Origin of the sequence: Microvirga sesbaniae, assembly GCF_025460805.1 — a bacterium.
GTDB classification, from domain to species: domain Bacteria; phylum Pseudomonadota; class Alphaproteobacteria; order Rhizobiales; family Beijerinckiaceae; genus Microvirga; species Microvirga sesbaniae.
The window spans coordinates 43,551-100,719 of sequence record NZ_JAMXFJ010000005.1 but is presented as its reverse complement, the minus strand read 5'-3'; the positions used below and the strand labels follow the sequence as shown (position 1 = coordinate 100,719).

50 protein-coding genes, 1 tRNA gene and 1 pseudogene (1 of these 52 running past the window's edge) are annotated in these 57,169 nt (G+C 65.7%); 32 read left to right on the top strand and 20 right to left on the bottom strand.

What is annotated here, in order from left to right:
• A protein-coding gene (locus OCW50_RS10150) for a threonine synthase (protein ID WP_262297399.1) crosses the window boundary here: on the top strand, nt 1-462 show its final stretch. It extends 777 nt beyond the left edge of the window; 462 of the gene's 1,239 nt are visible here — the last part of the coding sequence; its start codon lies beyond the left edge, outside the window; it ends in the stop codon at nt 460-462.
• A 388-nt stretch (nt 463-850) separates the two neighbouring features.
• On the opposite strand, the gene cysG is transcribed toward OCW50_RS10150, so the two are convergent.
• From cysG to OCW50_RS10130, 4 genes and pseudogenes are all read right to left on the bottom strand, one after another.
• The gene (gene cysG, locus OCW50_RS10145) at nt 851-2,359 is read right to left on the bottom strand and encodes a siroheme synthase CysG (protein ID WP_262297398.1); all 1,509 of its coding nucleotides are present in this window, start codon (nt 2,357-2,359) and stop codon (nt 851-853) included.
• Nucleotides 2,356-4,062 (bottom strand): annotated as a pseudogene (locus OCW50_RS10140) (NADPH-dependent assimilatory sulfite reductase hemoprotein subunit); the annotation flags it as partial. The pseudogene OCW50_RS10140 and the gene cysG, both read right to left, overlap by 4 nt.
• Nucleotides 4,063-4,086: 24 nt before the next feature.
• Nucleotides 4,087-5,838, bottom strand: coding sequence for a diflavin oxidoreductase (locus tag OCW50_RS10135; RefSeq protein WP_262297397.1), 1,752 nt, complete (start codon nt 5,836-5,838; stop codon nt 4,087-4,089).
• A gap of 360 nt (nt 5,839-6,198) precedes the next feature.
• Entirely contained in the window at nt 6,199-6,660 is a 462-nt protein-coding gene (locus tag OCW50_RS10130) for an Lrp/AsnC family transcriptional regulator (protein ID WP_262297396.1), read from the bottom strand.
• Between the two features lie 191 nt (nt 6,661-6,851).
• Here OCW50_RS10130 and OCW50_RS10125 point away from each other — a divergent pair, with 191 nt between their 5' ends.
• The 4 genes from OCW50_RS10125 (at nt 6,852) to OCW50_RS10110 (ending at nt 11,589) form a co-directional block, all read left to right on the top strand.
• Nucleotides 6,852-7,610: a phosphoadenylyl-sulfate reductase gene (locus tag OCW50_RS10125; protein WP_262269405.1), complete on the top strand. Its 759-nt coding sequence runs from the start codon at nt 6,852-6,854 to the stop codon at nt 7,608-7,610.
• Between the two features lie 58 nt (nt 7,611-7,668).
• A complete protein-coding gene (gene cysD / locus OCW50_RS10120; RefSeq protein WP_262297507.1) occupies nt 7,669-8,580 on the top strand; it encodes a sulfate adenylyltransferase subunit CysD in 912 nt (303 codons plus the stop codon).
• Entirely contained in the window at nt 8,580-10,196 is a 1,617-nt protein-coding gene (gene cysN / locus OCW50_RS10115; protein WP_262297395.1) for a sulfate adenylyltransferase subunit CysN, read from the top strand. Before cysD ends, cysN begins: the two co-directional genes overlap by 1 nt.
• Before the next feature lie 196 nt (nt 10,197-10,392).
• Complete coding sequence (locus OCW50_RS10110) at nt 10,393-11,589, top strand: O-succinylhomoserine sulfhydrylase (RefSeq protein ID WP_262269334.1); 1,197 nt, start codon at nt 10,393-10,395, stop codon at nt 11,587-11,589.
• 3 nt (nt 11,590-11,592) lie between these two features.
• Here the strand turns inward: OCW50_RS10110 and OCW50_RS10105 are convergent, their stop codons facing one another.
• Nucleotides 11,593-12,447, bottom strand: a complete 855-nt coding sequence (locus OCW50_RS10105; RefSeq protein WP_262297394.1) for a sulfurtransferase — start codon at nt 12,445-12,447, stop codon at nt 11,593-11,595.
• A 37-nt stretch (nt 12,448-12,484) separates the two neighbouring features.
• A complete protein-coding gene (locus OCW50_RS10100; protein ID WP_262269336.1) occupies nt 12,485-13,150 on the bottom strand; it encodes a peroxiredoxin in 666 nt (221 codons plus the stop codon).
• A gap of 720 nt (nt 13,151-13,870) precedes the next feature.
• Between OCW50_RS10100 and OCW50_RS10095 the strand changes: the two genes are divergently transcribed.
• From OCW50_RS10095 to OCW50_RS10060, 8 genes are all read left to right on the top strand, one after another.
• On the top strand, nt 13,871-14,872 hold the full coding sequence (locus OCW50_RS10095) for a sulfate ABC transporter substrate-binding protein (protein WP_315974415.1): 1,002 nt from the start codon (nt 13,871-13,873) through the stop codon (nt 14,870-14,872).
• Nucleotides 14,873-14,875: 3 nt separating this feature from the next.
• The gene (gene cysT / locus OCW50_RS10090) at nt 14,876-15,724 is read left to right on the top strand and encodes a sulfate ABC transporter permease subunit CysT (protein ID WP_262269337.1); all 849 of its coding nucleotides are present in this window, start codon (nt 14,876-14,878) and stop codon (nt 15,722-15,724) included.
• Nucleotides 15,717-16,598, top strand: a complete 882-nt coding sequence (gene cysW / locus OCW50_RS10085; RefSeq protein WP_262297393.1) for a sulfate ABC transporter permease subunit CysW — start codon at nt 15,717-15,719, stop codon at nt 16,596-16,598. The genes cysT and cysW overlap by 8 nt, the downstream gene beginning before the upstream one ends.
• A complete protein-coding gene (locus OCW50_RS10080; RefSeq protein WP_373371368.1) occupies nt 16,573-17,649 on the top strand; it encodes a sulfate/molybdate ABC transporter ATP-binding protein in 1,077 nt (358 codons plus the stop codon). Before cysW ends, OCW50_RS10080 begins: the two co-directional genes overlap by 26 nt.
• Before the next feature lie 228 nt (nt 17,650-17,877).
• Nucleotides 17,878-18,351, top strand: a complete 474-nt coding sequence (locus OCW50_RS10075; RefSeq protein ID WP_262269408.1) for a (2Fe-2S)-binding protein — start codon at nt 17,878-17,880, stop codon at nt 18,349-18,351.
• The gene (locus tag OCW50_RS10070) at nt 18,348-19,364 is read left to right on the top strand and encodes an FAD binding domain-containing protein (protein ID WP_262297391.1); all 1,017 of its coding nucleotides are present in this window, start codon (nt 18,348-18,350) and stop codon (nt 19,362-19,364) included. Before OCW50_RS10075 ends, OCW50_RS10070 begins: the two co-directional genes overlap by 4 nt.
• A gap of 10 nt (nt 19,365-19,374) precedes the next feature.
• Entirely contained in the window at nt 19,375-21,612 is a 2,238-nt protein-coding gene (locus tag OCW50_RS10065) for a xanthine dehydrogenase family protein molybdopterin-binding subunit (protein ID WP_262297390.1), read from the top strand.
• A 118-nt stretch (nt 21,613-21,730) separates the two neighbouring features.
• Nucleotides 21,731-22,006, top strand: coding sequence for a Rossmann-fold NAD(P)-binding domain-containing protein (locus OCW50_RS10060; RefSeq protein WP_262297389.1), 276 nt, complete (start codon nt 21,731-21,733; stop codon nt 22,004-22,006).
• A gap of 58 nt (nt 22,007-22,064) precedes the next feature.
• On the opposite strand, the gene OCW50_RS10055 is transcribed toward OCW50_RS10060, so the two are convergent.
• The 4 genes from OCW50_RS10055 to OCW50_RS10040 form a co-directional block, all read right to left on the bottom strand.
• Entirely contained in the window at nt 22,065-22,925 is an 861-nt protein-coding gene (locus OCW50_RS10055; protein WP_262297388.1) for a glucose 1-dehydrogenase, read from the bottom strand.
• Nucleotides 22,926-22,950: 25 nt separating this feature from the next.
• Complete coding sequence (locus tag OCW50_RS10050; RefSeq protein WP_262297387.1) at nt 22,951-24,138, bottom strand: SMP-30/gluconolactonase/LRE family protein; 1,188 nt, start codon at nt 24,136-24,138, stop codon at nt 22,951-22,953.
• A gap of 119 nt (nt 24,139-24,257) precedes the next feature.
• Nucleotides 24,258-26,018, bottom strand: a complete 1,761-nt coding sequence (locus OCW50_RS10045) for a thiamine pyrophosphate-dependent enzyme (RefSeq protein WP_262297386.1) — start codon at nt 26,016-26,018, stop codon at nt 24,258-24,260.
• Between the two features lie 167 nt (nt 26,019-26,185).
• The gene (locus OCW50_RS10040) at nt 26,186-26,476 is read right to left on the bottom strand and encodes a hypothetical protein (RefSeq protein WP_262297385.1); all 291 of its coding nucleotides are present in this window, start codon (nt 26,474-26,476) and stop codon (nt 26,186-26,188) included.
• 209 nt (nt 26,477-26,685) lie between these two features.
• On the opposite strand from OCW50_RS10040, the gene OCW50_RS10035 reads away from it, so the two are divergent.
• From OCW50_RS10035 to OCW50_RS10015, 5 genes are all read left to right on the top strand, one after another.
• On the top strand, nt 26,686-28,209 hold the full coding sequence (locus OCW50_RS10035) for a CYTH and CHAD domain-containing protein (protein ID WP_262297384.1): 1,524 nt from the start codon (nt 26,686-26,688) through the stop codon (nt 28,207-28,209).
• Between the two features lie 543 nt (nt 28,210-28,752).
• Entirely contained in the window at nt 28,753-30,516 is a 1,764-nt protein-coding gene (locus OCW50_RS10030; protein WP_262297383.1) for an alkaline phosphatase, read from the top strand.
• 76 nt (nt 30,517-30,592) lie between these two features.
• Nucleotides 30,593-31,027: a hypothetical protein gene (locus OCW50_RS10025; protein WP_262297382.1), complete on the top strand. Its 435-nt coding sequence runs from the start codon at nt 30,593-30,595 to the stop codon at nt 31,025-31,027.
• Between the two features lie 68 nt (nt 31,028-31,095).
• On the top strand, nt 31,096-31,713 hold the full coding sequence (locus OCW50_RS10020) for an ABC transporter ATP-binding protein (RefSeq protein ID WP_315974413.1): 618 nt from the start codon (nt 31,096-31,098) through the stop codon (nt 31,711-31,713).
• Complete coding sequence (locus tag OCW50_RS10015) at nt 31,710-32,975, top strand: ABC transporter permease (RefSeq protein WP_262297381.1); 1,266 nt, start codon at nt 31,710-31,712, stop codon at nt 32,973-32,975. The genes OCW50_RS10020 and OCW50_RS10015 overlap by 4 nt, the downstream gene beginning before the upstream one ends.
• A 189-nt stretch (nt 32,976-33,164) precedes the next feature.
• On the opposite strand, the gene OCW50_RS10010 is transcribed toward OCW50_RS10015, so the two are convergent.
• Complete coding sequence (locus OCW50_RS10010; protein WP_262297504.1) at nt 33,165-35,267, bottom strand: acyltransferase family protein; 2,103 nt, start codon at nt 35,265-35,267, stop codon at nt 33,165-33,167.
• 334 nt (nt 35,268-35,601) lie between these two features.
• Nucleotides 35,602-35,691 (bottom strand) — tRNA-Ser (locus OCW50_RS10005).
• Nucleotides 35,692-36,046: 355 nt separating this feature from the next.
• Here OCW50_RS10005 and OCW50_RS10000 point away from each other — a divergent pair.
• A complete protein-coding gene (locus tag OCW50_RS10000) occupies nt 36,047-36,220 on the top strand; it encodes a hypothetical protein (protein ID WP_262297380.1) in 174 nt (57 codons plus the stop codon).
• 280 nt (nt 36,221-36,500) lie between these two features.
• The gene (gene msrA, locus OCW50_RS09995) at nt 36,501-37,160 is read left to right on the top strand and encodes a peptide-methionine (S)-S-oxide reductase MsrA (RefSeq protein ID WP_262297379.1); all 660 of its coding nucleotides are present in this window, start codon (nt 36,501-36,503) and stop codon (nt 37,158-37,160) included.
• A gap of 80 nt (nt 37,161-37,240) precedes the next feature.
• Here the strand turns inward: msrA and mepA are convergent, their stop codons facing one another.
• Entirely contained in the window at nt 37,241-38,152 is a 912-nt protein-coding gene (mepA, locus tag OCW50_RS09990; RefSeq protein ID WP_262297378.1) for a penicillin-insensitive murein endopeptidase, read from the bottom strand.
• Nucleotides 38,153-38,258: 106 nt separating this feature from the next.
• Complete coding sequence (locus tag OCW50_RS09985; RefSeq protein WP_262297377.1) at nt 38,259-39,419, bottom strand: SDR family oxidoreductase; 1,161 nt, start codon at nt 39,417-39,419, stop codon at nt 38,259-38,261.
• A 303-nt stretch (nt 39,420-39,722) separates the two neighbouring features.
• Between OCW50_RS09985 and OCW50_RS09980 the strand changes: the two genes are divergently transcribed.
• The 9 genes from OCW50_RS09980 (at nt 39,723) to OCW50_RS09940 (ending at nt 47,226) form a co-directional block, all read left to right on the top strand.
• Nucleotides 39,723-40,133 carry a PRC-barrel domain-containing protein gene (locus tag OCW50_RS09980; protein WP_262269356.1) on the top strand — a complete coding sequence of 137 codons (411 nt, stop codon included), beginning with the start codon at nt 39,723-39,725 and terminating at the stop codon, nt 40,131-40,133.
• A 141-nt stretch (nt 40,134-40,274) separates the two neighbouring features.
• Complete coding sequence (locus OCW50_RS09975; RefSeq protein ID WP_262297376.1) at nt 40,275-41,201, top strand: hypothetical protein; 927 nt, start codon at nt 40,275-40,277, stop codon at nt 41,199-41,201.
• Between the two features lie 337 nt (nt 41,202-41,538).
• Nucleotides 41,539-42,432 (top strand): DMT family transporter, encoded by an 894-nt coding sequence (locus tag OCW50_RS09970; protein ID WP_262297375.1) that lies wholly within the window; start codon nt 41,539-41,541, stop codon nt 42,430-42,432.
• Nucleotides 42,429-43,520 (top strand): ATP-dependent DNA helicase, encoded by a 1,092-nt coding sequence (locus OCW50_RS09965; protein ID WP_262269359.1) that lies wholly within the window; start codon nt 42,429-42,431, stop codon nt 43,518-43,520. Before OCW50_RS09970 ends, OCW50_RS09965 begins: the two co-directional genes overlap by 4 nt.
• A gap of 69 nt (nt 43,521-43,589) precedes the next feature.
• The gene (locus tag OCW50_RS09960) at nt 43,590-43,769 is read left to right on the top strand and encodes a DUF1328 domain-containing protein (RefSeq protein ID WP_262269360.1); all 180 of its coding nucleotides are present in this window, start codon (nt 43,590-43,592) and stop codon (nt 43,767-43,769) included.
• A 221-nt stretch (nt 43,770-43,990) separates the two neighbouring features.
• The gene (locus OCW50_RS09955; RefSeq protein WP_262269361.1) at nt 43,991-45,079 is read left to right on the top strand and encodes a TRAP transporter substrate-binding protein; all 1,089 of its coding nucleotides are present in this window, start codon (nt 43,991-43,993) and stop codon (nt 45,077-45,079) included.
• 168 nt (nt 45,080-45,247) lie between these two features.
• Nucleotides 45,248-45,868, top strand: coding sequence for a hypothetical protein (locus OCW50_RS09950; RefSeq protein ID WP_262297374.1), 621 nt, complete (start codon nt 45,248-45,250; stop codon nt 45,866-45,868).
• A gap of 83 nt (nt 45,869-45,951) precedes the next feature.
• Complete coding sequence (arsC, locus tag OCW50_RS09945) at nt 45,952-46,377, top strand: arsenate reductase (glutaredoxin) (RefSeq protein WP_262269363.1); 426 nt, start codon at nt 45,952-45,954, stop codon at nt 46,375-46,377.
• A 69-nt stretch (nt 46,378-46,446) separates the two neighbouring features.
• A complete protein-coding gene (locus OCW50_RS09940) occupies nt 46,447-47,226 on the top strand; it encodes an SDR family oxidoreductase (protein ID WP_262297373.1) in 780 nt (259 codons plus the stop codon).
• Nucleotides 47,227-47,247: 21 nt separating this feature from the next.
• Here OCW50_RS09940 and OCW50_RS09935 read toward each other — a convergent pair whose 3' ends face one another.
• The 4 genes from OCW50_RS09935 to hrcA form a co-directional block, all read right to left on the bottom strand.
• Nucleotides 47,248-48,483, bottom strand: coding sequence for an MFS transporter (locus OCW50_RS09935; RefSeq protein WP_262297372.1), 1,236 nt, complete (start codon nt 48,481-48,483; stop codon nt 47,248-47,250).
• A 332-nt stretch (nt 48,484-48,815) separates the two neighbouring features.
• Nucleotides 48,816-50,621: a translation elongation factor 4 gene (gene lepA, locus OCW50_RS09930; RefSeq protein WP_262269366.1), complete on the bottom strand. Its 1,806-nt coding sequence runs from the start codon at nt 50,619-50,621 to the stop codon at nt 48,816-48,818.
• Nucleotides 50,622-50,957: 336 nt separating this feature from the next.
• Nucleotides 50,958-51,359 (bottom strand): hypothetical protein, encoded by a 402-nt coding sequence (locus tag OCW50_RS09925; protein ID WP_262269367.1) that lies wholly within the window; start codon nt 51,357-51,359, stop codon nt 50,958-50,960.
• 124 nt (nt 51,360-51,483) lie between these two features.
• On the bottom strand, nt 51,484-52,575 hold the full coding sequence (hrcA, locus tag OCW50_RS09920) for a heat-inducible transcriptional repressor HrcA (RefSeq protein WP_262297371.1): 1,092 nt from the start codon (nt 52,573-52,575) through the stop codon (nt 51,484-51,486).
• A gap of 149 nt (nt 52,576-52,724) precedes the next feature.
• Between hrcA and rph the strand changes: the two genes are divergently transcribed.
• Both rph and OCW50_RS09910 read left to right on the top strand, forming a co-directional pair.
• A complete protein-coding gene (gene rph, locus OCW50_RS09915) occupies nt 52,725-53,438 on the top strand; it encodes a ribonuclease PH (protein WP_262269369.1) in 714 nt (237 codons plus the stop codon).
• Nucleotides 53,435-54,076 (top strand): non-canonical purine NTP pyrophosphatase, encoded by a 642-nt coding sequence (locus tag OCW50_RS09910; protein ID WP_262269370.1) that lies wholly within the window; start codon nt 53,435-53,437, stop codon nt 54,074-54,076. The genes rph and OCW50_RS09910 overlap by 4 nt, the downstream gene beginning before the upstream one ends.
• Nucleotides 54,077-54,237: 161 nt before the next feature.
• On the opposite strand, the gene OCW50_RS09905 is transcribed toward OCW50_RS09910, so the two are convergent.
• Together OCW50_RS09905 and OCW50_RS09900 are read right to left on the bottom strand one after the other, a co-directional pair.
• Nucleotides 54,238-54,714 carry a DUF2852 domain-containing protein gene (locus OCW50_RS09905; RefSeq protein WP_262269371.1) on the bottom strand — a complete coding sequence of 159 codons (477 nt, stop codon included), beginning with the start codon at nt 54,712-54,714 and terminating at the stop codon, nt 54,238-54,240.
• Nucleotides 54,715-54,789: 75 nt separating this feature from the next.
• On the bottom strand, nt 54,790-55,461 hold the full coding sequence (locus OCW50_RS09900) for a TetR/AcrR family transcriptional regulator (protein ID WP_262269372.1): 672 nt from the start codon (nt 55,459-55,461) through the stop codon (nt 54,790-54,792).
• Nucleotides 55,462-55,837: 376 nt separating this feature from the next.
• Between OCW50_RS09900 and hemW the strand changes: the two genes are divergently transcribed.
• Nucleotides 55,838-56,998: a radical SAM family heme chaperone HemW gene (hemW, locus tag OCW50_RS09895; protein WP_262297503.1), complete on the top strand. Its 1,161-nt coding sequence runs from the start codon at nt 55,838-55,840 to the stop codon at nt 56,996-56,998.
• Nucleotides 56,999-57,169: the final 171 nt, after the last annotated feature.

Genomic DNA, 57,169 nt, shown 5'->3' with positions numbered 1-57,169 from the left:
GAGCTGGAGGCCATCGGCTTCATCGGCAGCAAGCGTCCGCGCATGGTCGCCGTCCAGGCGGAAGGATGCGCCCCGATGGTGCGGGCCTTCGAAGAAGGCACGGAGACGGCCACCCGCTGGGAGAATGCCCATACGCTCGCATGGGGCATTCGCGTGCCGCAAGCCGTGGGCGATTTCCTCATTCTTCGCGCGGTGCGGGACAGCGGCGGTTTCGCCATGGCCGTCTCGGACGAGGCCATCACGGACGCGGTCGCATCGGTGGCGCGTGACGACGGCCTTCTGCTGAGCCCGGAAGGCGGTGCAACCGTCGCGGCCTATCGACAGGCGCTCGCCGACGGTCGGCTGCGCGTGGATGAGCGCGTCGTGCTGTTCAATTGCGCGACCGGTCTGAAATATCCGCTCCCGCCGATGCGCGCGTCGCTCGATCGCACCAAGCCGATCGATTTCACCAAGCTCGCGTGAGTGTCCACTGTCGCGAGACGGCAGCGTGATCTTCACCAAGGCTCCCTCGCCGAGAGCGAGCCTTGGAATTTTTTTGCTTCTCCGAATGGCGTCCATGGAATGATTTCGACCCACGGCGGGCCATGACGAGAACGATCTTCTGAATTTCGATCGTCACGTCGAAGATGCTGTCCGTTTGCCTGTGTGACCTGTAAATTGAAGGGAGATGACAGCAGGCACACACGACAGCATGTCTCACGGACATTCACGCTCATCGCGCAAAATGATTTTCGGGATCCTTGTGTTCTGGCTCGCGGTCGGAGCGGCCGTCGCCGGCAGGGTTGCCTATTTCGATCAGATTGCCGCGCCCGCAGCGGCAAGGCCGTTGTGACGGAGGCGTCAGCCGCTTTCAGTGATCCAGCAATGCGCGAACAAGCTGGTCGTTGTCGGGAGGGAGCTGCTTCTGCGCGTCGAAAGCGTTGAACGGTTGATCCTGGATATCCCGCGGCGCGGCAACGGATGCCCCGATGGCGATGATCAGCGGCCCGTCCTGGGGAAGGTCGATGCCGCGCGCCACATTCCCGATCGTCGAATGCACGCTGTCCTGATCGTCGCGCGACACGTTGCTGATGGCCACGACCGGTGTGTCGCTCGGCAGGCCGCTCTCGACCATCCGGGTCGCCAGCCTGGATGCCGTGCGTCGGCCCATATAGACGATCGTCGTCGCCTGCGGGTCCGCCAGGGCCGCAAGATTCAGATTCTCCGGAAGATCCCCATGCCGGTCATGGGCGGTGATGAACTGAACCCTTTGAGCATGGTCGCGATGGGTCAGGGACGCGTTGAGCGAGGCCGCCGCGGCGCTTGCCGTCGTGACGCCCGGAACGATCCGGACCGGAACGCCGGCTTCCCGGCATGCGGCCACCTCTTCACCGGTTCGTCCGAAGATGGCGGGATCCCCGCCTTTGAGACGAACGACGCGCTCGCCTGCAAGCGCCAGATCGACGATGAGGGCGTTGATGTCGTCCTGACGGCACGATGCGCCATGGCCCTCCTTGCCCACATGGACGCGGCGGGCTTCCCGGCGCGCCAGTTCGAGGACGGCCGGCGTGACGAGGCGGTCGTAGACGATCACATCGGCCGCCTGCAGCTCGCGCATGGCCTTCAGGGTCAGAAGCTCGGGATCGCCCGGACCCGCGCCGACGATGACGACCTCACCTCGTCCGGGCGATTCCGGGGCGCCGTCGCCGATTTCGCGGGCGAGGCGATCCAGCGTGCCGTCACGAACTTGGGATCCGTTGACGAACGCGGTATCGACGAACCGTTCCCAGAACCGGCGTCGACCCGGCTTCGACGGCACGATCTCCCGCAGGCGGTCACGGAAGTCCTTCGCGGCTTGCGCCCAAGCGCCGAGCGAAGAGGGCAGGACCGCCTCGATGCGCCGGCGGATGGCCTGGCCCAGGATGGGAGCCGCGCCATCGGTCGAGATCGACACGACGACGGGAGCGCGATTGACGATGGTGCCGAACTGAAAGTCGCAGAAGGTCGGCTGATCGACGATGTTGACGAGGGCGCCGTGCCGGCGTGCCGCTTGGGCGAAGGCTTCCGCCTCGTACCGATCCTCGATGTCCGCGATGGCGACAGAGACCGCGACCAGGTCCGCCTCACGCCAGGGCCTTCGGACAAGGGTGAGATGCGCCGGGTCGTTTCGAACGGCGGCGCGAAGCTCCGGCGACGGGTTCTCCGCAACGATCCTGACGGTGCCGCCCGCCGCCGCGAGGAGTTCGACCTTCCAGGCGATCCCATCGGATCCTCCGGCCACCAGAATCGAACGCCCGGCGAGATCGACGAAGACCGGTAGCTTCGGCAGGGCGTTGAGGCGCGCGGGACGCCGGTCCTCGGGCCGGAGAGGCTCGCTCATTCCGCCGCCTCGGCCAGGGGGCCCGTGTTGGCGTGGAAGTCGCGTCCGTTCTCCGTCGCGGCCACGATCCCCGCCCGGATGACGAAATCCCCGAATCGCTCGGCGGGCTTCCGGCCGTGGGCATAGGCCGCGAAGAGCGGATCGAGAGCGGCGACGATCTCGTCGTGCTGCAGGTCGACCCCGTAGAGCTTCGAGAGGCGGGACCCATCGAAGGCGCCGCCGAGATAGAGATTGTACCGCCCGGGACCTTTGCCCACGAGGCCGATCTCCGCGATGTACGGGCGTGCGCAGCCGTTGGGGCAGCCGGTCATGCGGATCGTGATCTCGTCCTCGGCGAGGCCGCGAAGGCTGAGCCGCTCCTCGAGGGCCGTCACGAGCGACGGCAAATAGCGCTCGCTCTCGGCCAGCGCCAGGCCGCAGGTGGGCAGGGCCACGCAGGCCATCGCGTTGCGGCGCAGGGCCGTGGCGTGGCTCGTCAGGCCGTATTCCGCAACGAGGGCTTCGATCTCCGAGCGCTTCTCAGGCGACACGTCGGCCACGATGACGTTCTGGTTCGCCGTGAGGCGGAACTCGCCGTCGTGGATCTCGGCGATCCGGCGGAAGCCCGTCAGGAGGGAAGGGCCGCCCGGGATATCGCGCAGGCGACCGTTCTCGACGAAGAGCGTCAGGTGGGAGCGCCCGTCTTCGCCCTCGACCCAGCCGTAGCGGTCGCCGTTGCTGTCGAACCGGAAGGGCTGCGGCTTGCCGAGAGCTTTGCCGATGCGCCGCTCGACCTCGGCGCGGAACGCCGCGAGTCCGCGATCCTCGATGGTGTATTTGAGGCGCGCATGCTTGCGCAGGGTGCGGTCGCCCCAGTCACGCTGCACGGTCACGACCGCCTCTGCGACGGCAAGGGCGTCCTCGGTCCGGCAGAAGCCCAGCACGTCGGCCGTGCGGGGATAGGTATCCTCCTCGCCATGGGTCATGCCCATGCCGCCGCCGACCGTCACGTTCCATCCTTTGATCGCGCCCTTCTTGTCGAGGATCGCGATGAAGCCGAGATCCTGCGCGAAGATGTCGACCTCGTTCGACGGCGGAACGGCCACCACCGTCTTGAACTTCCGCGGCAGGTAGGTCCGGCCGTAGACGGGCTCGACGACCTCTTCGCCTCCGGCGACCTTCTCTCCGTCGAGCCAGATCTCCCGATAGGCCGGCGTCTGCGGCAGGAGATGCCCGGATATCGACCGGGCCAGATCGAGAGCCGCCGCGTGGGCGCGGGATTGATGCGGGTTGGTGGAGGCCAGCACGTTGCGGTTGACGTCGCCGCAGGCGGCAAGGGTATCGAGGAGGGCCGCGTCGATGGCCTTCATCGTCGCCTTCAGGTTCGACTTGATCACGCCATGGAACTGGAACGTCTGCCGGGTCGTCAGGCGGAGCGTGCCGTTGGCGTAGTCCTGGGCGATCCGGTCGAGCTGCAGCCATTGGGCCGGCGTGCAGACGCCGCCCGGAATCCGCAGGCGGATCATGAAGGAATAGGCCTTCTCGAGCTTCTTCTTCGTCCGCTCGGCCCGCAGATCCCGGTCGTCCTGCAGATACATGCCGTGGAACTTGACCAGCTGCTGGTCGTCCTCGGTGATCGCTCCGGTCACGATGTCGGTGAGGCCTTCCGCGAGCGTGCCGCGCAGAAAGCCGCTTGCCTCTTTGATGCGCTCGTTACGCGAGAGTTCCTTGGACATCGTTCGTGCTTCTCAATAAACGTCTTGGTGATAGCGCCGGCCGCGCTCGAGTTCGACGACGGCGTGTTCGGCCGCCTCGGGGGAAAGGGCCTTCACGTCGGCCAGGGCCGCGACGAGCGCGGCGCGGACGTCCTTCGCCATCGCCTTGGCATCGCCGCACACATAGAGCTGCGCGCCGTTGTCCAGCCAGTCGACGAGGTCGCGGCGCTGCTCCCAGAGTCGGTGCTGCACGTAGACCTTCTGCGGCGTGTCGCGGGAGAAGGCGAGGTCCAGCCGGGCGAGCGATCCGTCCTTCAGGGCATCCTGCCATTCCAGCTGATAGAGGAAGTCGTGCGTGTAACGCCGGTCGCCGAAGAACAGCCAGGACCTGCCGCCCGCTGCGAGGGCACGCCGTTCCTGAACGAAGGCGCGGAAGGGAGCGATGCCGGTTCCCGGGCCGATCATGATGATGTCGGTGGAAGGGTCTGGCAGCCGGAAATGCTTGTTGGGCTTCAAGCGGACGCGGGCGGTCGCGCCCGCCTTGAGCCGGTCCGCCACGAAGGTCGACGCGACACCCCGGCGCACGCGCCCATGGGCTTCATAGCGGACGGCCGCGATCAGAAGGTGCGCCTCGTCGCCGACTTCCCGGCGCGAGGACGCGATGGAATAGGCCCGTGGCGGGAGAGGCCGGGTGAGCGCCGTGAGCTGCTGCCCGGTCAGCGTGGCGGGATAGGCCTCGACGAGGTCGATGAACTGGCGTCCCTCGATCCAGGCGCGGGCCTGTCCCTCGTCCAGGAGCTTGCGAAGCTCCGCATGTCCCGTCTCGGCGGCGAATGCTTCGAGGGTCTTGACCGAGAGGGTCGTGATGTCGCGCTCGGTCGTCAACGTGGCGCGCAAGCTGTCGTCGGCAGGCACTCCTGTCGCCGCGAGAACGGCGTCCACGAGGGCCGGGTCGTTCTCGGGAAACAGCTCGAGTGCGTCGCCAGGCTCGTAAGCAGGCGCGCCGCCGTCGAAACCGAGCGCCAGGTGAATCGTCTCCTTGTCGGAGCGCGAGGAACTCAGGTTGACATGCTCGACGACCTCGCCGATCACCGGGTCCCGGCTCGGCTCGACGCTGACGCGGGGACCGAAATCGACCGACACCACGTTGCCTGAGCTCTCCGGGGCCGGAGCGAAGGCTTCAAGCGCCTTCTTGATCCAGGCGGCGGCAGGCGCCTCGAAATCCAGATCGCAATCGACCCTGTCGGCCGCGCGCGCGGCACCGAGTTCGGCAAACCGCGCATCGAGGGCTTTTCCGACGCCGCAGAACTCCGCATAGGCGGTGTCGCCCAGCGCCAGGACGGCGAAGCTCGTCCCGTCGAGACGAGGCGCCGATGGTCCCATCAGATCCGCGTAGGCCCGGGCAGCCCGCCCCGGCGGCTCGCCTTCGCCCCAGGTGGCGGCGATCACTGCCAGTTTTCCGTGCTGCGGCAGGTCGGCCACGTCGAGATCGGCGAAATCGACGATCTTTGGCTTGAAGCCGCTCTTGCGGGCGAGCTTCGCCACGTCCTGGGCCAGCCGCTCCGCGTTGCCCGACTCGCTGGCGAAGAGGATCGTGAGCGGCTCCGCTGCCCGGGCCGGTGCGTCCACCCGGGGGAGGGGCGCCTGACCCGCATCGATCCCGGCCAGGAAGCCGGCGAGCCACGCGCGCTGGATGGGAGACGCCGCGCTCAGGACGCGATCGAGGCTGAGCCGGTCGTCGTCTCCGAAGGGCGCTGTTTGAGGCAGGAGGGCGAATGCTGACATGACATGAGTGTCGCGCGGGGTTGCATCACAAGTCAATGAAACGTTCTTTTTAAAGAACCTGTGCCGGTAGAAAATTCTTTTGTCTCACCCGCCCCGGAGAGAAAAGAATTTCGCGGCGCCAGAGCGTCGGCGGTGGATGGAGGGGGGTGGGTGGAGGTCGGTGGGTGGAGGACTCCTTGGCCCTCCGGCACCTCTCAAGCATCGGACATGTCATCGAACTCACGCCCGATGCTTCAAGCTTTTGGTGTGAAGCAACTTTTCACGCAAAGCCGGTTTCCGCTTCTGCGTCCGATGCTTCAAGCTTTTGTTTTTGGAACATCTTTTCACGCAAAACCGGTTCCCACTTTTGCGTCCGATGTTCTAGGCGGTGATCTCGATCGGCAGGGCCGTGGTGGATTTCACGCGCTCGACGCTGAAGCGCGAGCTGACGTTCTTCAAGGGGACGATGCCGATCAGGCGCTTGTAGAACATGTCGTAAGCCTTGACGTCCGGGACGACCACCCGCAGCAGGTAATCCACATCCCCGGCCATGCGGTGGAACTCGACCACCTCGCTCATGGTCGAGATCGTCGTTGCGAAGCGCTCCAGGGATTCCTGCGTGTGGTCGCCGGCCTCCACGCAGACGAAAACCGTCAGGCCGAGCCCGAGCTTCTCCGGGTCCAGAAGGGCGACCCGGCGCTGAATCACCCCCTGGGCCTCGAGGCGCTGGATGCGTTTCCAGCACGGCGTCTGGGAGAGGCCGACCCTTTGGCCGATATCCGCGACAGAAAGCGTGCCATCTTGCTGAAGAAGATCTAAAATTTTTCGGTCGATGCGGTCCATCTCTGCATCCCGTGCTTCGGCGAATATTGCTCCCCTGGCTCTTCACGTTTGGGGGAAAAATATTCTCTTCTTGCGACGTCCTTGTCGAGACGGCGAGCGGTTCGCGCCCCGGTTCGGTACAGCCTGACCTTGACACCGTTCGTTATTAAGAACAAGTTCGATTTTGCACTTTGGAGATGTCGACGATGGATATGGGCTCAGGAGGCGTGCAGGCCGACGCTTTGGCCCGCGCCATGAAGGAAGGGGGCCTGGCGGAAAGGCTCGCTCTCGCATCGCGTGCGATCGACGGACGCCTGGTCTTCACGACCAGCTTCGGTCTCGAAGATCAGGCGATCACCCATGCAATCTTCCGGGCCGGCCTCGACATTCACATCGAGCTCGTGACCCTCGACACCGGGCGGCTGTTTCCCGAGACCTATGACCTCTGGGCGCAGACGGAGGAGCGCTACGGGCGCCGGATCAACGCGGTCAGTCCCGATCGCGTCCAGCTGGAGGCCTTGATCGCCCGTCAGGGCATCAACGGTTTCCGTCACTCGGTCGAGGCCCGGAAAGCCTGCTGCGATATCCGCAAGGTCGAGCCCCTGGGCCGGGCTCTGGCCGGGGCGGCCGGATGGATCACGGGTCTTCGCGCCGAACAATCCGCCTTTCGCGCGGCTGTGCCGCTGGCCTTGCAGGACGACGGCTATCGCCTGATCAAGCTCAATCCCCTGGCGGATTGGAGCCGGCAGGACCTCGTCCGCTATGTCACCGACAACGCCGTTCCCTACAACCCGCTGCACGACCAGGGGTACCCATCCATCGGCTGCGCGCCCTGCACCCGGGCGGTTCGGCTCGGCGAGCCCGAGCGTGCGGGCCGCTGGTGGTGGGAGCAGGAGGCCAAGAAGGAATGTGGCCTGCATCTCGTGCCCACCCAGAGAATTCAGGAGCATTCCCATGATCGGCGGGCGTGACGTGGGAGAGGCCCACTCCCGGAAGCGGACCGAGCCTCAAGGGTTTCCGACCGGCGGCATGGAGCTCCGGTCGGGCTTGACCCATCTCGACCGCCTTGAAGCGGAAAGCATCTACATCATGCGCGAGGCCGTCGCCGAAAGCGACAATCCCGTCATGCTCTATTCCATCGGCAAGGATTCCTCGGTCCTGCTGCACCTGGCTCTCAAGGCGTTCTATCCGGCAAGGCTGCCATTCCCCCTTCTGCATGTGGACACGACCTGGAAGTTCCGCGAGATGATCGCCTTCCGGGATCGCCGGGCGCGCGAACTCGGGATCGATCTTCTGGTGCACACCAATCAGGAGGGGCTTGCCCGCAACATCGGTCCGATCAGCCATGGCTCGGAAGTGCATACCGACGTCATGAAGACCCAGGCGCTCAAGCAGGCGCTCGAGCAGTACGGGTTCGATGCCGCGTTCGGCGGCGCCCGGCGCGACGAGGAGAAGTCGCGGGCCAAGGAACGGGTGTTCTCGCTGCGCAACGCCCATCACCGGTGGGATCCCAAGCGCCAGCGGCCCGAGCCCTGGCAGCTCTACAACGGACGCAAGCGCCGAGGCGAGAGCCTGCGTGTCTTCCCCCTGTCCAATTGGACCGAGCTCGACATCTGGCTCTACATCCACCGGGAGAACATCCCCATCGTGCCGCTCTATTTCGCCGCCGAGCGTCCGGTGGTGGAGCGGGACGGCATGCTCATCCTTGTGGATGACGAGAGATTGCCGCTCCATCCGGGCGAGCGGCCGCAGCTGCGGTCCGTGCGGTTCAGGACGCTCGGCTGCTATCCCCTGACCGGGGCCGTCGAGAGCACGGCGTCCACGCTCCCCGACATCATTCGCGAGACGCTGGAAGCGCGCACATCCGAACGCCATGGACGCGCTATCGACAAGGACACGGCGGCGTCCATGGAACGCAAGAAGCAAGAGGGCTACTTCTGATGTCGGTTCATCTCGAACCCGAGAGTTTCAAGCTGGAGGATTATCTCGCGGCGCATGAGCGCAAGAGCCTGTTGCGGTTCATCACCTGCGGCTCCGTCGACGACGGCAAGTCCACGCTGATCGGACGCCTGCTGTACGAGTCCAAGCGTCTGTTCGACGACCAGCTCGCAACGCTCGAGCGCGACTCGCGCAGGCACGGAACGCAGGACGGCGGCATCGACTTCGCCCTTCTGGTCGATGGACTGGCCAGCGAACGCGAGCAGGGCATCACCATCGATGTCGCCTATCGCTTCTTCTCGACAGACCAGCGGAGCTTCATCGTGGCCGACACTCCCGGACACGAGCAATACACCCGCAACATGGCAACCGGCGCGTCGACGGCCGATGTGGCCATCCTGCTCATCGATGCGCGCAAGGGCATCACGCGCCAGACGCGCCGCCACGCCCTTCTCGTGTCGATGCTCGGGATCCGTCACGTGGCCCTGGCGATCAACAAGATGGATCTCGTCGCGTGGTCCAGGGAGAGATTCGAGCAGATCGGAGCGGAGTTCCGGGCGTTTGCGGTCAATCTGGGCTTCGACCGGATCGACGCCATCCCGGTGTCGGCTCTCAACGGCGACAACGTAGTCGAGCCGTCGTCGCAGGCGGGCTGGTACGAGGGGCCGACGCTGCTCGCCTATCTCGAGACCATCCAGGTCGAGCAGAAGGCCGATGCGGCGCCGTTCCGCATGCCGGTCCAGTGGGTCAACCGGCCGAGTCCGGATTTCCGAGGGTTCGCCGGCATCGTCACGAGCGGGCGGATCCGGCCGGGATCGCGGGTGCGCGTCCTGCCCTCCGGGCTGGAGACATCCGTCGACCGGATCGTGACGATGGATGGCGACCTGGCCGAGGCCGTTACCGGTCAGTCCGTCACGCTCACCCTGTCCGACGAGGTGGATATCTCCCGAGGCGACGTCATCGCTTCGATGGAGCGGCAGGCGCAGGTCTCCGACAGGATCGAGGCTCGCCTGTTCTGGATGGCCACCGAGCATCTGAAGGAAGGCGATCAGTTTCTTCTGAAGCTTGGGGCGGCGGCCGTGCCCGCGCGGGTCGTGCGCGTGCGGCAGCGGATCGATCTGGCGTCGCTCGCCGCCGTGGCCGTGTCGTCCCTCGGGGCCAACGATGTCGGCCACGTGGTCTTCGCCCTGGATCAGCCTGTCGCCTTCGACCCCTACGCTGAGAGCCGTCGCACCGGCGGCTTCATCCTCATCGACCGGGAGAGCTTCGACACGGTGGCGATCGGCCTCGTCGACGGCGCCGCTGCGGAACTGCCGGTCAACCTCGAAGGGGTCCGGACCAATGCCCCGCTGGCCTGGATCAAGTGGTCCGGGGAACAGAAGCGGCGAAGCGCTCTCAAGGCCATGTCGTGGCGGGTCATCGGATCCGTTGCGACCGTCGGCGCCGCGGTCGTCCTGACCCAGGACATTCGCCTGGCGGCGGCGATCGGCGCGACCGAGGTCGTGACCAAGCTCGTGCTGTATTACGGTCACGAGCGCCTGTGGGCCCGGATCCGTTACGGATTGTCCGTCGCCACCGGGAAGCATGGCGGCGGGCCGCAGAGCTCGGGCGTCAACTAGCGCATCGTGCGGCCCTCCGGGTCCGCCCCGAACGATGCGCCGCTTCGGTCAGTGAGCATCGGATCGATCCCAAAAGTGGATCCAACTTCGGGCCCGAGGCTCTAGAGGCGCGATCCTCTTGCCGGACGTCCCATCATCATGTGGAACGCCCAGAGCCGTCCCGACGCCGCGGCCGGGCGAGATTGAAGGAAAACCCATGAGCGAACGCTCCCCGCGAAACCCTTCCCTGCATGCGCAGACCCGTCTTGTCCACGACGGAACGCTGCGCTCGGATTTCGGCGAGACCTCCGAGGCGCTCTTCCTCACGCAGGGCCATGTCTATGAAAGCGCCGAGGAATGCGAGGCGCGGTTCACGGGCGAGAGCCCGGGCTTTCTCTACGCCCGCTTCTCGAACCCGACCGTGACGATGTTCGAGCAGCGGATGGCCTCCTTCGAAGGCGCCGAGGCCGCGCGTGCGACTGCGACCGGCATGGCTGCCGTAACGGCTGCCCTGATGGGATTGCTTCAGGCGGGCGACCACATCGTCGCGGCCCGAGCCCTCTTCGGCTCCTGCCGCTATGTGGTGGCCGAACTCCTGCCGCGGTTCGGCGTGGCCGCCACCCTGGTCGACGGAACGGATCTCGATGCATGGCGCAAAGCCGTTCGGCCGAACACGAAGGTTTTCTTCCTGGAAAGCCCGGCCAATCCTACGCTCGAGGTCATCGACATCGAAGCCGTCGCCGGCATCGCCCGCCAGGCCGGAGCGAAGCTCGTGGTCGACAACGTGTTCTCCTCGCCGATCTGGCAGAAGCCGCTGCAGCTCGGAGCCGATTGCGTGGTGTATTCGGCCACCAAGCACATCGACGGGCAGGGGCGCTGCCTCGGCGGCGTGATCCTGGCCTCCGAGGACTTCATCCAGACCCATGTTCACACCCTGCTTCGCCAGACCGGTCCGTCGATGTCGCCGTTCAACGCCTGGGTGCTGCTGAAGAGCCTGGAGACCCTGCCCCTGCGCGTCGAGCGCCAGACCCGGACGGCCGCCGCCGTCGCGGACGCCCTGGCGGGCCATTCCAAGATCCGCCGCCTGATCTATCCGGGCCGGACCGATCATCCACAGGCGGAGATCATCGCCCGGCAGATGACGGGCGGCTCGACTCTGATCGCCCTCGAGATCGAAGGAGGCAAGGCTGGAGCCTTCCGCTTCCTGAACGCCCTCGAACTCATCCGGATCTCCAACAATCTCGGGGATGCCAAGAGCCTGATCACCCATCCGGCCACGACGACGCATCAGCGCTTCACCCCGGAGGAGAGGGCGGAGATGGGGGTCTCCGAAGGGCTGGTCAGGCTGTCGGTCGGCCTCGAGCACGAGGATGATCTGATCGGCGACCTGCTGCAGGCTCTCGAGCCGGTCTGACGGCTATCGGCGGAGGTCCGGATCCGTCGCGACGGGCCTGCCGGATTCCTGCGTCCATTCCGACATCGAGCCGTCGTAGAGCCTGACGTCGGGGCGCCCGAGCAACGCCGAGAGGACGAACCAGTTGGTCGAGGCGAGGTGACCGGTGTTGCAGTAGCTGATCACCGGTCCGGGCGGGATGTCGCCGAAGAGCCGTTCGAGTTCGGCGATGGGGCGCAGCCGTCCCGTGCCCGGGTGGAAGGCTTCCACCTGATCCCGATGGATGGCGCCCGGCAGGCGCCCGGCGCGGGCGACTTGCGGACTTTTCTCCCGCCCATTGAACTGCGCCTGCGAGCGCCCGTCGAGCAGTGTCGCGGCACTGCGCGCAAGGGCCGTCTCGACGGCATCGATTCTGGCTCTCGAGCCTTCGTCGAGCCGGACCGGGTAAGGGGCGCTCGCCGTTGCCGAATGAGCGCCCTTTTCGATGGCCTTGCGGCTGTCGTGCCAGGCCCTGTAGCCGCCATCGAGGATCGAGACCCGTTCATGGCCCGCGGCCTTCAAGGTCCAGAAGACCCGGGCCGCCGCGCTGAAGTCGGACGGAGCCTCCCCGGCCGAGACGATGATCGCGTGACGCGCGGGTGCGAGGCCGATGCGGCTCAGCAGGCCGGACAAGTGCGCGGCATCAGGCAGAAGGCCGCCGGCGCCTCCTGCAGCGATACGCCAGCCGTCGGCCGCGTAATCGCTGTGAACGGCGCCGGGGATATGCCCCGCCTCGAAGGATGCCCGGCCGCCGCTCTCCGTCGACCGGATATCCACGATCAGAATCGATGGGTCATCGAGACGGCCGGCGAGCCATTCGACGGAGACGAGCGGTGACATGGTCATGGTCAACGGAGGCCGAGCGGGGGGACGGGGATCAGTTCGCCTTGGGCTGCGGCACGATGCGCAGATAGGGCTTGGGCGCCTTCCAGCCGCCCGGATAGAGGCTCTTGGCCTCTTCGTCCGAGACCGAGCCCGCGATGATGACGTCCTCGCCCTGCTTCCAGTTCGCCGGCGTCGCCACCCGATGCTTTGCCGTGAGCTGGAGGGAATCGATGACCCGCAGCACCTCGTCGAAGTTGCGGCCCGTGGTCATGGGATAGACCAGGACGAGCTTGATCTTCTTGTCCGGGCCGATGATGAAGACGTTGCGAACCGTCTGGTTGTCGGCGGCCGTCCGCCCCTCCGCCGTGTCGCCCGCCTGAGCCGGCAGCATACCATAGAGCTTGGAGATCGTGAGGTCCTGGTCGCCGATGATCGGGTAATTGACGGCGGCCCCTTGCGTCTCCTCGATGTCGCGCGCCCAAGCCGCGTGCTTCGCGACCGGGTCGACGGAAAAGCCGATCACCTTCACGCCGCGGCGGTCGAACTCGGGCTTGAGGCGGGCGACCTCGCCGAGTTCCGTGGTGCAGACCGGCGTGAAATTCTTCGGATGCGAGAACAGCACCGCCCAGGAATCGCCAATCCACTCATGGAAGCGAATGGGGCCATCTGTGGTGACCGTTTCGAAGTCCGGGGCGGTCTGTCCGATTTGAAGTGTCATCGCGGGATTCCTTCTGCGCTATGCATCTGTTGGCTGATCGTCAAGTCTACAAAGCAGGGTGCAGTCTCAGTCTTCCGATCCCGTGCGCGCTGCCGATTCGCGGTCGTTCCCAAGAAGCATCTTACAAACCCTCCTGGATCCGGCATGAGGGTCGAAACGACCTCAGTGCCTGACGAGACGGTGGCGGACCGGCCGGCGCGAGGACACGCACCGGCCGGCACGAAGGAAGTGTTGTTCCGGCGAGGGCAGGAGTCAATCAAAATGTTCTTTTTAAAGAACAGCCCTTAAGGGTAATATTCATCTCCGGCAGGCGGGCTTCTTAGCAGAACGTTCTCAGAGAGCATAGTTCCGGCCCACGACAGACAAGAAAATGCCTGCTTCGGCGAAGGCGAATAAAATAAGAATGATCCTGCGGCCCATAGGCGCAAGTCAGAATGATTTTCCTTCGAAAGACTTGTCAGGTCGAAATAGAATTCCCCGGCCGTCCGGATCCGAAGCGCATCAGAGGTCTCATTGCGCTCGCGATTGCGCAAACGGCGCCGCGCTCCATTTGACAATCGTTCTTTTTAACGGATAGTTCTTTGCTTCGTTCCAGACGGGGCGTCGGTCCGACGTGTCACAGGTCGTGCTGCCGCGGTCAAAGCCCAGGAGGGTCACGTGCAAAGCAGATTCTTGCAAGGCAGGTTCTTGGATGTCGCCGGTGAGAGCAGGCTCTCGCCGCTGCGATCCGTCGTTGCGGCGCTGGTGATCGGCGCCAGCCTTCTGACCCTGTCCGGCGCGGCGTCGGCGCAGACGCAGCTGCTGAACGTGTCGTACGATCCGACCCGCGAACTCTACCGCGAGATCAACCAGGCCTTCGCGGACGAGTGGAAGGCGCAGACCGGCGAGGCGGTGAACGTCCGCGCGTCGCACGGCGGATCGGGCGCGCAGGCCCGCACGGTGATCGACGGAATCGACGCCGACGTGGTGACCCTCGGCATTCCCTCCGACATCGACGCGATCGCCAAGGCCACCAAGAAAATTCCGGCGGACTGGCGCAGCAGGCTGCCCAACAGTTCACTGCCGTACACATCGACCGTCGTGTTCCTGGTCCGCAAGGGGAATCCGAAAGGCATCAAAGACTGGGACGATCTGGTGAAGCCGGGCATCCAGGTCATCACGCCGAATCCGAAGACATCTGCCGGCGGACGTTGGAACTTCCTTGCCGCCTGGGGCTATTCCCACGCGAAGGACGGGAGCGCCGACAAGGCCAAGGACTTCGTCACCGCGCTCTACAGGAACGTGCCCGTGCTCGATACCGGCGCCCGCGGATCGACCGTCACCTTCGCCCAGCGCGGCCTCGGCGACGTGCTGCCGGCCTGGGAGAACGAGGCCTTCCTGGTGCTCGACGAGTTCGGTCGCGACAAGTTCGAGATCGTGGTCCCGACCCTGTCGATTCTCGCGGAGCCGCCGGTGGCGCTCGTCGATGCGAACGTGGACGCCAAAGGCACGCGCAAAGTCGCGGAGGGCTACCTCAAGTTCCTGTATTCCGACAAGGCGCAGGCGATCTTCGCCAAGCACCATTACCGTCCGAGCAAGGCCGAGGCGGCCAAGCCGGAGGACCTCGCGGCCCTGCCGAACCTGAAGCTGTTCACCATCGAGTCCCTGCAGGGCAATTGGGACGACATCCAGAAGAACAATTTCGACTCGGGCGGGCTCTTCGATCAGATCAGCAAGCGTTGATCCATGCGGTCCGGCACCCTCCTGCCACTGAAACGAGCGAGCGTGATGCCGGGCTTCGGCATCACGCTCGGCTACACTCTGCTCTATCTCGGGCTCCTCGTGCTGCTTCCGCTCGGCGCGCTCATCGCCAAGGCGTCGGGGATCGGCCTGTCCGGCATCATCGCGGTCGCCGTCGAGCCCCGGGTGGCGGCCGCGCTCTGGACGAGCTTCAGCATCTCGCTCGTCGCAGCCGCCGTGGCGTCCCTGTTCGGGCTCCTGGTCGCCTGGGCCCTCACCCGGTACGACTTTCCCGGCCGCAGGATCGTCGATGCGATCGTCGATCTGCCCTTCGCCCTTCCAACCGCGGTGGCCGGCATCGCGCTGGCGGCCCTCTATGCGCCGAACGGGTGGGTGGGCTCCTTCCTCGAGCCTCTCGGCCTCAAGGTAGCCTATACGCCCCTCGGCATCTTCGTCGCCCTGGTGTTCATCGGGCTGCCCTTCGCGGTCCGGACGGTCCAGCCTCTCATCGCCGACATCGAGCGCGAGCTGGAGGAGGCTTCGGCACTCCTCGGGGCATCCCGGTGGCGGACCGTGTGGAGCATTCTGCTGCCGCCGCTCCTGCCTGGGGTCCTGACCGGATTCGCGCTCGCCTTCGCCCGCGCGGTGGGCGAATACGGCTCGGTGATCTTCATCGCGGGGAACCTGCCCTACGTGTCGGAGATCGCCCCGCTGCTGATCGTCATCAAGCTGTCCGAATACGATTATACCGGCGCGACGGTGATCGCGACGATCATGCTGGCGATCTCGTTTACGGCGCTTCTGGTGATCAACCTGCTTCAAGCCTGGAGCCGGAAGAGGTTCGGATATGTCTGACGCGATCGCCGTTCATCTCGCGCCGCCTTCCCCGTCCGTCCCGGTCGTGACGGAGCGACGCTGGGTGCGGCGGCTGACCATCGCGGTCGCGCTCGCCTTCCTGTTCCTGTTCGTGATCCTTCCGCTCGCCGTCGTGTTCGTGGAAGCGTTCCGTCGTGGATGGGGCGGCTACCTCGCGGCCCTTCAGGAGGCTGACGCGCAAGCGGCGATCAGGCTCACCCTGACGGTCGCGGCGATCTCCGTTCCGGCGAACGTCATCTTCGGCCTCGCGGCCTCCTGGGCCATTGCCAAGTTCGAGTTCAAGGGCAAGAGCCTGCTGATCACCCTGATCGACCTGCCGTTCTCCGTCTCGCCGGTCGTCTCCGGCCTCATCTACCTGCTCCTCTTCGGCGCTCAGGGGCTGTGGGGATCCTGGCTCATGGCGCATGGCGTCAAGGTCGCCTTCGCGCTGCCGGGCATCGTGCTGGCCACCATCTTCGTGACGTTTCCCTTCGTGGCGCGGCAGCTCATCCCGCTCATGCAGGAGCAGGGCACCGCGGAAGAGGAGGCCGCCCTGACTCTGGGCGCGAGCGGCTGGCGCACCTTCCTCACCGTGACGCTGCCCAACATCAGATGGGGACTGCTCTATGGCGTCCTGCTCTGCAATGCCCGCGCCATGGGCGAGTTCGGCGCCGTGTCCGTCGTCTCGGGACATATCCGCGGCCTGACCAACACCATCCCGCTCCATGTGGAGATTCTCTACAATGAGTACAACTTCGTTGCGGCCTTTGCCGTCGCCTCGCTCCTCGCATGTCTCGCCCTCCTCACATTGGCGCTCAAGTCTGTCCTCGAGTGGCGTCACGGAGCCGATCTCGCCGGCGGCGCGCACCGCTGATCAGGGGCAGGCCGTGGGCATCCGGGTCGCCGGCGTGACGAAGGCGTTCGCAGGCGCGGCCGCGCTCCACGACATCGACCTCGCCGTCCGGCCTGGAGAACTCCTGGCGCTGCTCGGGCCGTCGGGCTCCGGAAAGACCACGCTCCTGCGCATCATCGCGGGATTGGTGGAGGCGGATCGCGGGCAGGTCTTCTTCGGCGGCCTGGATGCCACCACGCTGCCGGTGCAGAAGCGTCAGGTCGGTTTCGTCTTCCAGCATTATGCTCTGTTCAAGCACATGAGCGTCGCCGACAACATCGCCTACGGGCTGCGTGTGCGCACGCGGGCGAGTCGCCCGTCCAGGGCCGAGATCCGCCGCCGCACCTCGGAACTGCTCGATCTGGTCCAGCTGTCGGGCTATGAGAGCCGGTTCCCGTCGCAGCTCTCCGGCGGTCAGCGCCAGCGGGTCGCCCTGGCCCGCGCGCTGGCCGTCGAGCCGCGCGTCCTGCTGCTCGACGAGCCGTTCGGCGCCCTCGACGCCAAGGTCCGCAAGGACCTCCGTGCGTGGCTGCGCGACATCCACGAGCGCACTGGAAAGACCACGGTCTTCGTCACGCACGATCAGGACGAGGCCCTCGAGCTGGCGGACCGGGTTGCAGTCCTCAATCAGGGGCGGCTGGAGCAGGTCGGCAGTCCCGACGACGTGCAGGATCATCCCGCGACACCGTTTGTCATGACGTTTCTCGGCCAGGCCGCCCGGTTCCCGGCGGACATCCGCGACGGACGGGTGCTGGTCCGTGGAAAGCCCGTGCCGGTCGCCGCTTCGAGATCCCAAGGCAGCCCGTTCCAGCTCTATTGCCGCCCCTGGCATCTGAAGCCGACGGCTCCCGGCCAGGGGCACCAGACGGGCACCATCAGCGGGGTTCGACGGCTCGGGTCCATGCGGCGGATCGAGGTCCTGCGCGCCGATGGGGCGAAGCTCGAGGTCGAGGTTCCTCTGGCGACGAGCCTCCGTCAGGGTGAGGAGATCGGTCTCGAGATCGTGGACGGCGTGCTCTTCCCCGAATCATGACGCTCGCGACGGATGCGCCAGAGCGCTGATATCCGCCGCGTCGCACGGTCGGCGCGCTCACCAGGAACCCGAGCAGATTTGAATCGTTGAAAGGTGGCTGCGGACGGCCGTCGTCCCTGCGGCCGCTATCGCCTCAGCCCGATCCGTCCTGGCCTGAACGATCGCTTTTCATTTCGAAGGAGGCCCAGGGTGAGCGCAAGCCAGTCAAGCGCGCCTCTGCCGGAGGCGATGTCCGTCACCCTGACAATCAACGGCGAAACCCGGCAGCTGGACGTGCTGCCCTGGACGGTTCTGCTCGACCTGCTCCGGGATCATCTCGGCCTGACCGGCACCAAGAAGGGCTGCGATCACGGACAATGCGGCGCCTGCACGGTGATCGTCGACGGCCGGCGGATCAACTCCTGCATGGCCTTCGCGGTCATGAAGGACGGGGCACGCATCACCACGATCGAGGGCTTGGCGCAGGGTGGGGACCTGCATCCCCTGCAGCAGGCCTTCATCGATCACGATGCCTTTCAATGCGGCTACTGCACGCCCGGGCAGATCTGCTCGGGCGTCGCCCTCATCGAGGAGGGACGGGCACGCACCCGCGACGAGATCCGCGAACTCATGAGCGGCAACATCTGCCGCTGCGGAGCCTACACGAACATCGTCGACGCCATCGAGCAGGTGATCGGGGCTGACGGGGAGGCCGGGCGATGAACCGATTTTCCTACCTGCGGGCCTCAAGTGTCGATGAAGCCGTCCGGGAGGCCGCGGCCGATCCGACGGTCCGCTTCATCGCCGGCGGCACCAATCTCATCGATCTGATGAAGTACAACGTGGAGCGGCCGGAACGGCTGATCGACATCACACGGCTTCCGCTCGATCGGATCGCCGAGACAGACGGCGGCGGCCTGCGGATCGGCGCCCTGGTGACCAACGACGCCGCCGCCTACGATCCGCGCATCAAGGACCGCTACCCGCTTCTCTCCAGCGCCATCCTGGCCGGAGCCTCGCCGCAGCTCCGCAACGCCGCGACGACCGGTGGCAATCTCCTGCAGCGGACCCGCTGCTACTATTTCTACGACCCCGGCACGCCCTGCAACAAGCGCGAGCCGGGCACGGGCTGCCCGGCGATCACCGGCCGCAACCGCATCCACGCGATTCTGGGCACCAGCGAGCACTGCATCGCCACGCATCCGTCCGACATGGCGGTCGCGCTGGCGGCCCTGGAGGCCATGGTCCACGTGGCGGGGCCCGATGGCGAGCGGGCGATTCCGATATCCGATTTCCACCGCCTGCCGGGCGACCGGCCCGAGATCGACACCAACCTGCGGCACGGGGAGATCATCACGGCCGTCGAGCTCCCGCCGGCGGATTTCAGCCGCCACTACACCTATCTCAAGCTGCGCGACCGCCTTTCCTATGCCTTCGCGCTCGTGTCCGTCGCCGTCGCCCTCCGCATGGAGGGAGACGCTGTCGCCGAGGCGAGGCTTGCCCTCGGCGGGGTCGCACACAAGCCCTGGCGCGATCCCGAGGCGGAAGCCCTCCTGCACGGACGGCCGGCCACCCGCGACCGCTTCATTGCGGTTGCCGACCACATCCTGAAGGATGCCAAGGGCCACGAGGACAACGCGTTCAAGATCGATCTCGCCAGACGCGCGATCGTTCGCGCCCTCTCGCAGGCTGCGGCCGGAACACCCCAGTCTCAAACCGACAAGCGGATCAAGTGAGGGCAGGGCCATGCAGCAGGCGAACGCTTACATCGGCACCCCTCAGAACCGTGTGGACGGACGCGCCAAGGTCACAGGCGAGGCGAAATACGCGGCGGAATTCGACGCGCCGGATCTCGCCTATGGGATCGTGGTCTCGGGCGCCATCGCCAAGGGGCGGATCGCGTCGATCGACCCGTCGGAGGCGCTCGCCGTGCCGGGCGTGCTGCAGGTCTTCACGCACGAGAACCGGCCCCGGACGGCCTGGTTCGACCATAAGTTCCGGGACGAGACGGCCCCACCCGGATCGCCCTTCCGGCCGCTTTATGACGACAAGGTGATCTATAGCGGCCAGCCGGTCGCCCTGGTGGTCGCCGAGTCGTTCGAGCTTGCCGCCCATGCGGCTTCTCTCGTGCGGGTCGCGTACGAAACCGACGCCCACATGACCGATCTCGATCTCAGGCGGAGCGAGGCCTATGTGCCGCCGAAGAAGCGCTCGGGCGTCAAGGCGCCGCCAAGCCCGCGGGGCGATGCCGAGGGAGCCTTTGCGCAGGCCCCGGTGAAGGTCCATGGGGAATACCGGGTCGCCATCGAGCACCACAATCCGATGGAGCCCCATGCCTCGACGGTCGTTTACGGGGAGGACGGCTCGCTCACCATCCACGACAAGACGCAAGGAGCCCAGAACAGCCAGAGCTACGTGTCGAGTGTCTTCGGCCTCTCCAGTGGCCAAGTTCACGTGGTGTCGCCCTTCATCGGCGGAGCCTTCGGATCCGGCCTGCGTCCACAATACCAGCTGTTCCTGGCCGTCATGGCGGCGCTCGAGCTCAAGCGCTCGGTCCGCGTGGTCCTGACCCGCGACCAGATGTTCACCTTCGGCTACCGGCCCCTGACGATCCAGACGATCTCGCTCGGAGCGAACCCGGATGGGACACTCGTATCCATCATGCACGATGCCATCCAGACCACCTCCCCCTTCGAGGATTATCAGGAGGTCGTCGTGAACTGGGCGAACCTCCTCTACCATTGCGACAACGTCAAGCTGACTTACAAGCTGGCGCAGGTCGACACCTACACCCCCATCGACATGCGTGCGCCAGGGGCGGCCATCGGGGTCGCGGCCATCGAAACCGCCATGGACGAACTGGCCTATGCCACCGGCGTCGATCCCATCGAGCTGCGCCTGCGGAACTATGCCGAGGTGGACGAGGCCGACAAGAAGACCTTCACGAGCAAGGAGCTCAGGGCCTGCTACCAGGTGGGGGCCGAGCGTTTCGGCTGGGCCAAGCGCAACCCCGAGCCGCGCTCCATGCGCGAGGGACGCGAACTCGTCGGCTGGGGCATGGCGACAGGGGTATGGGAAGCCATCATGCAGAAGACCGCCGCGCGCGCGGTCCTGACCCGCGACGGCAAGCTCGAAGTCGCCACCGCGACCACCGATATCGGCACCGGCACCTACACGATCCTGACTCAGATCGCGGCGGAGACCCTGGGTCTCCCGATGGCGGCGGTGACCGCAAGGATCGGGGATTCCAGCCTGCCGAAATCGCCTGTCCAGGGCGGATCATGGACAGCCGCCTCGTCGGGGTCCGCCGTGCAGAAGGCCTGCCAGTCGGTCCGGGAACAGCTTTTCAAGCATGCCCGCCAGATGGACGATTCGCCGCTGGCCAATGCCAGCATCGAGCAGGTGATGTTCGCTGACGGGCGAATCCGGCTGATGAGCGATCCCGGCGCCTCCGTCACCTTTGCGCAGGCCATGCAGGCCGGCGGAGTCGACAGGATCGAGGCGGAGGAAAAGGCCAGTCCCGGCATGCTGACGAACATGCGCTATTCCGGCTACTCGCATTCCGCGATCTTCGCGGAGGTCAGGGTCGACGAGGAACTGGGCATCATCCGGGTGACCAGGATCGTCAATGCGGTCGCGGCCGGGACGATCCTGAACCCCAAGACGGCGCGCAGCCAGATCATTGGCGGCGTCGTGTTCGGAATCGGCATGGCGCTGGAAGAGGAATCCATGCTCGACCACGACCTCGGGCGCTTCATGAACCACAACCTCGCCGAGTACCACGTCCCGGTGAACGCGGACATCCACCACATCGAGGTGATCTTCGTGTCCGAGCACGAGGAGAAGCTGAACCCTCTCGGCATCAAGGGCGTGGGCGAGATCGGCGTCGTCGGAACCGCCGCGGCGATCGGAAACGCGATCTTTCACGCCACGGGAAAGCGCGTCCGGGAATACCCGATCACCATCGACAAGCTGCTCGGATAGGTCGTGTCGATCGGGATGGACCGAGGAGAGCGCCGCCCGTCGTGCGGCTGTCCTGATCACGGAGGTCGACACCAGACGCCAGCGCCTCGTCCGTGAGACGGACATCGCGGACGATCCCGTGCGCCGGCGCCTCGAGGAGCACCTCGACCTTCGCAAGAGCGGTCTCGTCGAGCAGGAAGGACGACAGTTCTTTGCGAACGTGCAGATTCCGCCCATCAAGCTCCTCGTCGTCGGGGCGGTTCATGTGAGCCAGGCACTCGCCCCCATGGCGGCAGGGCTCGGCCTTGCCGTCACGATCATTGATCCTTGCAGGGGCGCATCCGGGAGCTGTCAGGCGATGCTGGAGCGGGCCGGAACCTGCGCGACCGTCCGGGAGTGGTGGAATGGCCCGTGAAGAGCCCATCCATTCTCCGGGATGTCGGCACGGCGACCGAGCTGCATGCTCTGCAAATCTAGAGGATCGGCTTGCCGCCGGTCACTGCAATGGTGGCCCCCGAGACATAGCTCGAATCCGGATCCGCCAGCATGACATAGGCGGAAGCCAGCTCTCTCGGCTGCCCGGGACGCTTCATCGGCACCTGCGAGCCGAATTCCTTCACCTTCTCCGACGGCATGGTGGACGGGATGAGAGGGGTCCATATGGGACCTGGAGCCACGCAGTTCACGCGGATGTTCTTCTCGGCGAGCAGCTGCGCCAGGCCGCCTGTGAAGTTCTGGATGGCTCCCTTGGTGGTGGCATAGGCCAGGAGCTGCGGGCTCGGCGTGTCGGCGTTGACCGAGGTGGTGTTGATGATCGCGCTGCCTTCCGGCATGTGCGGCACTGCGGCCTTGCAGAGATAGAACATCGCATGGATGTTGGTGCGGAAGGTAACGTCCCATTCCTCGTCGCTGATCTCCTCGATGGAGGTGAACGAGGCCTGATGGGCCGCGTTGTTGACCAGGATATCGATGCGGCCGAACTCCCTCACCGCGCGGTCGACAATGGCGCGGCAATGGGCCGGATCCTTGATGTCGCCGGGCATGAGCACGGCCTTGCGACCGGCCGACTCCACAAGGCGCTGAGCCTCGCGGGCATCCTCCTCCTCGTTGTAATAGCTGATCAGCACGTCAGCGCCCTCGCGGGCATAGGCGAGAGCGACGGCACGCCCGATACCGCTGTCGCCCCCGGTGATGATCGCCTTCTTGTCGGCCAGCCGTCCGGAGCCCTTGTAGCTGTCCTCGCCATAGTCGGGCTGCGGATCCATGGCGCCGCTGGAGCCGGGCGTGGGCTGCTTCTGATCGGGGAAGGGTGGTTTGGGAAAATCCTGAGCCATCGTCGTGGTCCTTGCGAAACGGGCGCTACTGCTGCGGCTGCGCCGGAGAGGTGAGGGAACCAGTCGCTTCGGCGCTGTCGAGCTTCATGCGCCAGAGCTGGGTCGGCAGGCTTTTGGGGGCATCGGGCTTGTAGGTGGCCGAGTCCTGGATGCGCGAGGTCGTGAAGTAGAGCGTGCCGTCCGGCCCTTCGGCGAGGCTGTCCGGCCAGCGGAGCTGCTTGTCCTGGACCAGGATCGTCGGGCGGCTGCCCTGAGCGCCGCTCAGAACCCGCACCTTCAGGGCATCGTCTTCCGGTGCCGTGACGATCATCCGGTCCCCGCGGCGCGTGATGAGCAGGCCGTCCGCGACACCATTCTCGCCTATGGTCTCGACCTTGGCGGCAACATCGCGGTCGGAGGCTTGGGCATTCTCCAGAGTGTCGGTCGCAATGCGGTAGAGCGTCTTGCCCTTGATCGCCTGCCAGTAAAGATGCCGCCCGTCCGGGGTCAGGGCGATGCCATCGGCGGCGAACTCGACGCCACGCCCATCGGGACGGCGCAGCACTTGACCATCCGCCTTCACCTGCACGTCCTTCTCGACCTGAGTGCTGGGATGGCCGTCGAGCACGCGACGGGCCTTGCCGCTCTGCAGATCGACAACGATGAGAGCGCCCTTCACACCGGAATCCGTGAGATAGGCGTGACGCCCGTCGGGAGAGAAGCGCACGTCGTTGAGATAGGATCCTTGCGGCGCGACCTCCTCGGTGAACGAGATGGTCTGACTCGGCTGGTTCGTCTTCAGGTCGATCTTCACGAGCTTCGGACCCCCCGCGACCACCTTGTCCTGCGCCGGGGCGGCCGGATCGAGCACCCAAAGGTTGCCCTGACTGTCGGCCACCACGCTCTGCACGCAGACCCAATGGTCCTGCGGCGCCATCTCGTCCTTCCTGGCATTGCGCCATTCGTTCCAGGCTTGATCCGGATACGGCTTGAGAGAACCGTCCTTCATCACCTCGGCCACCGAGACAGGAGAATCCTCGGTCCAGCGCGGAAAATTCACGAAGATCCGGCCGTCCTGCGAAACGGCCACGCCCGTGACCTGATGGTCGAAGGTCGCAACCTGTTCGAAGGGCTGCTGCGCTGGCGATTGCTGAGCCATCGCGGAGCCGAGACTCGTCGATGATGCGAGAGCGATTGCGAGCAGAAGCGTCGCGGGGTGTGGAGCGTAGCGCATGAGACCTCCTGTGCACTGTCGTGGAGGGGAGGTGCCGCGCACATCTCCCATGGCCCGTCAACTGGGCGGGGCTCTCGTCGTTCCACATCAAGCCGCGCGTCCTATGCCGTGCGGCGAGTTCAGCCTCGCAGCATCGTGCGAGCCGGTTCTTCCTCCAGGGCCCGCTTGATTTCATCGCGGCCCGGCGTTCCGCTCTGCAGAGCCTTGTCCAGGTTCTTTGCATATTTCTCCATGCGCTTGGGCGGCAGGAGCGGATCATTGGGATCGACGACCGCCTCCACCAGCGCCGGAGCGCGCTCGGCGAGCGCCTGATCGAGAATTGAGCCCGACTGCGCCGGATCCTCGATGCGGAAGCTGCGAATGCCGAAGCCCTCGGCGACCTTCACGAAGTCGATCGGTGTGAGGTCGCATTCGTATTCGGGATTCCCGAGGAACATCATCTGCTCCCATTTGATCTGGCCGAGAGTGTTGTTCTTCACCACCACGATCTTGATCGGAAGTCCGTAGCGGACCACGGTCGCGAGCTCGCCGAGCAGCATGCTCAAGCCGCCATCGCCCACGAAAGCCACCACCTGTCGGCCCGGAAACGCCAGCGCGGCCGCGACCGCGTAGGGAATCCCGCAGCCCATGGAGGCCAGGAGACCGGAGCCTATGAACATCTGGTCGGCGCGCGCCTCGACGTAGCGGGCGAGAAGACCGGTGTTGTGGCCCGAATCCCACGTGACGATGGCGTCGTCGGCGAGACGTTCGTTCAGGTCGCGGGCGACGCGGCCGGGCTTCATCGGCGGCTCGTTCTTCTCGACCGCATCGTGAAGGAGACGTCGCCACTCGGCCATGCCCTCCTGGGCCTGTTCCAGGAAGCTGCGATCATCCTTGCGGGCGAGCTTCGCATTGAGCATCTCGAGAGTGGCGCGCGCGTCGCCGACGAGCCCGACCTCGACCGGAAAACGAAGGCCGATGCGGGTCGGGTCCCGGTCGACCTGTACGCCGCGGGCCTGCTCAGGCTTGGGGTAGTATTCCATGTAGGGAAAGGTCGAACCGACGATGAGGAGCGTGTCGCACTGCTCGAAGGCCTCCTGAGACGGCCTCGTGCCCAGAAGTCCGATGCCGCCCGTCGTCAGCGGATGATCGTCGGGCACCACGGCCTTGCCGAGCAGCGCCTTGACGATGGGAGCACCGAGGAGCTCCGCCGTGCGGACCAGTTCGTCCCGCGCGTGATAAGCTCCTTGTCCCGCCAGGATCGCGATCCTTCGCCCCGCGTTCAGAATCTCCGCCGCACGGGCGACGGCGTCCGGTGCGGGAATTCCGATCGATTGCGTCTGCGCGAAGGACGCATGGTGCGGAACGTTGCGATCCGAGGGCTTCGTCTCGGCCTCCGGCTCCTCCTGCACGTCCACGGGAATCGCCACATGCGCCACACCCCGGTGAGCAAGCGCCATGCGGCAGGCGAGCTCGACCGTGCTCTCCACCTGCATGGGGCTCATGATCCGGGCCGTGTAGAGAGCGACATCCTGAAACAGCTTCGTATGATCGACATCCTGCTGCGTGAAGGTGTCGATGAGATCGTGATAGGGCAATCCCGTGATCGCCAGGACGGGCGCCCGGTCGAACTTGGCATCGTAGAGGCCGTTGAGCAGGTGAATGCCGCCAGGGCCCGTCGTGGCGAGGCAGCAGCCGAGCTTGCCTGTTAACTTGGCATAGGCACAGGCCATGAAGGCGGCGGATTCCTCATGCCTGACCTGAATGAAGCGGATGCGATCGGACCGGGTCCGGATCGATTCCATCACCCCGTTGATGCCGTCTCCCGGCATCCCGAACACCACGTTGACGCCCCAGGCAATCAAGCTCTCGACCAGAACATCGGCTCCGTTGCGGGACATGGTCAACTCCGTGCTGAACGTGGCGTGTCGGCTTGTTCGTGAAGGGCGACGTGGAAGGGTCGTCTGCCAGGATGCGCCACGTCAGCTGAACTCATGGGCGCCTGCGTTGTTCCGGCTCTTGAACACTGGGGGCACCCTGCCGGAACAGAGGCGCTCGACAATGTTCATCACGCCTCGCCAAGGGCCGTTCTGATCCGCTGCTCTTCCAGATCGAGCTCCGCAACGAATGTGCTCACGGCGTCCGTGTCGAGGTCGTGCGTGTGATCGGCGAGAAGCTTGGCGCGGGCCGCTTCGACCGCGATCAGCCGCAGGCGCAGCTGGGTCTCGAGCCGTTGTGACCCGGTCTCCATGTCCGCCTGCATGCGATCGGCCTGGTCCGCCCGTTGCTTCAAGCTGCGCAGCAGGTCGCTGGCCACCGCGGCTTCCTCTCCATGCGTGTCCTCGGCCTCCTCCTTCACGGCCGTGTGTCGTCACGAGCATCTCCGTGAGAGAGCCGTCATCGCTCTATCTGAACGGCAGGGCTCCGAACCGCCGGGAGGATATGCGTGTGGGATGAAAGGCTCTCTGCCGGACCATGGCCCGGCGGCTCTCCCTAGGTCCCGCTCGTCGTGGAACCGCTCTGATAGCTTGACGTTCCGAACCTCAGTGATAGATCCTGAGATGACCCATGCGATCCAGACCGAGCCCTCCCCAGGAAATCGAGTTGAAGCTGGAGGTTGCGCCTTCTGAGCTCGAGACGGTGCTGGCTCATCCGCTCCTCGCCGAAAGGTCTCACGGCGCCAGATCGCAGACCCTCCACTCGACCTATTTCGATACGCCGGATCATGCTCTGAGGCAGGCTGGGATCTCGCTCAGGGTCAGACGCGATGGAGAGCAGCGCATCCAGACCATCAAGGCCGCTCGGCGGCCGAGCAGCGTCGCCGTGGCTCGGAGCGAGTGGGAACACGACGTCGAGAGCGACAGCCCCGACTACGCCCTCGCGAAAGGCACTGCCCTCGAACCGTTCCTTGAGCACAGCGACAGGATCGCACCGGTCTTCCATGTGACCACGGAACGGAAGCTCCGCGACATTGCGTATGCGGATAGCGTGATTGAGGTTGCTGCCGACAGCAGCACGATACAGGGAAGCGAACGGACGACGTCCTTCGGGGAACTGGAGCTTGAACTCAAGGATGGGACAGCGGCCGAGCTGTTCCAGCTCGCTCTGTCGCTCTCGACGGCGGCGCCTCTGCGCTTGAGCTTCAAGACCAAGGCCGAGCGTGGCTACGAGGCGGCCTCGGGCGAGCAGCCGACACGGATCAAGGCGGCCCCTGTGGTCCTCAAGCGCAAGATGACGAGCGCCGCGGCCTTCCAAGTCATCGCTGTGTCCTGCCTCCAGCACCTGATGGCCAACGAGGCGATCGTCCGGCGTGTGCCGGAGGCCGACGCCGTCCATCAGATGCGGGTCGCATTGCGGCGGCTCCGGGCCGCCATGACCCTGTTCAAGGCCGTCGTCGAGGATGTGCGGCGGGATCCGATCCGGGCCGAGCTCAAATGGATGGCCAATGTACTGGGTGAAGCGCGCGACCTCGACGTCTACATCGCCACGGTCCTCGAGCCCGCACGGGATCGGTACGGCACGGACCTGAGCTACCAGAGCCTTCTCGCTGAGTACCAGAAGCGGCGTGACCGCGCCTACGAGGTCGCCCAGGAGGCGGTCTCATCGCCTCGCTTCATCACAGGTGTCCTGAAGACGGCCGCCTGGATCGAGGCCGGGGAATGGCGCGAGGGCAGTGGCAAGGCCGCCCGCAAGCTTCGAGACCAGCCTGTCGCGATGCTGGCCGACGAGGAACTCGGACGACGGTGGAAAAAGATCATCAAGCGCGGCAGGCACCTGGTCGAACTGGACCCCGACGAGCGCCATCAGGTGCGAATCGAAATCAAGAAGCTTCGGTATGCAACCGAGTTCTTCGACAGCCTGTTCAAAGGCGGCGGCGCGAAGAAGAGGAAGCGGAAGGCCTTGAGCGCCCTCGAGGCGCTCCAGGAGACATTGGGAGAGCTCAACGATATCGCCGTGGGGGGCCATATGGACGCGTCTCCCATAGCCGACGTCATCCATTGGGAGCAGATGACTCGGGTGGACAGCCTCCTGACCGATGCGACGGAACATTATCAGAAGCTCGCGTCGCTCGAACCCTACTGGCGATCCTGACAATCCTTCGACGGACCGATCGGTTGCGACACCTGTCACGCTCGTCCGGCACAGGGGCCTATCGAGTCCCCGTTCCCCGCGGCAGCGTCCGGTTCATGGATGGCGGCTATCACGGCCGTGATCACGGCCTCGGCGGCCTGATCGGCCTCATGGATGAGACCCGTCACCTGCGGCTGCCCATCACGGACGGTGATCAGGAGTGCGCCCGTTGGCTCTCCTTGTTCGCGGAGGTGGCGCAGAAGGGCTTTCTGAACGGGCTTGTGCACGATCCGATCCCCCGAAAGCGAGCGGCATCTATCCATAAGCCTATGACATCCCGGTAACCCGTCGGTCCCCGGCACCAGATTCCCGGCCGTTCATCGTGGAGAGGTGTACCAGGTCGCGGCGCAGGGGCTTTCGCGAGGGCTCTTCAACCGCCCTGTCATCTGGCTGACATGTGATCGCCTTATGCCGCGAAGCGACGCCGCTGCCCTTTGGCAAGGTGAGATGCAGCAGCGTGAAGCAATTGTTTCCATCTTCCGCAATCAGGCGCGAGGGCTCCCGATGAAGCACACATTATTGGCATTGCTGGCTGCCGTGGCCGTTCCGGGCATCGCCCACGCCCAGGCCGTGTACCCGATCGACCGGGCGACGATCCTCTCCGGTGCGAAGTTCGACTTCAAGGTCGAACTCCCGAAGGTCGTGCCTCAGAAGGACATCAAGGTCACGATCAACGGCGAGGATGCCGAGAAAATGCTCGGCTCGTCCTTCACCTACATCGAGAAGGAGGATGGCGCCGACGTCTCGTCGCTGATCATCCGCGACGCTGCCGTCGCCAAGCCGGGCGATTATGTCGTCGAGGTCTCCGCCGGGGACGTGAGCAAGAAGGTCAATTGGTCCATCTTCGGGACACCCGCCGAGAGGCGCGCGAAGAACGTCATCTTCCTGCTGGGCGACGGCCTCTCCGTGGCCCACCGCACCGGCGCCCGCATCATGTCCAAGGGCAACACCGAAGGCAAGGCCAACGGCCGTCTTGCCATGGATGACCTGCCGGCGATGGCCTTCATCGGCACCTCGTCGACGGACTCGATCGCGGCCGACAGCGCCAACACCATGAGCTCCTACATGACGGGCCATAAGTCCGCGGTGAACGCGCTCGGCGTGTATGCGAGCCGCGCGAAGAGCTCGCTCGAGCATCCCAAGCAGGAGACGATTGCGGAAATCATCCGGCGCAACACCACAATGTCCGTGGGCATCGTGTCGGGCGCCGAGCTGCAGGATGCAACCCCCGCTGCCGTGGTTGGCCATACCCGCCGCCGCGCCGACAAGGCCGAGTTGATGGCCGATCTCTTCAATGTGAAGCCCGAGTTCATCCTCGGGGGCGGGTCGGCCTACTTCCTGCCGAAGTCCACCCCTGGCTCCAAGCGCAAGGATGACATCGACTACGTCGCGAAGTTCAGGGACGCCGGCTATGCCGTGGCCACGACCGAGGAGGAAATGACCAAGGCAGCCCGCGAGTCCAACGCCGGCAAGCTCCTTGGGCTCTTCCATCCCGGCAACATGGACGTGACCCTGGATCGCAAGTTCCTCAAGAAGGGCACGGTGGGCAAGTTCCCGAACCAGCCCGGCACGGTCGAGATGATGCAGGCCGCTCTGTCGGTTCTCTCGAAGAACCCGGAGGGCTTCTTCCTGATGGTCGAAGGAGCACCGATCGACAAGATGTCCCACCCGCTCGATTGGGAGCGCGCGCTCGTCGACACGATCGAGTTCGACAAGGCAGTCGCGGTTGCGCAGGCGTTCGCCAAGTCGAATCCCGACACCCTCATCATCGTGACGGGCGACCACACCCACGGCACCTCGATCATCGGCACGATCAACGACGACAAGCCCGGCGACGAGATGCGCGAGAAAGTCGGCACCTATGCCGAGGCCGGCTTCCCGAACTACACCGATGCCGACAAGGACGGCTATCCGGACCGTGTGGACGTCTCCCGTCGGTTGGCGATGTTCGCCAACAATTTCCCGGACTATTACGAGACGTTCCGCCCGAAGCTGGACGACCCGTTCGTGCCGGCCGTTCAGAACGAGAAGAAGCAGTACGTGGCGAACGAGGCCTACAAGAACGTGCCGGGAGCCGTGCTCCGTGTCGGAAATCTGCCCAAGGACGCGGATACGGGCGTTCACGCGGTCGACGACGTCGTCCTTCAGGCACAGGGACCCGGCGCGGAGATGCTCCACGGCTACATGGAGAACACGGACGTGTTTCGCGTGATGGCCGATGCGCTCGCCCTGGGCCGGACGCCGGTCCAGCAAAAGGCGCAGAAGTGAGAGTCCGGATCGGGGCGGCGATCCTGCCGCCCCGATCCCGCTCGGTTGTTGATCCTGCTGATTTGGACATGCCATGATGACACGCCGTTTTCTCACGATCGGGATAGGGGCCGCTCTCCTGTCGCCGGGAGCGAAGGCCGGGTCGCCGGAACTGACATTCGAACAACTTTACGGTTCGGTCGGCGTCCTGGGCATGACCGTCTCCGACCGGGTCAAGCAACTGAGCGGCAGGCGCGTGCTCATGAAGGGGTTCATGGCGCCACCTCTAAAGGCGGAAGCCGCCTTCTTCGTCCTGACGAAGATGCCGATGGCGCTGTGTCCCTTCTGTTCGTCCGATGCCGACTGGCCGAGCGACATCGTGGTCGTCTATCTCGACGAGAAGCAGACCTTCGTTCAGTCGAACGCGACGATCACGGTCGATGGCCTCCTCGAGCATGGCTCGTGGACGGACCCGGAGACCGGGTTCGTCAGCCTGCTGCGGCTGACCCATGCTCACTTTCAGACAGTGTGACCGCAGTGAGTGCCCTTCTTCGTGATGTGTCTGTCCGCGTCCGGGGCTTGCCCGAACCCGTGATCGATGTGCCGGACCTTGCTATCGCGACCGGCGAGCACTTGGCCGTCACGGGGCCATCGGGCGCGGGCAAGACGACCTTGCTCAACATCCTGACCGGACTTGAGCGGCCCGTCTCCGGGGCGGTTCTCTGGGACGGCATCGATATCGCGCGCCTGTCCGAGGCCAAGCGCGACACGTGGCGGGCGAAGCAGGTGGGCATCATCATGCAGGACTTCAATCTGTTTCCGGGCCTCAGCGCTCTGGACAACGTGCTCCTGCCGCGGCAATTGCGGGTTCCGCGCCTCGGGAACGATGCGCGCGAGCGCGCCCGTCACCTGCTCGAGCAGGTCGGCTTGAACCGGCACGACCAGAGGGTCGAGACCATGTCCCGTGGCGAGATGCAGCGCGTGGCCGTTGCGCGGGCGTTGCAGGCGCAGCCCGCCATCATCGTCGCTGACGAGCCCACGGCGAGCCTCGATGACACGAGTGCCAAGCGCATTACGGATTTGCTGATCGGGCTCTCGACCTCGTCCGCCGCGACGCTGATCGTCGTGACCCATGATCAGACCCTGGCCCGGGCGATGCATCGGGTCGTGAGCCTCCAGCGCGGACGGATCGTCGGTTCCAGGACGGCGCCGACATGATCCCGCTGAAATTCGTTCTCGTGGACCTGCGTCGGCACTGGGTCGGGTCCCTGGTGATCATCCTGCTGATCGCCGGGGCGACGGCGCTGGGCGTCGCGGTCAACCTCCAGGAGCGCGCCCTGCGGCTCGGCAGCGCGCGGGCGGCGGAACGCTTCGATCTCGTGGTCGGGGCGGCCGGCAGCGAGACGCAGCTTGTCCTGTCGTCCGTGTTCCTGCAGCCGTCACCCTTGACGCTGCTGCCCGGATCCGCGCTCGCGAAGCTTGCGGACGATCCGCGCGTGGCAATGGCTGCTCCCGTCGGCTTCGGGGATTCGTTCAACGGCCTGCCCGTGGTCGGCACCATCGCGGCGTTCGTCACGGATGATGGCCGGGTGGGATTGTCGGAGGGACGCGTCTTCGAAACCGTCGCCGAGGCGGTCATCGGCGCGAAGGTGGATCTGGCTCTCGGCGACGAGGTGAAGCCGCTGCACGGAACGGCCGGGGAGGGCGGGCATACGCATACCGAACTGAAATATCAGGTCGTCGGACGGATGGGCGAGACGGGGACGCCCTGGGATCGCGCCATCCTGGTACCGATCGAGGGTGTCTGGCGCATCCACCACATGGGCGACGGGCACGACGCCGACGAGCACGGCCATGCGGCTCACGACCGCACCGGGGAGGCCTCTGAGGCAGAGCGCGGGCCTGCCGAGATGATGGAGAGGATCGGGCCGCCTTGGACCAATCCGCAGGGCGTGCCCGCCATCATCGTGAAGGCGAGGACCATCGCTGATGCCTATCGCCTTCGGAACGAGTACCGAAGGGACCAGACCCTCGGCGTCTTCCCCGCGGAGGTTCTGACCCGATTGTTCTCGACGCTCGGGGACGTCCGGACGGTCCTCGCGGCAATCGCCTTTGCGACTCAGGGCCTCGTGGCTGCCGCCGTGATCCTGGTCTCCGTGGTTCATCTGGCGCAGCGGCGCCGCCAACTCGCCGTACTCCGGGCTCTGGGAGCCCCCCGGGCAGCCCTCTTCGGGCTGGTATGGTTCGAGATCCTGGCGCTGGTGGTGAGCGGTGTCGCGATCGGCGTCGTCCTGGGGTGGGGTGGGGCGAAAATCTTCGCTTCATGGGTGTCCGACGCCAGCGGGATCGTCAGCCCCGTGGTGCTGACCTGGGAGGACGGCAGGCTCGCCCTTGGCCTTCTGGCCGTCGCGGCGATCATTGCTGTCGTTCCGGCGATGATGGCCTATCGCCAACCTACGGCGATCGCGCTCCGGTCGTGACCCGGGGCGCTCCTGCTTGGCCGCCGCCACCTGTCGGCGAGTGCGAACGGGCGAATGGTCACTGATCGAAGCTGAGCCGGCGAGCCGGCCGAGTCCGAGAGACCAGCCGCCACGTGCGCCGACCGGGAAACATGCTCCGCAACAAAAGCCTAAAGCATCGGTCGTGAGTTCGAGGACACGTCCGATGCTTTAGCGTGCCGCGGCTCTCCTGGGCATGCCGAGGCGCGTGTCCATGACCTCGGTGAATGACGGAATCAGAAGCTGATTGCCCATGCCGCTGATATGGTCGCCGTCGAGAAACAGGGGCCGACCATCGCGCCAAGCGTGGCACTCGTCATCCGGACAAAGTATCGGATACGGATCCCAGACGCTGACACCGGGAACCTGCTCGCCAATACTCGTCAGCGACTGGAGCACCGGTCGGCGGAAAGCGTCGAGGAGGCTTCGCGGCACGGAAAATCCGGGGGCGCAGATCGGATTGCCGCGGTTGAACCAGTCAGCGCAGCGGAATGGTGGCGCTTTGAATATCGGCTTAGGCCCTTCAAAGACGATGTGAACACCGCGTTGGGCAATGTCTCGCAGAGTTGCGACAGCAAATGCGACGCTGCGCTGGCGTCCTGCGTCGGCACGTGAGCCAAACATTTGTCTCTCCGCCTGCTCCTCCCCGAAATAGATCCACTGGTCGGAGAAACGCGGCAGCCGCAGGGACGGCAGGAACAGGACGTCTCCGGGCTTCAGGCGGGCGCGCAGGTCGCCGAGCGCCGCGTCCGTGTAGTGTCGGCACCGCGCGTCGTCGAGGTCGCGCCAAGGCTGCAGGCTGATGAATGGGCAGCCGCCATTGGTGTAGGCGTAGATCCGTGTCGCCCTGTGAACGGCGTATTGTTTCAGCAGCCCTTCATAAGCCATGGCGTGGGAGTCGCCGATAACGTAGATGCTGGATGGACTGACCGGTCCCGATCGAACGCAGCCCTTCGGATTGTAAACGAACATCCGGCCGCCCGCGACCGTGTGGCGTTCGGGTTCAGCATTGCAGCCGGGATCCTCCGCGTCGGCGGGAGCGACGTTCGGGTACCAGACGTCCGGGTTCCGGCTGACGGTGCTGAGTGAGAGCCGATGCTGATTGTCGGCGATGACGTCCGCCCCCCAGCCCGCAAGGGCGACGAGCAACAGGCTGCCGGCGATCACCGCACGGTGTGGCAGGCGAGCGAGGTGAGTTCCATAGCGGACGGGGTTCTCCACGAAGCGCCAGGAGGCCAGGGCGAGGGCGAACGCGAGCACAACCGCCGCGGCGCGCGTCGGCAGATCGTCCAGCCCGCACGTCCATCGGAAAAGGACGAACACCGGCCAGTGCCAGAGATACAGCGAGTAGGAAATCTTGCCGATGAAAACCAGGGGGCGGCTGCCGAGCAGCCTGTGCAGGCCTTTCAATTCAGGATGATGGTGAAGGCTCCAGATGACACCAAGGGTACCGATGACTGCCGGCAATACGCCAGGAACGGGGAAGCGAGCGGGAACCGCCATGGCGAAGGCGGCGAGGACCGCGAACAGCGAGGATGCGCCGATTGCACCTCGCACGAAGCGAACAGGTCCGGACCATGCTGTCGGCTCCGGAAGCCGGCTCAGGCCTTGGTAGAGCAGGACCCCGGCGGCCAATTCCCAGAAGCGGCTCGGCGTGAGGAAATAGGCCTCGAGGGGGTTGGTCCGGCTCTGCCACCAGCCCCAGCCGAGTGACGCTATCAAGGCACCGGCGACGAGGGCGGTGGACCAAGTCCGGCCGCGCCCACCCCTTGTCCAGGCCAGAAACAGGAGCGGAAAGAGCAGATAGAATTGCTCTTCCACGGCCAGCGACCAGGTGTGGGTGTAGGGATTGAAGTCGGTTGTCGGTGCAAAGTAATCGCGGCCGCTCGCGGCGAGAACGAAGTTGCTGAGTCCGAAGAAGGCGTACAGGCCTGTCTTCTGATTTTCGGCGCTGAGCCAAGAGGATGGGATCAACAGTGCTGTCAGAATTGCGGTGACCAGCAGACAAACGATGAGCGCAGGTGCGATGCGTCTCAAGCGCCGGGCATAGAAGAAGGCGAGAAATTGCCAGATCCCCTGTCCCTTGAAGCTGGCGATGGACGCGCTGACAACGAAGCCGGAGATGACGAAGAACACATCGACCCCGACGAACCCTCCGGGAAGCCAGGGTCCATGGAGGTGGTAGATGAGCACCGACAGCACGGCCAACGCCCGCAAGCCGTCGATATAAGGATAGTATTGAGCGCGCGGGGCAACGTGTGAAGACAAGAGCATACCCGGATTCGGTGGGTAGGGTTCCGTTAGGTGATGTTTGTCATATCCGTGGTCTCGCGCTTTGCCTATAGCCCGCTGAGGTGCCCTCGCGGCCAGCACCATGCTGGCGATGACAATGTTGCGTTTCCCGGTCGCAGAGCCTGAAGTTCTGAAACGTTGCGCAATGGGGCCGAACGGAAGGCGGGCCCCGTCAACGGCGCGAGAGCCCACGGCCCTCGGGAGCCGACGCAGCGGTTCGTTCGCCGAGATGGCCGCAGAAGTGAGAATTGCGATCGGGTAGGTTCGCGGTGACTTCGCGTTCACCGTGTCGCTTCAGCGACTTATACGGAGAGAGTGGCGGAGGGAGCGGGATTCGAACCCGCGATACGGTTTCCCGTATACACACTTTCCAGGCGTGCGCCTTCAACCACTCGGCCACCCCTCCAGCATGAGCCTTGGACGGCTCCAAGAACCGTCGAGCGATCCGCGATGCGGGCCGGCCGGTTCTCCGCTTCTCTCTGCGGAGCGCCCGTGTATCGCCAAATCATGGCAAAAGGCAAGTCCGAACTTGTCACAAATCAGCCGGAATCGCCTTTGCCATTGCGACAAAACGCACTAGATAATTCCCCCTCTGTTCATAGAGGTATCTTCCCTTGAAGTTCCTAGCGCGTAGCCTTGGCCTCCTGCTGATCGCAGCGGGATTTATTGGGTTGGTGATCGACGGAACGCGATCGATCGTCAACAATGCTGTATCATTCGCTTCGATCGGAAAGGTCGGGGGAACTCTTTTCCCGAGCGGGATGGCTTCGCTTGAGGGCAGCATCGCCCAGCGCGGTTACCCCTGGCTGTGGGATCCGATCGCCACCTACGTCCTGCAGATGCCGGCCTCTGTGACGGGCTTCCTGGTCGGCGCGCTGCTCATGTGGCTCGGGCAGAAGCCCCTGGAGCCGATCGGATATCTTGCAGGCCGCTAGAGCATCGGACGTGAAAAGCGGGAACCGGTTTTGTCTGAAAAGATGCGCCCAAACAAAAGCTTAGAGCATCGGGCGTGAGTTCGATGACACGTCCGGCGCTTGAGAGCGCCGCGCCCCAGGAGCAGGTCCCATCCGTGGGATCGAACCCGGTGATCCTTGCCCCAGGAACCGGCCTCCCGGCGCAGGAAGAGGGGTCCCCTTTCACGGGAAGGTGAGGGAACCACCCCTCCCGCGGGCGGCCGGCAATGCTTACATGAGCGAGGTCACGCGAGGACCTCCCATGTTCAGCTTCCGCAAACGACTCGACCTGCCGAACGCCGCCGAGGCTCTGCCCGGCCGGACCAGCCCGATTCCGACGGCTGAGCGGCACTTCATCAACGACCGCCCGCTTCAGCCGCCCTATCCCGCCGGGATGGAGAAGGCCCTGTTCGGCCTCGGCTGCTTCTGGGGCGCGGAGCGCAAGTTCTGGCAGCTGGGGGACGGCATCTGGATCACCGCCGCGGGCTATGCGGCCGGCACCACGCCGAACCCGACCTATGAGGAAGTGTGCTCGGGCCTCACCGGGCACAACGAGGTCGTCCTGGTGGTCTACGATCCGAAGGTGATCTCCTATGAGACCCTGCTGAAGACCTTCTGGGAAAACCACGATCCGACCCAGGGCATGCGCCAGGGCAACGACGTGGGCACCCAGTACCGCTCCGGGATCTATGTGTTCGACGAGGCCCAGAGGCAGGCCGCAGAGGCGTCCAAGGCGGCTTACGGCCAGGCGCTCGCGGCCAAGGGCTATGGGCCGATCACGACCGAGATCGTCGATGCAGGGCCGTTCTACTTCGCCGAGGATTACCACCAGCAATACTTGGCCAAGAACCCGAACGGCTATTGCGGCCTGGGTGGCACCGGCGTGTCCTGCCAGATCGGCGTCGGCGTGGCAGCGGAGTAGACCCGGCTGCCCCTTCTCGAGAACCGACTGGAATGGCCCGCATCCCGAAAGGATGCGGGCCTTTCTGCTTCAGGGCCGTATCAGGGCGCGTCGAGAACGGCACGGCACTCGTTCGGCAGCTGCGCCATGGTGAGGGGCGGACGGGGCTTGCCGGGCTTGGGATGCAGCATCTGGGGCGTGAACCAGGCGGTCAGCTCCGCCCCGCAGCCGTCGCCGCCGGGAGGCGGATCCTGATCGGAGCATCCTGCTTCGCCGGCCGGGCAGGCGAGGCGGATGTGGAAATGGTAGTTGTGGCCCCAGATCGGCCGCACCTTGCTCAGCCAGGCGCGGTCCGCCCCCGCCTCCCGGCAGAGCGCCCTCTTGATGGCCGGATTCACGAAGACCCGGGCGACGCTTCTCTCCTGCGCGGCGGCGCGGATGAGGGCCGTGTGCTGCGGCGTCCATCGGGCCGGATCGATGTCGAGAAGATCGTCGCGCACCACGTTCGTCGCCGACATCTCCTCCCGCTCCGCCCGCGAGAGGCGGCGGTTGGGCATGGGCGTGAGCCAGATGTCGGCATCGAGGCCGATCTGGTGTGAGGCATGACCCGTGATCATCGGGCCGCCGCGCGGCTGCGAGATGTCGCCGACGAGAAGGCCCGGCCATCCGTTCACGCTTGGAAGCCGGGCGGCGAACCGCTGCAGGAAGCCGATCATCTGCGGATGGCCCCAGTTGCGGTTTCGGGAGAGGCGCATGACCTGCCAGTTGTCGCCGTCGACCGGGATCGCCGCCGCACCGGCCACGCAGCCTCGCGCATAGCTGCCGATCGATCGCGAGCGAAGATCGGCCGGCGTGGCGCGCCGCCCGAAGAGCTCCTTCGCGGCGAGCTTCGGATCGCCGGGATCGGCGAGCGGCGGCAGCGGCTTCGGGTCGAGGGTGCCCTTGTCCTGCGCGGCGGCGGAGCCGCCGACCAGAAGAGCGAGCGCGATGGCGAGAGAGCGAATCGGAATCATGGGGCAAGGCTAGCCTGCAACCATCGGGTTCGGAATGTGCGGAAAGCGGCCATCTTGTCGCTCTCGAATGAATGGGCCGGATCCCCGATCCGGCCCGCACGCATCGTCAGTGCCGCGGCTGCGGGCGGCCCTCGTAGGGACCGCGCTGGGTCATGTGCCCTGGTCCGTAGGTGTGCTTGTCATGACCGTTGCCGGTGCGGCGCATGGTCGGCTGGTAGCGTGGTGCCGGCGGCTTGGCGCGTTTCGGACGCCGGCTCGCCGCCAGGGAAGGCAGGAACAGGGCCGCGATGCCGGCCGCGACCCCGGCCAGCACGGCTGCCGTCACGAACGGGTGGATCTGCGCTTCCAGGAGCAGGCTCGTCTTGCGCGGCTCGCCGGGAAGCGACGAGTACATGTCGCCGTCCTCACGGGCCTGATAGAGATTGTCGCGCATGGCCGGCCGTTCGGGGTGATCGGTCGTCTGCGACCCGTAGCCCGTCCATTCCATCGCCTTGTCGACGAGGTGAGGCGCGACCTTGCCCATGGCGCCGATGATCCAGCCGCCGAACCCGATGGTGATCTCGCGCCGGTGGTGCTCGGCCGCATACACGATCGCCTTGGCGACGAGATGCGGATCGTAGGCCGGCGGCGGGATAGCGTTGTCCCGGTCGAGATAGTTGCGCGCATGTTCCACATAGGGCGTATCGATCGAGGAGGGCTTGATCAGGGTGACCGCGACCGGCGCCCCCTGGTTCGCCAATTCCATCCTCAGGCCATCCGTGAAAGCCTTCACCGCATGCTTGGAGGCCGAGTACTGGGTCTGGAGGATCATGGCCCGCTCGGACAGGACGCTGCCCACGTTGATGATGGTGCCGCCCTGATGGCGCAGATGGTCGGCGGCGATCATCGAGCCGTTGACCACGCCCCAGTAATTCACGTCGAAGAGCTGGCGCTGGTCTTCCATGGGGATGTCGGTGACGTTGCCGTAGAGGGCCACGGCCGCGTCGTTCACCCAGGTGTCGAACCGGCCGAAGGTTTCGGTCGCCGTGCGCGCCACCCGGTCCAGATCCTCGCGCTTGCTGACGTCCGCCGCCACGGCAATGGCCCGTGTCGGCCCATGGCTGAGCTCATCGGCAATCTTGCGCAGCGCGTCCTCGTTGCGGGCGACCAGGACGAGGCCCTTCGCGCCGCGCTCGGCGAACAGGTGGGCCGTCGCGAGACCGATGCCGCTCGACGCGCCGGTGATGACAACGACCTGGTCCCCGACCGGCTTCTGGCGAACCGCCATGGCACTCTCCTTCCTATCCTCAAGTTTCGTAAACGTGTGTCAACGTGAGGTCGGGAAGCGGGTTCCTACGGCAGCGCTTGGTGCGAGGATCGTTCAAACGCCTTGAAATCCTTGGGGTCCCGGCCCGAACCGGAACCTGCATTTCAACCCGAGCGTTGCCCTAGCGCATCGTGCGGAAAAGTGGCCCCGGCTTTCCGCGCCCAGCGATGCGCCCGTTTAAAGATGAAGCATCGGACGGATCCCAAAAGCGGGTCCACTTTTGGGTTCGATGCCTTGGATCTCACACATGAAGGGAGCGCAATGATGCAGACGACGGCACAAAGCGGCGACGTTCGCGAAACCCACAGCCTGATTGCCAGCGACAAGGTCGAAGGAACGCCGGTGCGCCGCACGGACGGCGAGAAGATCGGAACGATCGAGCGCGTGATGATCGAGAAGCGATCCGGCAAGGTCGCCTATGCGGTAATGAGCTTCGGCGGATTCATGGGGTTGGGCGAGGAGTATTACACGCTCCCCTGGAGCGTCCTGAAGTACAACACCGAACTCGATGCCTATGAGCTGAACCTCTCCGAGGACCAGCTCCGCGGCGCGCCCCGGCGCAGCGCGGAAGGTCACGACGCCTCCTACGACCGGGAATGGGAAGAGCACGTCCACCGCTACTACAACGCCACGCCCTATTGGGGCGCCAGCGATCCGATGAGCACCGGCCGGTAAGCGGCCGGCCCTTCTCCCAAAACAAAATCGCCCGGCTTTCGCCGGGCGATTTTCTATGCGCAGGCGCCGGGCGACGGGGATAAGCCCGTCCCGGCGCTTGCCGCATGGCGGCCTCAGCGCTTCCGCGACTTCGAGGGGCTCTTGCGAGCGCTCGACGAGCGGGAGCCGGAGGACCGCTTGGCAACCGTGCCGGACTTCTTCGTGGCAGAGGTCCGGCTCGAAGCGGCGGCTGCGCGCTTCGGGGTCGACTTGGACGCGCTGCGGGCCTTCGAAGTCGACTTCACCGCGCTGCGGCTGGAGCTGCGCGAGGGGGACTTGCGGGCCGTCGCCGAACGGGCCGAGGACGAGCGAGAAGCGGACTTCTTGGCGGCCGACTTGGCCGAGGTCTTCTTCGCGGTCGTCTTCTTGGCGGTGGTCTTCTTGGCAGCCGTCTTAGCGGTGGTCTTGGCGGTGGTCTTCTTCGCTGCCGACTTGGCCGACGAACGGGCCGGAGTCTTCGTGGCAGAGGACTTCGCCGCGCTCTTCTTGGCCGTGGTCTTCTTCGCGCCGGACGTGGTCTTCTTCGCGCCGGACTTGGCCGACGATTTCGATGCCGACCGGGAGGTCGACTTCGCGGCCGTCTTCTTGGCAGCGGTCTTCTTCGTTCCAGCCTTCTTGGCGGTGCTGGTCGAGCTGCGGCGTGCGCTGCTGCTCTTCTTCGCGGTCTTCTTGGTGCTGGTCGCACCGGTGTCTCCCGTGAACAGCATCGTCAGCGGGTTTGACTTAGTGTCTGTCGGCATTGCCGCCTCCTTCAAGGGCCTTCGCGTGCAACCGTCACGCTTGCAAGGCAACGTCGTTATACCAAGCGGGTTCCGATTATCGAAAAGTGTTGACAGTAGAACGTGCACTTTTTCTGTGGATATTTTGCTCGGCGCGGCTCTCTGCACTTGCAGATCTAAGACTCAATATCGGGTTCAAGATGAGACAGTTAGAGCTGCTTCCTCGGGCGCGCAGACGCAGTTGGGCCGTCGGGGGCGCGATGTCGTGAGAGGAAAATTCGCCTCTGCGATCAATAGCTTAATGGGGTAGAAAAGATGACGGTCTCGCGTCTCAGAGTATTCGGGCGCCTTAACGGATGTTAAACAACACGCCGCGAATCCTATCCACTTGGAGAGGGTCGAAGGAGCCATTTCGGCAGCCTCGAGTCCCCCTCGCGCGTGACGTAAAAATTTTCGCGCGAGCGGCGTGAAAATCGGCCGGAGAGTCGTCAGCCGCGTCGAGAATCACACATCGGCATCCTCCGCGGGATCGTCGCTGCGAGGGTTTGCCCTCGGTTTGCTTCAGCTCGCCTCGCCTCATGCGCGTGTTGGTCGCTTGCTCGAATGACCATGGAGGCTTCACGCGGTCGCGGAGGCAGGCTAAGCGAGTGGATCCTCACACCGGTTGGACCGCCGTGCCCCATCGCAGCATCCTCGCCGTCGTTCTTTGGATGAGCGGCGCACTCCTCTCCTTCTCCGCAACGGCCGTTGCGGTGCGTGCGCTCGCCCCCGCGTTCTCGATCTTCGAGATGCTCGCCGTGCGCAATGGCGCCGGAGTCCTCATCCTGCTCCTGCTCGCGATGGTCCGGCCGGAACTGCGGCCCGGGCTGAAGCCGCGCCGTTTTCCCCTGCATCTGGCTCGCAACGTCCTGCATTTCCTCGGCACCGACGGATGGGCGTTCGGCCTTACGCTCCTGCCGCTCGCGACCGTCTTCGCCCTCGAGTTCACGACGCCCGCCTGGGTCGCCTTGCTGGCGGTCCCGCTGCTCAAGGAGAAGATGACGGGCGGACGCCTCGTCGCCATCGTGCTCGGTTTCATCGGCATTCTCGTGATCCTCCGCCCCGGGCTGGAAACCTTGCAGCCGGCCGGTTTTCTCATGCTCGGCGTGGCGTTCTGCTTCGCCCTCGTGGCGATCATGACCAAGCGGCTGACCATGACGGAAAGCACCTTCTCGATCCTGTTCTTCATGAACCTGCTGCAGCTCCCGATGAACCTCGCGGGCGTGAGACGGGCCTTCTGGCTTCAGGTCCAGCCCTCGCACGCGCTGGCCCTGGTGGGCATCTGCGTCGGCGGTCTCCTGGCGCATTACTGCCTCACCAACGCCTACCGGCGCGGCGATGCCACCATGGTGGTCCCGCTGGATTTCATGCGCATCCCGCTGATCGCCTTCGTCGGCTGGCAGTTCTACGGCGAGGCGCTCGATCCGTACGTCTTCCTCGGGAGCGGCATCATCATCGTCGGTCTTCTCTATTCTCTCCATCGCGAGGCGAAATCCGCATGACCTGGTCGCCGCAACAGGATGCCGCCCTGAAAGCCGTCGCCGCCTGGCTGCGCCGCGGCGACCGTCCGGTGTTCCGTCTCTTCGGCTATGCCGGCACGGGCAAGACCACGCTCGCCAAGCACATCGCCGAGAACGTGGACGGCGAGGTGGCCTTCGGCGCCTATACGGGCAAAGCGGCTCTGGTGCTGCGCACCAAGGGCTGCGCCGACGCCTCGACGATCCATTCGATGATCTACCGCTCGCGGGAGTCGGACGAGAACGGTCCCCAATTCGTCCTCAACCGTCAGAGCCCGGCCTCCAAGGCCGACCTCATCATCATCGACGAATGTTCCATGGTGGACGAGGAGCTCGGGCGCGATCTCCTGTCCTTCGGGCAGCCCGTTCTCGTGCTGGGCGACCCGGCGCAGTTGCCGCCGGTGAAGGGTGGGGGCTTCTTCACGGACGGAGAGCCCGACGTGATGCTCACGGAGGTGCACCGGCAGGCCAAGGACAATCCCATCATTCACCTGTCGATGACAGTCCGGGAAGGCGGACGCTTGGAGCCCGGGACCTACGGCGAAAGTCGCATCATCCGCCGCCGCGAGATCGACGCCGCCGCCGTCATGGCGGCCGATCAGGTTCTCGTCGGCCTCAACAAGACCCGGCGCCTCTACAACACGCGCCTGCGCGAATTGAACGGCTACCGCGATCCCATGCCGGCGGCGGGCGAGAAGCTCGTGTGCCTGCGCAACGACAAGACCAAGGGGCTGCTCAACGGCGGCACCTGGACCATCCAGGCCCTGCGCGGCATCCGCAACGACTTCATCCGCATGGACGTGCTGCCCGACGACGACGCCCGCCGCCGCTCCGTGGAGGTCGCCGTGCACAAGGCCTTCTTCGAGGGGACCGAGGAGGAGGTGCCGTTCGTCCTGCGCAAGGAATCCGACGAGTTCACCTACGGCTATGCGCTGACCGTTCACAAGGCGCAGGGGTCGCAATGGGACGACCTGGTGCTCTTCGACGAATCCTACGCCTTCCGCGAGCATCGCAGCCGCTGGCTCTACACGGCCCTGACCCGTGCGGCCGAGAAGGTCACCGTGGTGATCTGAGCCCGATGACCGGAACCGGATCAAGCTTGGGCGCTTAATCCCTGTAGCTCGGCCATAAGCGACAAGGACATGCACATGCTGAAATGGGCTCTGATCTTTCTGGTGATTTCCCTCGTGGCGGGCGCCCTGGGATTCACAGGCGTCGCCTCCGGGGCCAAGACCATCGCCAAGGTCCTGTTCGGCCTTTTCCTCCTCGCCTTCGTCCTCCTGATCCTTCTCGCTTGGGGCGCGGGCGAGCTGATCTTCTGACGGGTTTTTCCCCGACACCGGAGGGGCGGAACGGCCGGCTGCGCGCTTCGCCCCAGGGCCGGTTCACGCATGCGCTGGATGCATGAAGTCCCTGCTTCGAAGCCCCTCCCATCTTCCGCCCGGCCCGCTATAGGGGCGTCTCAACTATTCGTTTGAGTGCGTCGCGTTGAAACTTTCTTCTCAGGCGCGCCTTCAATCGGAAACGAATGAAAGGGACGCCCATGAAACGTCGTGCATTCCTCCAGGCAGCCACCGTCGGCGCCGCCGCCGGAGCCATTGCCAAGCCGGCCATCGCCCAGTCGAACCCCGAGATTCGCTGGCGTCTGACCTCGGCCTTTCCGAAATCCCTCGACACCCTGTTCGGCGGCGGCGAGACCTTCGCCAGGCTCGTGGCTGAGGCCACCGACGGCAAGTTCCAGATCCAGACCTTCGCACCCGGCGAGATCGTCGGTGCGCCTCAGGCGCTCGACGCGATCGGCGGGGGAACCGTCGAGATGGGCCATACCTGCTCGTACTATTACGTGGGCAAGGATCCGACCTTCGCCATCGGCACCACGCTGCCCTTCGGCCTCAACTCCCGCCAGATGAACGCCTGGCTCTACCAGGGCAACGGCAACGCCCTGCTCAACGAGTTCTATGCCAAGCACAACGTCTACGCTCTGCCGGGAGGCAATACCGGCGTGCAGATGGGCGGCTGGTTCCGCAAGGAGATCAAAACCGTCCAGGATCTGCAGGGCCTCAAGATGCGCATCGCCGGCCTGGCCGGCCAGATCATGGGCAAGCTCGGGGTGGTGCCGCAGCAGATCGCCGGCGGCGATCTCTACCCGTCGCTGGAGCGCGGCACCATCGACGCCGCCGAATGGGTGGCGCCCTACGACGACGAGAAGCTCGGCCTCAACAAGGTCGCGCCGTTCTACTACTATCCGGGCTTCTGGGAGGGCGGTCCCGCCATCCACTTCTATGTCAACCTGCAGAAATGGAACGAGCTGCCCAAGCCCTACCAGGCGGCCATCCAGGCCGCCGCAGGCTATGTGAACGTCGACACGCAGGCCAAGTACGATGCCCGCAACCCGGCTGCCCTGCGCAGCCTGGTCGGCAACGGCGCGCAGCTGCGCCCGTTCTCGCAGGAGATCATGGACGCGGCCTACAAGGCGGCCAACGAGGTCTATGACGAGATCTCGGCCAAGAACGCCGATTTCAAGAAGATCTACGACAGCTACAAGGCTTTTCGCGGCGAGGAATATCTTTGGTTCCAGGTGGCGGAATACGCCTACGACACCTTCATGATCCGTGCCCGCGCCCGCGGCTGATCACGGACGAGGAGGGCGGGCTCCGGCCCGCCTTTCTCGTGTTGCCCGGTTCCGCGCTCCTTCTCTCCCGCCCATGAGAGCCCGGGGGCATGCCTCTGGACACGCAACCGTCGCGCTTTCGACGCGTTGCCATGGATAAACAAGGATCCGCTACCGCTGGAGGCCAAGGTGCATTGCGTCGACGATTGGGGAGCATGGGCCCGCAGGGCAGTCGTTCTGGCAGGCCTTGCCGTGGCCCCAGCCGTGCAGGCCGCCAATGCCCCCCTGGCGACGGCGCCGGTGAACGGGTCCGTTCGGACACGCTTCGATCCGGCCACCGGCCAGACCTGGGTGACGGGCCGGGCCGCTCCGGAACTCTGCTTCTCGCTCTCCCTCCCGGATGAGTGGCGGTCAACCGGCAGCGGGATCGAGGCTGCGTCCTCCGACGAGGAGCTCGCCGTAGGGCTCCGCTCGGCTCAAGACCTGCGCGGCATGCCGCAACCCGATCTGGCGAGCCGCGACGCCGCCGCCCTGCAGCAGGATTACGAGGCGCTTCTCGGACGCCCGGCGCAGTCGGTCTCCCTGTCGTCGGATGCCGGAGCGACGCGCTGGTCCGCCACCTGGGTGGATGCCAATCTGCCGACGGCCCCTCACGGCATGACCGTGGAAACCCTGATCGTGCCGCTCTCCGACGAATGGGTGCTCGAACTGTCCCTGTCCGGCGTCGAGACGCGCGGGGCCCACGATGCGCTTTCGCAGCGCCTGCTGTCGCGATTGAAGGTGCAGAGCAGGGCGGCCTGCCAGGGCTGACCCTTCGCGTCGGCACCCGCGGCTGGCCATCCCTCATGCACCGTGGCAAGCATGACGTCCTTCCTCGATCGTCAGGACAAGCCATGGACGTGATCATCTACCACAATCCCCAATGCGGGACCTCCCGCAACACCCTTGGGCTGATCCGGAACGCCGGGATCGAGCCGCACGTCATCGAGTATGTGAAGACGCCCCCGACCCGTCTGCTCCTTCGTCAGCTGGTCGAGCGCATGGGTGTCAGCATCCGCGACGTGATGCGCCGGAAGGGCACCCCCTACGAGGAACTCGGCCTTGCCGATCCGTCCTTGAGCGACGATGATCTGCTCGACGCCATGATGGCGCACCCGATCCTGATCGAACGCCCGATTGTCGTCACGCCCATGGGCGTCAGGCTCTGCCGCCCGTCCGAGACCGTGCTCGACATCTTGCCACCGCAACAGGGCGAATTCGTCAAGGAAGACGGCGAGCCGGTGGTCGACGCCTCCGGGCGCCGCGTCGGCCTGGCTTGAGGCGCCGAGGGAACAAGCCGCGGCTTCCTCCGGTTCAGGGACAGGTCCGTTCGGAGGAAAGGCAGCACCATGGAACTTCAAGGCAAGGTCGCGCTCGTGACGGGCGCAGGGTCGGGCATCGGCAAGGCGGCGGCCCTGCGCTTCGCGCGCGAGGGCGCCATGGTGGGCGTTTTGAGCCACACGGACGGCGAAATCCGCAAGGTCGCCCAGGAGATCGAGCACGCGGGCGGCAGGGCCGTCGCGCTCGTCGCCGACGTTGCAGATGACGGTCAGATGCGCAAGGCCGTAGCCGATCTGGTCGAGGCCTTCGGCCGCCTCGATATCGTGTTCGCCAATGCGGGCATCAACGGCGTTTGGGCTCCCATCGATGAGCTGCAGCCCGAGGAATGGGACCGCACGATCAACACCAACCTGCGCGGCACCTACCTGACGCTCCATCATGCGGTGCCGCATCTGAAGAGGGACGGGGGCGCCATCGTCATCACGGCGTCGATCAACGGTTCGCGAACCTTCACCAGCGCGGGCGCGACCGCCTATTCGGCCACCAAGGCCGCCCAGGTGGCGATGGCGCAGATGCTGGCGGTCGAACTCGCCAAGCACAGGATCCGCGTGAACGTGGTCTGCCCCGGCAAGATCGACACGGAGATTTCCGACAACACCACGAAGCGGCACACGGAAGAGGCGGAGGTTCCCGCCGAATATCCGGCCGGCTCCATCCCGCTCACCGGCCAGGAGCCGGGCACGAGCGAGGAGGTGGCCGAGCTGGTGCTGTTCCTCGCCTCCGACCGCGCACGGCACATCACCGGCACGCCGGTCTGGATCGACGGGGCGCAGTCGCTGCTGATGTAGAGACCGGCCAGCCGGAGGCGCTCAGGACGCCTCCAGCTGCGTGCCGACCGGGATGGAGGGTTCGGGAACGAAGGTTTCCTTTTTCTCCGAGGACGGTGCGGCGCGCCGCAGGCTGCGATAGGCGCCCCAGATCGCCATCAGGGTCTGAGCGATGATCACGACATAGAGAAGCCCCAGCCGTCCGAACTCCGTCATGGCCACGCCGGCGATGATCGGGCCGACCGTGGCGCCCACACCCTGCAGGATCAGAAGGCCGCCCGCCGCCGCGACGAACTCGCCTGGCTTCACCATGTCGTTCACATGCGCGGTGACGATGCTGTAGGTGGGAATCACGCTGCCGCCGAAGACGGCCACATAGAGGAAGATCAGCCAGACCGGCACGGTGAGCGGCACGAAATGAATGAGCGCGAGCAGGATCGCGGCCGCCATCGCCGAGGCCCCGATGATCACGTGGCGCCGGTCCATGCGGTCCGAGAGCCAGCCGAGAGGGTAGGTGGTGGCAAAGCCGCCGAGCGTGCCGCAGGCCATGAAGATCGCGATCTCGGCGGTGTCCAGTCCGCGCTCCTGCGCCCAGATCGGCCCGAGCGCGAAGAACGAGCTGGTGGTGACGCCGCAGAGAACGGCCGCCACCACGCCGAAGGGCGATTGGCGGTAGAGCTGCATCAGGTTGATCTTCGTGTCGCTGACCGCGTGAGCCGGTGCGGTGGCGCGCGACAGGGCGGTCGGGACGAGAGCCAGGCAGATGAGGATGGCGACGAAGCAGAACAGCCGGTAGCCGTAGGGATCCCCCGCCGGCAGGAGCATCTGTCCGCCGATGCCGGCGATGAGCCCGGTCATGCCGTAGACGGAGAGAACCTGTCCGCGGGTCTGGGCGGTCACCGAGGCGTTGAGCCAGCTTTCGACCACGATGAAAAGGCCTGCGAAGCAGAACCCGGTCAGGGCCCGTGCGGCGATCCAGACGGCAGGGCTGATCACCAGGAGGTGGAACAGCGCGGTCGACGCGGCAACCGCCGCCAGGGCCGCGAAGGTGCGGGTATGGCCCACCTGCTGAATGACGCGCCCGGCATAAAGCGAGCCGATCACGATCCCGCCCCAGAAGGCGGAGCCCACGGCGCCGATCTCCGTCGGGGTGAACTGCTCGATGCTCCCGCGCACGCTGAGCAGGGTGCCCTGCAAGGTATTGCCGACCTGCATGAGAGCATAGCCGAGAAGGAGGGCGAAAAGCGTCGGCAACGTGGCCCGCAGGGACGAAGTCATGGGTTCTCCTTCGAACGAGATCCTGTGGCTCGGATGTGCAGCGTGCGGAAAGATGCGGCCCCTTGCACCCATGGACGTGCCGAAGCCCGGCGTCGGAAGACCCCGTTCTTCATCCATCGATCATTGAAAGAGACCAGAGCCCCGCGCTGAGTTGAACTCTGGGGCGGAGGGCAGGTTCCAGCCTTTGCTGCTGCAGTGCAGCGACAAAATGAAAGGCCCGGCTTGGTTGCAAGCCGGGCCTGAACATTGTGCGGAAGAAGCCTCGACGGCTGTTCCTTCTAAAGCATCGGACGTGAAAAGTGGACTTGCACTTTTGGGATCCGTCCGATGCTCTAGGTGTCCATCTTCAGGGCAGCGATGAAGGCTTCCTGCGGGATGTCGACCTTGCCGAACTGGCGCATCCTCTTCTTGCCTTCCTTCTGCTTGTCGAGCAGCTTGCGTTTGCGGCTTGCGTCGCCGCCGTAGCACTTGGCCGTCACGTCCTTGCGCAGAGCCCGAATGGTCTCGCGGGCGATGATCTTGCCCCCGATCGCGGCCTGCACGGGGATCTGGAACATGTGCGGCGGGATGAGTTCCTTGAGCTTCTCGCACATGGCGCGGCCGCGACCCTCGGCCCGGTCGCGGTGGACCAGCATGGAGAGGGCATCGACAGGCTCGCCGTTGACGAGCACCGACATCTTCACCAGGTCGCCTTCGCGATAGTCGGAGATGTGGTAGTCGAAGGAGGCGTAGCCCTTCGAAATCGACTTCAGGCGGTCGTAGAAATCGAACACGACCTCGTTGAGCGGCAGGTCGTAGACCACCATGGCGCGCTTGCCGACATAGTTGAGGTCGATCTGGATGCCGCGCCGCTCCTGGCAGAGCTTGAGGACGGACCCGAGATAATCGTCCGGCGTGAGGATGGTGGCGCGGATCCACGGCTCCTCGATGCTCTCGATCTTCATCACGTCCGGCATGTCGGCCGGGTTGTGCAGCTCGATGGTCGAACCGTCGCGCAGCTTGAGATGATAGACCACGGACGGAGCCGTCGAGATGAGGTCGAGGTTGAACTCGCGCTCCAGGCGCTCCTGGATGATCTCGAGATGCAGCAGGCCGAGGAAGCCGCAGCGGAATCCGAAGCCAAGGGCCGCGGAGGTTTCCATCTCGTAGGAGAAGCTGGCGTCGTTGAGGCGCAGCTTGCCCATGGCGGCGCGCAGGTTCTCGAACTCGGCGGCGTCGACCGGGAAGAGGCCGCAGAACACCACCGGCTGCACGGGCTTGAAGCCGGGCAGCGCCTCGGCGGTGGGCTTGCGGTCGTCCGTGATGGTGTCGCCGACGCGGGTGTCGGCCACTTCCTTGATGGAGGCGGTGAAGAAGCCGACCTCGCCGGGGCCGAGCTGGGCCAGTTCGGTCATCTTCGGCGAGAATACGCCGACGCGGTCGAGGGAATAGGCGGCGCCGGTGCCCATCATCTTGATGGTCTGGCCCTTCTTCATCGTGCCGTCGACAATGCGCACCAGCACCACCACGCCGAGATAGGCGTCGTACCAGGAATCGACCAGGAGGGCCTTGAGCGGCGCATCCGGGTCGCCCTTCGGGGGCGGCAGCTTCTGGACGATGGCCTCCAGGACGCCCTCGATGTTGAGGCCGGTCTTGGCCGAGATCGGCACCGCGTCCGAGGCGTCGATGCCGATCACCTCCTCGATCTGCTCCTTGATCCGGTCGGGATCGGCGGCGGGCAGGTCGATCTTGTTGAGGACCGGCACGATCTCGTGGTTGGCGTCGATGGCCTGGTAGACGTTGGCGAGCGTCTGGGCCTCTACGCCCTGCGAGGCGTCGACCACCAGCAGGGAGCCCTCGCAGGCGGCGAGCGAACGCGAGACCTCGTAGGCGAAGTCCACATGCCCGGGGGTGTCCATGAGGTTCAGGATGTAGGTCTTGCCGTCCTGCGCCTTGTAGTCGAGGCGCACGGTCTGGGCCTTGATCGTGATGCCGCGCTCACGCTCGATGTCCATGTTGTCGAGCACCTGCTCCGTCATCTCACGGGCGGAGAGCGCCCCCGTGGTCTGGATCAGGCGGTCGGCGAGCGTCGACTTGCCGTGGTCGATATGGGCCACGATGGAGAAGTTGCGGATGTTGTCGAAGGTGCGAGCGGTCATAATTCTGCTGATATAGGAAGGTTCAGGCCGCAATAGCAGGGTGGCCCCCCAAAGCCAAGGGAGGCTGGTGTCGCGTGCCGGCAGAGGACCGTCCCATGGTCGGCCCTCGGGCGCGGCAAAACGGGCGTGTCTCCGGCCCGGGGCTCCCGGATCGGGCCGCCCGGACGAGGCTCTACGGGCCTGGCAGGAGGCTTGAATGGGATGGTTTCGGTCTGATCGGCCGACCGGCGGGGAGCATTCCCGCCATCGTGTCCCGGTCGGAGCGGGCCTCGCACTCAGCGAGGAACGGGGGCAGGCGCGGAACAGGCCGTCCGCGCCTGTCGACGCATGGGACGCTTACCGGGCGCACTCGACGGGAACGCGCTGGTCGGTGCCCTGGACCAGGACGGTGCGGCAAGGCACACCGTTGATGACCCGGATCTCGTGGGGGGCGGCCGTCGGGAAGGCGGAGGCCGGCGTGCCGGAGACCGGAGCCCCGGCGGCCCTCGGGGCGACGAGAACGCTGCCGGTGGTCGTCGGGTCCATGCCGATCATGCCGGCCTGGCTGGCGCACTGGACCGGGACGCGCGTGTTGCTCTCGCGGTCGAGAATGGTCCGGCAGGGCACGCCGTTGATCATCTGGACTTCGTGCGGGGCGGCGTTCGGGAAGGGCGAACCGGGGGTGCCGCTGGTCTGGGCCTGGGCTACGGTGCCGAGCATCATGAGGCCGACGCCGGCGATGATCGCTGCTGTCTTCAAGGAAACCTCCTCCATTGGTAGGAACATTGGCCGCATGTGCGGACAGGAGGGTTAACGCGTCAGACGGGGATGGTTCCCTGGCAACGTGGCGGACCGAGCATGAGGGCGGAGCGGCGGTCGCGCTTTACCGGCCACGCTCCAGGATGCGGGTGATCACCTTGGCGGTGTAATCGACCATCGGGACAATGCGGGCGTAGTTGAGCCGGGTCGGGCCGATGACGCCCAGAACTCCGACGATCTTCTGGCTGCCGTCCCGGAAGGGAGCGGCGATCATCGACGAGCCGGAGAGCGAAAACAGCTTGTTCTCCGAGCCGATGAAGATGCGCACCCCTTCGCCGCCTTCGGCCCGGCTCAGGAGGTCGATCACGTCGGTCTGGGTCTCCAGGTCCGAGAAGAGCAGGCGGATGCGCTCCAGATCCTCGGCGGCCTTCAGGTCGTCGAGGAGGTTGGCCTGGCCGCGCACGATGAGCTGGCGGGAATCCGCCGGCCCGGCCGTGGTGGCGAGCCCCGCCTCCACGAGCCTGGCGGTCAGCGCATCGAGCTCGCGCTCCATCTCCTCGCGGCGGGTCTGGATCTCGCGCTTCACGTCGCCGAGGGTCTTGCCCTGGATGCGGGCATTGAGAAAGTTCCCGGCCTCGACCAGGGCGCCCGCCGGCAGGCCCGCCGGCAGGTCGAGGAGGCGGTTTTCCACCGAGCCGTCCTCGGAGACGAGGACCACCAGGGCCCGGCTCGGGTCGAGACGCACGAATTCGATGTGCTTGAGGCGTGCATTGGACTTGGACGTCACCACGACGCCGGCGCCGCGCGAGACGCCAGACAGGAGCGTGGAGGCCTCGGCCAGGGCCGTTTCCAGGGTATGGCCGGAAGCAGCCGCCCGCATCTGCGCCTCGATGCTCGAGCGCTCCTCGGAGGTGACGTCGCCGATCTCCATCATGGCGTCGACGAAGAAACGCAGGCCTGTCTCGGTCGGCAGCCGTCCGGCGCTCGTGTGGGGCGCGAAGATCAGGCCGGCCGCCTCGAGGTCCGCCATCACGTTGCGGATCGATGCGGGGGAGAGCGTCATCGGCAGAATGCGCGAGAGATGGCGCGAGCCCACCGGCTCGCCGGTGACGAGGTAGCTCTCGACGATCTGCCGGAAGATTTCGCGGGAACGGTCGTTCAGCTCCGCGATGGCGCGGGTTTCCGGCAGATGGGAAAAGGGACCGGTAGGATGCATCCGAAGGGTTCTACGCTCTCACAGTTCCACCCTGCAAGTCAGTATTATGTGCGGATCCGACGCCCTTTAAGCAACCCTTGCGCTTGCCTAAACCGTCCTGCGGCTCCAAACAGGCGGGGAATCGCACGAGCTTTCAGGAGAAACCCGCCATGCGTCCGTCCAAACGCGCCCCCGACGAACTGCGTCCCGTCACCCTGGAGCGGGGTGTGGCGCGCTATGCGGAAGGCTCCTGCCTGGTCTCCTTCGGCAACACCAAGGTGATCTGCACGGCCTCTCTCGAGGAAAAGGGGCCGCCGTGGCTGCGCGGCACCGGCCGGGGCTGGGTGACGGCGGAATATTCCATGCTGCCCCGCGCCACGCACGAGCGCACCCGCCGCGAGGTCAATTCCGGCAAGCCGTCCGGGCGCACCCAGGAGATCCAGCGCCTGATCGGCCGCTCGCTCCGGGCCGTCGTCAACCTGCCGGCCATCGGCGAGAAGCAGATCGTGGTCGATTGCGACGTGATCCAGGCCGATGGCGGCACCCGCACCGCCTCGATCACGGGCGCCTGGGTGGCCCTGCACGAATGCTTCACCTGGATGCAGAACCGCTCGATCATCTCGATCAACCCCCTGCGGGAGCCGGTCGCTGCCATCTCCTGCGGGATCTATCAGGGCCAGCCGGTGCTCGATCTCGACTATGCGGAGGACTCGGCCGCCGAGACGGACGCCAATTTCGTGATCACGGGCTCGGGCGGCATTGTCGAGGTTCAGGGCACGGCCGAGGGCAAGCCGTTCTCCGAGGAGGAGTTCCTGGGGCTCCTGCGGCTCGCCAAGGCCGGCGTGGCGCAGCTGGTCGACCTGCAGAAGAAGGCGGTGGCATGAACATCCATCGGTCCCTGACCGGCAAGGTCGTCATCGCGACCCACAACGCGGGCAAGCTCAGCGAGATGCGGGAGCTGCTCGCTCCCTTCGGCGTCGAGGCCGTGTCGGCCGGCGAGCTCGGACTGCCGGTCCCCGACGAGACCGGCCACATGTTCGCCGAGAACGCCGCCATCAAGGCCCATGCGGCGGCGATCGCCACGGGCCTGCCGGCGCTCTCCGACGATTCGGGCCTGTGCGTCCATGCGCTCGACGGCGCGCCGGGCCTGTTCACGGCCGACTGGGCCGGGCCGAAGCGGGATTTCAACGCCGCCATGGAGCGGGTGGAGCGCGAGCTGCTGAAGCGCGAGGCGACGGACCGGAAGGCTCATTTCGTCTCCGCCCTCGTCATTGCCTGGCCCGACGGGCACGAGGAGCTGTTCGAGGGGCGGGTCTTCGGCCAGGTCGTCTGGCCGCCGCGGGGCGACAAGGGCTTCGGCTACGATCCCATGTTCCAGCCGGACGGGTTCACCGAGACGTTCGGGGAGATCTCCTCGGAGGAGAAGCACGGCATCGACTGGTCGAAGCCGGAGCCGGAGGGCCTGTCCCACCGGGCCCGCGCCTTCGTGAAGCTCGCGGCCGGCTGCCTGCACCGGGTGTGATGCCGTCGACGTCCTCACCGACTCCGTGCCGGTGATCCCGATCTCTTGAAGCGCAGCCTTCTTCCCGTCGAGATGGCCGTGACAAGCCCGGCCATGACGCAAATAGGTGACCATAAAGAAGGAGCGCCCCGAAGGGCGCTCCACCGACTTGGATCGTCGATTTAGACGTTCGTGGTGCCGTTGCCCCGGCGCCTGGCCATATAGGCGTCGAACTCCTCGCGGTCCTTGGCCCGCTTCAGCTCCTCGACGAAGTTCCTGAACTCGCGGGCCTCCTCGTCGAGCTTGCGGCGCTCCTGCTCGAGGCGCTCGAGCTCGCTGCGGCGATACTCGTCGAAGGCCGCATTGCCCGTGCTGGCGAAGCCGCCGAAGCCGGCCGGTCCGCGCGAGGCGAAGAAATCATCCTTGGCCCGGCCGAAGGTGTCGCGGAAGAAGGCTCGCGCCTCGTCGTATTTCGGATATCCACACATTTTCCACACCAGATAGGCCAGCGCGAGCGGCCAGACGAAGATGAAGCCCAGAATGATGCCGACGATTTCCAGACCGCGTCCGGGCTTGCGCCCGCAGCGGCGGTGAGCGCCGTTGTTCCAGGGGCCCGCATGTGGGCCCGCGTTCCAGGCGGCGGAGGCAGAGTCAGACATTGGAGGTCCCTATGTTAATGCTAACAACATTAACATGCGGATGGATTTTAGCGCTTTCAAGGGAGTGTGTTCCGATTATTTCGCGGAAGCGTCGGACCGGCCCTTCATGGCCCCATGGACGAGCGCGAGCACGCCGGCCCGCAAAAGCTCGTACTTGTCCGGCAGGCCGGGGCCCTTCGGCAGCTGGCCCGCGGCGTCGAGGGTCGCGATGCCGTGGGACAGGGCCCAGACCTCGATGGCGATGAACCGGACATCGACGCTCTGGAAGCCCTCCGGGAAGGTCTGGGACAGAGCCTGGACCAGGAAATCGAAGGCGTTGCCCACCGGCTTGCCCCCGCTCTGGATGCTCTTGGCCCAGAACGGCCCGCAGGACGCGTCGCTCTCGGCCGGCTTGGCGGAGAACATGGCGGTGTAGAAGCCCGGCTCCTGCTCGGCGAAGGCCAGATAGGCCTCGCCCATGCGGGTGAAGCGCTCCAGCGCCGTGCCCTCGCTCTGCAGGGCCCGGCCGAGCCGCTTCGCCAGCTCGTCGTAGCCGCGGAAGGCGACCTCGGCCACGAGCGCGTCCCGGCCGCGGAAATGGCGATAGAGCGCCGCCGGCGTGACCCCGACCAGCTTGGCGGCGTCCGCCAGGGTGAATCCGCCGATTCCCCGCTCGGCAATGAAGCGCTGCGCCGCCTCGATCAGCGCCTCCTTGAGGTTGCCGTGGTGATAGCCCTGCCGGTCGAACGGGCCGCGCCAATGCCGCATGCTGGGTTCCTAACTCTCTGCCGCCCGATCTTAGGGCTCCGCGCCGGCGGAGACCAGAACGGAAGGCGATCTGGGAGTGAACAACCGTGTGAGTGATCGGGTTCAGAAAAGTTTCATGGCCGGAGACCGCGTCTGTTCACCGACGGACCGAGCTGGCGCTTCAGCCTCGTCCCTCGCACGCCGTCACCGGCCTTGCCGGCGATCCCGACGGCTTGAGTCGCGACGTTCGTCCGATCCCTATGGCCGGCACACGGCCGGCCATGACAGGGTAATGTCCCGCGACCCCGATTCGCATCGCGCCCTCACCGCACACCCGACGCTGTCGCGCGACAACGCCACCCGTGACGTTCGGGCTTCGACCTGCCATATACGGCCCATGATCGATCATCCGACGCGCGATGTGGGCTTTGGCATCTATGTCCATTGGCCCTTCTGCGCCTCCAAGTGCCCCTATTGCGACTTCAACAGCCATGTCCGCCACCAGCCGGTGGATCAGGAGCGGTTCCTGGCGGCCTTCCGGAGCGAGATCGCCCATACGGCTTCGCGCATCCCGGGGCGCACGGTCACGAGCATCTTCTTCGGCGGCGGAACGCCCTCGCTCATGCGGCCCGAGACCGTGGGGGCGATCCTCGACGCCATCGGCGGGGCCTGGGGAATCGACCCGCGGGCCGAGGTGACGCTCGAGGCCAATCCCACCAGCGTCGAGGCGGAGCGCTTCCGCGGCTACCGGGCCGCCGGCATCAACCGGGTCTCGCTCGGCGTCCAGGCGCTCAACGATCCCGATCTCAAGCGGCTCGGGCGCATGCATTCCGTCGAGGAGGCTCTGGGAGCGGTGAAGATCGCCGCCGCCATCTTCGAGCGCTACTCTTTCGACCTCATCTACGCCCGTCCGGGCCAGACTCGGCAGGCCTGGGGGGCGGAACTCGAGCAGGCGATCGCCCACGCGGTCGAGCATCTCTCGCTCTACCAGCTCACCATCGAGCCCGGCACCTGGTTCCAGCGCCTCTACGATGCGGGCAAGATCACGGTGCCGGACGAGGAGACGGGCCGCGCCCTCTACGACATCACGCAGGAGGTCTGCGCGAAGCACGGGCTGCCGGCCTACGAGATCTCGAATCATGCCAGGCCCGGGGCGGAATCGCGCCATAACCTGCTCTACTGGCGCTACGGCGAATATGCGGGCATCGGCCCGGGCGCCCATGGGCGTCTCGTGACCGGCAACGCGCGGCTCGCCACCGCGACCGAGAAGCATCCCGAGACGTGGCTGGAGCTGGTGGAGCGCGAGGGCCACGGCGTCGTCGACGAGGAGGTGTTGACCTCCGAGGCCGAGGGCGACGAGTTCCTGCTCATGGGGTTGCGACTCAAGGAAGGCGTCGACCCGCGCCGCTTCGAGGCCTTCACGGGCAGGACGATCAACCCGAGGCGCCTGCGGATCCTCGAAGAGGAGGGGCTCGTCCGCCATGACGGGGCACGCCTCGCCGTGACCCCGAAGGGCTTCCCGGTGCTCAATGCGGTGATCGCGGAACTGGCCGCATAGGGGAACCCCTATGTCATCACCGGCTCTGTCCCGGCGGTTCGAGGCGCGGCGCTTCATGGGATCGGGATGGCCGGGACAGGCCCGGCCATGACGGGTGAGCGGAGAGCCTAGAGCCTCGGGAGAATACCAAAAATGGACAGCACATTTGGGGTTCAGACCGGGCACCCCCGC

Coding starts and splice junctions, on each gene's coding strand:
- OCW50_RS10075 (WP_262269408.1), top strand. CDS start 17,878: ATGTCCGTCACCCTGACAATCAACGGCGAAACCCGGCAGCTGGACGTG.
- OCW50_RS10105 (WP_262297394.1), bottom strand. CDS start 12,447: ATGTCACCGCTCGTCTCCGTCGAATGGCTCGCCGGCCGTCTCGATGAC.
- cysG (WP_262297398.1), bottom strand. CDS start 2,359: ATGAGCGAGCCTCTCCGGCCCGAGGACCGGCGTCCCGCGCGCCTCAAC.
- OCW50_RS09955 (WP_262269361.1), top strand. CDS start 43,991: ATGAAACGTCGTGCATTCCTCCAGGCAGCCACCGTCGGCGCCGCCGCC.
- OCW50_RS09985 (WP_262297377.1), bottom strand. CDS start 39,419: ATGGCGGTTCGCCAGAAGCCGGTCGGGGACCAGGTCGTTGTCATCACC.
- OCW50_RS09905 (WP_262269371.1), bottom strand. CDS start 54,714: ATGTCTGACTCTGCCTCCGCCGCCTGGAACGCGGGCCCACATGCGGGC.
- OCW50_RS10100 (WP_262269336.1), bottom strand. CDS start 13,150: ATGACACTTCAAATCGGACAGACCGCCCCGGACTTCGAAACGGTCACC.
- rph (WP_262269369.1), top strand. CDS start 52,725: ATGCGTCCGTCCAAACGCGCCCCCGACGAACTGCGTCCCGTCACCCTG.
- OCW50_RS09940 (WP_262297373.1), top strand. CDS start 46,447: ATGGAACTTCAAGGCAAGGTCGCGCTCGTGACGGGCGCAGGGTCGGGC.
- cysN (WP_262297395.1), top strand. CDS start 8,580: ATGTCGGTTCATCTCGAACCCGAGAGTTTCAAGCTGGAGGATTATCTC.
- OCW50_RS09910 (WP_262269370.1), top strand. CDS start 53,435: ATGAACATCCATCGGTCCCTGACCGGCAAGGTCGTCATCGCGACCCAC.
- OCW50_RS10125 (WP_262269405.1), top strand. CDS start 6,852: ATGGGCTCAGGAGGCGTGCAGGCCGACGCTTTGGCCCGCGCCATGAAG.
- OCW50_RS10110 (WP_262269334.1), top strand. CDS start 10,393: ATGAGCGAACGCTCCCCGCGAAACCCTTCCCTGCATGCGCAGACCCGT.
- OCW50_RS10045 (WP_262297386.1), bottom strand. CDS start 26,018: ATGTCCCGCAACGGAGCCGATGTTCTGGTCGAGAGCTTGATTGCCTGG.
- msrA (WP_262297379.1), top strand. CDS start 36,501: ATGTTCAGCTTCCGCAAACGACTCGACCTGCCGAACGCCGCCGAGGCT.
- OCW50_RS10000 (WP_262297380.1), top strand. CDS start 36,047: ATGGCTTCGCTTGAGGGCAGCATCGCCCAGCGCGGTTACCCCTGGCTG.
- cysD (WP_262297507.1), top strand. CDS start 7,669: ATGGAGCTCCGGTCGGGCTTGACCCATCTCGACCGCCTTGAAGCGGAA.
- mepA (WP_262297378.1), bottom strand. CDS start 38,152: ATGATTCCGATTCGCTCTCTCGCCATCGCGCTCGCTCTTCTGGTCGGC.
- OCW50_RS09900 (WP_262269372.1), bottom strand. CDS start 55,461: ATGCGGCATTGGCGCGGCCCGTTCGACCGGCAGGGCTATCACCACGGC.
- OCW50_RS10130 (WP_262297396.1), bottom strand. CDS start 6,660: ATGGACCGCATCGACCGAAAAATTTTAGATCTTCTTCAGCAAGATGGC.
- OCW50_RS09980 (WP_262269356.1), top strand. CDS start 39,723: ATGCAGACGACGGCACAAAGCGGCGACGTTCGCGAAACCCACAGCCTG.
- OCW50_RS09960 (WP_262269360.1), top strand. CDS start 43,590: ATGCACATGCTGAAATGGGCTCTGATCTTTCTGGTGATTTCCCTCGTG.
- OCW50_RS09965 (WP_262269359.1), top strand. CDS start 42,429: ATGACCTGGTCGCCGCAACAGGATGCCGCCCTGAAAGCCGTCGCCGCC.
- OCW50_RS10135 (WP_262297397.1), bottom strand. CDS start 5,838: ATGTCAGCATTCGCCCTCCTGCCTCAAACAGCGCCCTTCGGAGACGAC.
- OCW50_RS10010 (WP_262297504.1), bottom strand. CDS start 35,267: ATGCTCTTGTCTTCACACGTTGCCCCGCGCGCTCAATACTATCCTTAT.
- arsC (WP_262269363.1), top strand. CDS start 45,952: ATGGACGTGATCATCTACCACAATCCCCAATGCGGGACCTCCCGCAAC.
- cysT (WP_262269337.1), top strand. CDS start 14,876: ATGCGGTCCGGCACCCTCCTGCCACTGAAACGAGCGAGCGTGATGCCG.
- OCW50_RS10065 (WP_262297390.1), top strand. CDS start 19,375: ATGCAGCAGGCGAACGCTTACATCGGCACCCCTCAGAACCGTGTGGAC.
- OCW50_RS10030 (WP_262297383.1), top strand. CDS start 28,753: ATGAAGCACACATTATTGGCATTGCTGGCTGCCGTGGCCGTTCCGGGC.
- OCW50_RS10070 (WP_262297391.1), top strand. CDS start 18,348: ATGAACCGATTTTCCTACCTGCGGGCCTCAAGTGTCGATGAAGCCGTC.
- OCW50_RS10025 (WP_262297382.1), top strand. CDS start 30,593: ATGACACGCCGTTTTCTCACGATCGGGATAGGGGCCGCTCTCCTGTCG.
- OCW50_RS10015 (WP_262297381.1), top strand. CDS start 31,710: ATGATCCCGCTGAAATTCGTTCTCGTGGACCTGCGTCGGCACTGGGTC.
- OCW50_RS10055 (WP_262297388.1), bottom strand. CDS start 22,925: ATGGCTCAGGATTTTCCCAAACCACCCTTCCCCGATCAGAAGCAGCCC.
- hemW (WP_262297503.1), top strand. CDS start 55,838: ATGATCGATCATCCGACGCGCGATGTGGGCTTTGGCATCTATGTCCAT.
- lepA (WP_262269366.1), bottom strand. CDS start 50,621: ATGACCGCTCGCACCTTCGACAACATCCGCAACTTCTCCATCGTGGCC.
- OCW50_RS10035 (WP_262297384.1), top strand. CDS start 26,686: ATGCGATCCAGACCGAGCCCTCCCCAGGAAATCGAGTTGAAGCTGGAG.
- OCW50_RS09935 (WP_262297372.1), bottom strand. CDS start 48,483: ATGACTTCGTCCCTGCGGGCCACGTTGCCGACGCTTTTCGCCCTCCTT.
- OCW50_RS10050 (WP_262297387.1), bottom strand. CDS start 24,138: ATGCGCTACGCTCCACACCCCGCGACGCTTCTGCTCGCAATCGCTCTC.
- hrcA (WP_262297371.1), bottom strand. CDS start 52,575: ATGCATCCTACCGGTCCCTTTTCCCATCTGCCGGAAACCCGCGCCATC.
- cysW (WP_262297393.1), top strand. CDS start 15,717: ATGTCTGACGCGATCGCCGTTCATCTCGCGCCGCCTTCCCCGTCCGTC.